The sequence below is a fragment of the Paenibacillus foliorum genome (genome assembly GCF_013141765.1).
In the GTDB taxonomy this organism is placed as follows: Bacteria; Bacillota; Bacilli; order Paenibacillales; family NBRC-103111; genus Paenibacillus_S; species Paenibacillus_S foliorum.
Map to the genome: position 1 here is coordinate 1 of NZ_WHOD01000097.1, position 57,671 is coordinate 57,671.

The following is a 57,671-nucleotide window of genomic DNA, read 5'->3' on the forward strand; positions in this document are numbered from 1 at the left end:
GTAGATGGGCAGGAGGACATTCAAGTGGAAGTATTGGATAGTTTAAAATACAGCGAGAATCATGAATGGATTCGAGTGGAGGGTAATCGTGCCGTCATCGGTATGACTGATTTTGCACAGGAGGAGCTAGGCCAGATCGTATTTGTGGAGCTGCCTGCAATCGGCGATGTTTTGAAGGCGGGAGAGCCTTTCGGAAGCATGGAATCGGTTAAAACTGTATCGGAAATGTATGCGCCCGTTTCAGGGAAAGTAGTAGATATTAACCGCATGCTTCAAGCGGATCCAAGTGCGATTAACATGACGCCATATGGTGGCGGTTGGATGATCGTGATAGAGATTGCTGATCTGACTGAGCTTGATCAGCTATGGGATGCGCGGAAGTACGAGGATACATACGGACATGAATAAAGCTAGAAGCCTCCAAGGATGATGAACTTGGAGGCTTCTTTGTGTCATTATTTCTTGGTAAGCTGCTTGTATTTATCCATATATTTAACAACAGCCAGCACATAGGTAGCATGCGACCAGGTTAAAGGTGCTACGGAAACCGGAGCCCCGTCAAAAGGATCGAGCTGTTCAGGAAGAATGCCGCTTTCGATTGCATGTTTGACGACCCACTCTAGCGTGCTTTTCGGTTTTTCGAGATCTTCTACCGTTTTGGCATATTCAATTTCCCATTCGGCAATCCAGAGTGTACAGATAATCCAAGGATTACCAGGCACTTTCTCGATGTCGGATGAACGCTGGAAGTAATAATCGTGATGATAGCGCGCCACGCCGCCAATATCGGTTTTGATGGTCAGATTTTCGCGGTTTGCTTCCATCGTTTTGACAACACGGTAGTCATCAGCGGGCAAAACGCCGAATTCGAATATTCCGTATACGCTGCTCTCATAAGTGCGGTCTCTCACCCACTGGCCGTTTTCCTGATATAGTCCTCTAACAAAACGCTGTTCTTCTTCATCCCACAGATGCTTCAGAATTCCGGACTTGATACGCTCTGCGGTATGTCTGTAACGGCTGCTTCGTTCTTCATCACCGAACAGACTACAGAAATTCGCTGCGGCGATTAACCCGCCGTATACGGCGGAGGTTGTGAACGTAAAGATGCCATAACGTTCCTCCCACAAGTCGTAGCTGGGCTTCGGCAGATTCAAATCCTGATCAATATAGGCGGACATGAAACGAGCTGCACGACGAATCAAGGTGCGGTATAAAGACTGAGGAAGCTCTATCGTTCCGTGCTTCTGGAAGTCCTGCCACAAGGCAAACAGTACAAGCGCGGTTTCATCCTCTTGAATCGGCAGTTGTTCATTGCCAGCATGAATGTAAGGATGCCAGCTGGAGCCAACTGTGCCGTCTGGATTGTATTTATGATGGAGATAGCCCTCTGGCGATAGAACATTAGCACAGAAATGGAAGAAAGGCGTAATCATACCCTGATAGCCAGCCATAGACATCGCGTAGGCGATCAAGGCTCCGTCGCGAGGCCACATATAGCTGTAATGGTCACGGTTGCTCTGCATGATATCAGAGTCATTGGCCGCGATTATCGCACCATTGACATCCGTTTGTGTGCGGACAATGAGCAGGCTTTGCTTATACATCCGAATAATCTCCGGACTTAGATTGCCATAGTCACGCTCCGATTTGTTAACCCAACGCTGCCAATATACTTTGATGCGGTCCAGCAGCTTGCCGGGATGGCTCTCTTTGACGTAGGCATCGAGCTTCTTGACTTCCTCCAGGTTTTTCCCTGCGGTCATCCAATAATACATCGTTTCGTCAGAATTCGGCGGAACATGCAGTCGGAAGCTGATGGTACTGTCCACAGAGCCTTGAGCAATGGCATTGCCCATCAGGTGGCCATCTTCTGCATCCCGCCAAGTTCCTTCAGCGTTATAAAACCTTTTGACGCCTGTAGTATATTGATACACCCCATCGGGTCCGGTGCTGCCGCTGAACATGAAATATTTGTCCTTCTTATAGTGAAAGACGGTATTGTTAGCAGGGTAATAAGCGGCAGTATCCCCAACCTCGGTCTCATTAATGACCAAATCCTGATTGAAGAAAACACGAACCTCACGAACGGTATCTCGTTCATTATGAATTTGTATTCTTTTTAAGTAAATATCTTCTCGTTGATGAACTCCGTCGTTAATTATAAGGGTGATACCCAAGTGCGGGTGTGTTGCTGTAACCTCAGTGATAAGAGAATCCTCGACATAGGATAGTTTAAAATCCCATTCAGGATCGCTTAACCAAGCAAAGGATCCATCAACCCATAATCCCACTCTACACTGATAGCCACCGATGTGGTTTAGTTGACCTACATAAGGATAGTATAAATCCCTCATATATGTGTACTGATCTAAGTTGATCAAAAACTTCCCGTTCCCGATGACTAATTGTCTTGGCAATCGACCCACATCCTTCTGTATCTGGAGTGTACTTCTATCAATTTAGAGTACCTTTTTCTTCCTTTACGGTCAATCCTATGAAACATATGAAAACGGATACTTGGCGAAATATTGAAAATATTTTGCATAATTATCCGTAACCGGTTCTATTATTCTACTATTTCCTCTATGAATGAGAACTATACTTCATAATTTTTGATTCTTGGGCAAAATAAAATCTCCTGCCCGAAAGCGGAGATAGGGAAGCCCATAAGCAGGATGTTTATGAGTTGATTTTCCTAAGGCCATACATCCACATGCGTTAAGGTCTCTATTAAGTTGTCTGTATATTTGAAACTTGTTGAAGTTGGGTTAAACGCATGACTAAGTCGTAAGGATTGTCTGATTGTATCAGCCTCTGTACTTGCTCTTGATCAATGTTGTTGCAAACATGGCTTTGACCCGTATGAAATTGGATATGCATCTGCGAAGATTGGGCGTCGTAGCTAACATAGGCAATCTGTTTGGAACTGATGGGAATATACTTCATGAGACCCTCTCCCTTCAAGTTGAGAATGAAAAATCCGTATGCTGAGCAGAAGCTGCGCGGCAACGGATTTTTCAACGTCTACTTATGCTTATGATTATGAAATAATGTTTAGACCGCAACATTTGGAGCTATTTTCCGTCTATACTATAGGTCAATTGAAAGTTCATCTTATGTAGCTTTCAAACAGGAGTTTTTGAATTATTAACAGTCATTGGTGAATATAATATTTCCTGTAGACCATCAAAAGGAAACATTTAGCAATACCTTCATTTCGACAAAAAAAGAGGATTTTAGCAGGGTTAGGTAGAATAGAGTACAAGTGGCTTTTTGTTGGAGATATCAAGGAGGCGTGATTCTATGAGTTTTTGCTGCGGCGCCAGTATGATCGGAACCCAAGGAACCTTGAAGCACATTCGTACCCAGATCCACAATGTGCCTTTGCTTTTTTGCCCTGTATGTCATCGTGTGGAAGTGCATCATATGGTAGAAAGCGAATATGAAATTTTGGCGGAGTACGCTCATGGGGATGGAGCCCCGGAAGTAGATTTTCAGGAATATGTAGATACCCGCAGTCAAGCGGAATTATATGAGAATTGCGTCAACCATGAGAACGAGGATCCGTTGGAGGTCGTGCGCAGTCAGATCGATATGTCCTTGGATCTGCTAATGGTGGCTAAGACGTGGAACGATGTCGAATGGGAAGAACAGCTGAAGAAACGGCTGAACATTCTAAGCAAGCGCAGGAACAAGTTGAAGAACAAAAAGACGACGCGAGGCTTAACATAAACGGACTTGACAACGTCTCATATAGGGACGTTGTTTTACTTTCAGGAGTGCCGTTCTGACAAAGTCCATTTCTCACTTAAACATGTCAGAAAGACGCGAAATTTAACAAAAGACTGTGATCGTAGACGACTCTAAAATTTATTATATATAATATGCCAGAAGACCTAGAACGACCCCCCTAATCATCGCGGTCACAGCGAAAAACTATAGTGTGAGGTGGAACGATTGCTGCTTGTTTTATTTAAGAAGTTTCTCGGAAAACGTCAATCTCACTCATCAGAAGCGTCGGATTCGCAGCCACCTGAGCAATTGGTGATTCGAATTCAACAAGGTGACTTACGATTACGCAATCAATTTATTACGGATTATCAGCCGTATGTTGCGAAAGTAACGAGCCGTTTTTGTAAAAGGTATATAGACCCTGCAAGAGATGATGAATTCAGCATCGCTTTGGGTGCTTTTAATGAAGCCGTTAACCAATTCTCTCAGGAGGCGGGTCGGTCGTTTCTCGGTTTTGCGGAGCAGGTAATACGGCGTCGCTTAATTGACTATGTCCGTAAGGAGCAGAGGTTCGCTCATCAGACGCCATACAGTACCTTTGAGGTAGAGGACGATGAAGATAACATCGTAAATCCGGTAGAAATTCATCAGGCAATTGAGCATTATGAGAAGCAAAAAGGGATGGAGGAACGGCGAGGAGAAATAATAGATTTGAACCGTTGCTTATCCGATTTTGGCATTCAGTTTGCGGATTTGGTAGATGCATCTCCTAAGCATGATGATTCGAGGCAAGCTTTGTTTGCTATAGGCAGACTGCTGTCAGGAAATTCAGATTTAATGAGGACCATGCTGACAAAACGGATGCTGCCGATCAAAGAATTATTAGACTTGGTGGAGGTGTCTAGAAAGACATTGGAGCGTAACCGCAAATTCATTATAGCTGTTGCATTAATTTACAATGGTCCTTATCCGTATCTTAGGGATTATCTACATATCAAGGATGAAACACAGCTAATATAGAGAGTGGGGGGAAGCAAATGAACAAAGGCATCGTCATGGAGATGACGGATAAAAGCATCATAGTCATGCGTCAGGATGGAAAATTCGATAAGATTTCCAGAAAAAACCGCACTTGTGAAATGGGCGAAGAAATTCTGTATGCTGACGCAGGCGTTAATTGGGCTAATCCGTCTGTAGCCGGCCGTTCCGCAATGGTTGCGGCGGTTGTGTTCTGCCTCGTAGTTTTCGCCAGTTTCGCAGGCAAAATAGGCAGCTCCGAAGTCGTTGCCTATGTATCACTCGACATCAATCCTTCGATAGAGATGGGGATTGATGAGAAGGAGCAAGTGCTCGAGCTTCGGGGCTTGAATGATGATGGATCAGAACTGATCCAAACGGTTGATTTTAAAGGAAAAACGTTAGAGAAAGTAACAGCGTCCTTATTGGACAAGGCTGAACAGAAGTCACTGGCTAAGGGTGAGGCTGACATTGTAATCGCTAGTTCGAAAGTCCTGGATAAAGGTACAGTGGATGATACGAAAATAGCGGAGAAACTTCGGCAGCAGGTAACCGAACATATTAAGCAAACCCACCCTGACCAAGTGAGCGCCTACCAGGTAGAAGCGTTTGCAGCTCCTCAGGAGATTCGTGCGGAAGCTAACAAAAGCGGGATATCGATGGGTAAATATTCCGTTTATTTGAACGCCAAAAGCAATGGGGTTGAAGTGACGGTTGATGATTTAAAGAAGGAGTCTATTCATAAAATCATCAAGGATAATTCGGATAACAAATCAGCAGTTATTCAGCCCGAGAAAGTACCGACTAAGGAAGCTATAAAAAAGCTGATAGAAGACGAGAAATCGGGCGAATTGGATAAGAGGCTGGACGAGAAGAAAAAAGAGCGGGCAGCCAAAGACAAAGATACCGGGAAGAACATAAACACAACCAATAACGGTAAAACGGATCCGAAAAAGCCTGCTGTAGGAAACAATAACAACAATAACAACAATAAAGAAGATGACCGCAAGGACGACAAGAAGATAGGCGGCTCCGGCTCCACGACAACTACTAAACCGAATACGAATACTTCAAAGCCGGATAACACGAAGCCAGGAACGCAAAATCCGGTTAATGTACGTCCAGTGGATAACAAGAAGGATGACGGTAAGGACGACGACAAGAAGAACGATACGAGAAACGACAGCAAAAACGATAATAAGATTGATCCTAAAAAGGATGACGTCAAGAAGGACGACAACAAAAAAGATGATCCTAAGCGCAATGAGGATATTAAACGCTCAGAGGATGATAAGAAGCAGCAGGACACCAAGAAGAACGATGATAAGATTGATGATAAAAAAAAAGCGGATGATTTGAAAAAAGAGCAGGAAAAGAAGAACGATAATCAGAAAAAAGACGAGAAGGACGATGACCGTAAAAAGGAATCGGATTCTAAGAAAGACTCTGATTCCAAGAAAGAGACAGATAACAAAAACGATAAACGCTAAGCTGTTCCTACTCAGTTAGCAGTTTTGGCACAGAGGCCCAAATGGGTTGCTGTGTCTCTTTTTTTGGGTAAAATTTTACTGACCTTCATGACGGCGCATGCATGGGTGTGATAAAATTAAATCTTGAATATATAGAGTAAATTTAATAGAGGAAATTCATAATTATGGATTGGGAGACGCTAATAGTCGGGAGATAGGTAAGTCTATTTTAAGCAAAACGGTGTTATAAGTTATTAAGGGAATAGGGGAGAATAAGCCGTGAGATATACTTTATTTGGACAAACAGGTCATCGAGTGTCAGCCCTAGGATTTGGAGCGATGAATCTGCCGGGAGTTCCATTGCAGCAAGCAGGGGATGCGCTAAATTATGCATTGGATCACGGCATTAATTATATCGATACAGCGGCTGGATACCGAAACAGCGAGGAAATTATCGGCGAAACAATTTCACACCGGCGTTCGGAGTATTTTTTGGCTACGAAGACGAATAAGCGGGATTATGCATCAGCCAAGGAAGAAATAGAGCGAAGCTTGGTTCGATTGAAAACCGATGTTATAGATTTATTGCAAATTCACTATGTTAACTATGTTAGTGAGTTCAAGGCGGCTATGGAGGAGAACGGAGCTTACAAGGCTGCCCTGGAGATGAAGAAAGCCGGCAAGGTACGGTTTATTGGAATCACTGGACATAGACCTGAATTATTGACGAAATGGATCAGTAAAGGGGAATTTGATCAGGTTCTATTTCACTTGAATTTGGCTCAACCGTTTGCATTGAATGAGTTGATTCCTAAATTAACGGAAATGGGAATGGGCAAGGTAGCAATGAAGCCTCTGTCAGGAGGATTTATTCAACCGGTTGATAAAGCGATACGCTATCCTTATAGCCAGGATGTAAACGTAATTATATCGGGTATGGTAAGTATTGATGAGGTTAAGGAAAACTTGGCAGCGATGGAGCAAGAGGTTGGACAAGTGGAGCGGCAAGAGCTCGAAGAGCTAGCACTACAGCTAGGAACACATAACTGCCGTCGCTGCAATTACTGCTCCTGTCCAGTCGACGTGAAGATTCCGGATATTATGATTTCGAGCAAAATTCGTGATGTGTTCGGATTACTTCCGAAAGGCGAGGGATTTTTTGAAAAGCAAAAGGACAGCATAATGTCCTGTGCCGATTATGAGCCCTGTAAGGAGAAGCCGCTTTGCGAGCAGCAATGTCCGTATCATTTGCCGATGCAGAAGGTTGTGCAAGAGGCGGCTTCGTACTATAGCTAACAGCTTAGCAGAGAATACAGGATAACATATCTCTGCAAAGCACAAATTGGAGGCTTATGTGGATGGATTTAAAACAGCTCATGGTGAAGGATGACTTGGAAACCAACCTGCATATTATAGAGCGGGATCCTGGAGATAACGCTGCCGAAGTACTGCAGCGCGTTAATGCAGATGCGCTGGTGCTTTTGCTAGCGCCGGAGGAGCTGAACGACGCGCTGCAGGAATGGCTGCCTTCTTTATTGGCAGCCGAGGTGTCGGCAATGCTCGAACGGGGACAGTTCGCGGCCGGTCTAGGGCAAGCGGAGGTGCTGCCGACGCTTGGGCTTCTGCCCTGCCGCTCGCTAGTGCTGAGCGGCCTTGGCCGCGCAGCGGCTAGCACGGACGCCTGGCGCGACGCCGGCGTCTACGCGGCCCGCGCGGCGCTCGCCCGCGGGCTCGAGCGGCTCGCAGCGCCGCTGCCGCGGGCTGCCGCCGCTGGCGCAGCGGCCGTGCCGCTCGGCGAGCGTGTCCACGCGCTCGCGGAAGGGCTCTTGCTCGGCGGCTACCGCATGCCGAGCTACGCAGCGGCGGCGCAGCCGCCTGTGCCCGCGCTGCGCGAGGTCGCCCTGATCGCAGATCAGGCGACGCTCGCGGCGCTAGGCGGCGGCAGCGCCGCCAGTGCTCTTGCGCAGCCGCTGGAGGCGGCGCGGGCGCTAGCAGTAGCGACGCAGTACGCGCGCGACCTGACGAACCTGCCCGGCAACGTGCTCGTGCCGGACACACTGGCCCAGGAGGCCGCCCGGGTGGCCTCCCAATATGGCATGGCTTGCACGGTGCTGGATGAGGCGGCCATTGTCGAACACGGGATGGGCGGACTCCATGCCGTTGGCAAAGGCAGCATCAATCCGCCGCGAATGATTACTATCCGTTACCAAGGAACCGATTCATGGGACAATGTAGTTGGCTTGGTTGGTAAAGGTATAACCTTTGATACCGGAGGCATCTCGCTAAAGAAGCCGGATGGCATGGAAGAAATGATCAGCGATATGGGTGGCGCAGCCGTGTTGCTGGGTCTGCTGCACGCTGTTGGCAGGCTGAAGCCGAAGATCAATCTGGTCATTGTCATTCCAACAGCCGAAAATATGCCATCGGGAGCTGCTTTTAAGCCAGGCGATGTCATTAAGATGATGAGTGGACATACCGTTGAGGTGTTAAATACCGATGCGGAAGGCCGCATAGTATTAGGAGACGGGATTACCTATGCCAAACAGCTGGGCGCAACACGGATTGTCGATGTTGCGACCTTGACCGGAGCCGTGCTTGTTAGCTTTGCTGATGTAGCCACAGGAGCTGTGGCTAATGATGAAGCGTTGCAGCAGGAGATTCTCCATGCTGCCAAGCAGGCAGGGGAGAAAGTATGGCCGTTCCCGAACTATCCGGAATATCACGAAATGCTCAAAAGCGATGTGGCAGACATAAAAAATGCCGCCTCACGAGATCGGTGGGCAGGCAGCATTACAGGCGGGCTATTTATTGGTTTCTTTGCCGGAGACACTCCATGGCTTCATTTGGATACCGGTGGCACAGCTTGGCTGTGGAATGATCGGGGTACAGAGCCGAAGGGCGGCACCGGTACTATGGTTCGCACTTTGGCTCACTGGCTCTGCAGTTCTCAGATGTGACGCTTAAGCTGAGATGCTTTTATTTTTATTTTTGCTCAGAGGAACGGTGTTTGTCGCGGACATCATCTGCAATGCCGTTTCCTCAAGATCTCTCATTGGGATAACTAGACGGGTAATTTCATCCGTTGTATAGGATAGATTAGCGGTTCTTAGAGCGAGCTGAGTAAGATCAATACCGATCCAACCTGTTTTGCTAGGGTGAGTGGTTAAGTCGAAGCCGAGAACAGAAAGTGAAGCATGGTTTTCGTTCGCGAGCTCTTGTGGATGTGGGGCAGGCTGGATATCATTTAAATGAAAGTACAGCTTCTTGCTGTTCCAGCGAATGAAGCCGTGCTGGAAGGTAATAATCAGAAGCGGGTCATCCTCACTAGACTGCTTATAGATTCGGACAGCTTTAAGGTCCTTCTCACCACGAATATACTGGTTTTTTCGAGAGTCAGGCAGCGCTATTACAATAAGTATGGGCAGCGCGCTTGCTGCATACAAATAAAGCGCTGATTGAAGTAAGATAGCGACACCAATTAAGGCTAAGAAGGCGAAGATATAAATAAATAATAACGATGTTTGTTTTTTCGACATGAATGCGATCCCCCAGATGGAAAACAGATATGGCCTAACTACACAGCATTCTCATTCTATCACATTGATGGTAGTTTATTAAAGGGCTTCCCCTTTTAAGAGTTCGTTAAATTTTGTCAGATGCTTTCGATTCTTGTTGAAGGGTTAGGTTATTTATAAGAACCACAAATGGTTGCGGTTTCTTTTTTTTACTATGTTATGCTGGGTATCATGAAATTAAACTATGAATGCTTGTTATTTAACGGTTGTGAAGACCCTATTTATGATGGCGGTAACAACGGCTGATAGAGAACTTAGGAGGTGGCTCCATATATGAAAAAAAGGATCGGAATTATCGGACTAGGGGACATCGCGCAAAAAGTATATTTACCCCTTCTTGCCGCAGATGAGCAGGTGGAGATTGTCGGGTTAAGCAGTCGAACAAGTGCTACAGTTGCGAGAGTAGCTGATCAATACAGAATTGGCGGGCGTTTTGATTCTCTGGAAGGTCTCCTAGAAGCTAAGCCGGATGCGGTGTTTATTCATAGCCCGACGGAGACACATTATGAACTTGTAATGGAGTGTCTGAATCATGGAGTGTCTGTATATGTGGATAAACCGCTGTCCTACAGATTAGTTGAGTCGGCTGCAATGGTTGAATTTGCTTTGAAGCAGGAGGTTCTGCTTGCGGTTGGATTTAATCGAAGATTTGCTCCCATGTACTTACAGTCCAAGGCTTGGCTTGAGGAAGCTGGCGGCTTCGAGCAGTGCACGGTTACGAAACATAGAACCAATCTGCAAAAGCATAGTGCCCGGCATACCCTTCATGATGACCTGATTCATATGCTGGATTTATTGCTTTGGTTGGGTGGAGATAGGCATGAAATTCTGCATTATGCACAGCAGACAGATGAAGCTGGAAGGCTGTTAATGGGAACGGGGAGCTTAGCTTTCACGAATGAGGATCAATCAGATGGATCCAGATACGGGCAATTCAGTATGGTGCGGCGTGCGGGGTCTGATATGGAGAAGCTGGAGCTTCACGGTTCTTTCCGATCTGCTGAAGTAGTAAATATGGACTCTGCCATTTTGTCGGCCAGCTCTGCTTCTCCGCAAATTAGCAGCTTTGGCAGCTGGGATGGCGTCCTTCATCGAAGGGGGTTTGCTGGGATTGTAGAGCATTTCTTACATAGCTTGGATCAACCCGCGGCTTGCTCGGTTAGCGCGGAGCATGTGATTGCCGTACATGAGCTTGCAGATCGCTTATAACGTTCTTGATCTATTAGTTAGTTATATAACCCAACATTATCCGATCGTTTCAAGAGTTAGGAACATGTGCAGGAGGTGCTGATCTATCACTACAAAAAGGTATGAACAGTCTGCTATTTATGAGCAATCATTTAAATTATCCTCCTCTGGCATCGCTTGCGTCAGTATGGATGGGCAAATGAAGCTAGTCAATCCTGCACTGTGCGGCTTATTGGGGTACGATGAATCGGAGATTCTGACCGTAGGGTATTTCACATTAGTCCATCCCGATGATTTGAAAGCTTTTCTATTGCAAATTGGGCTATTGAACAAGCAAGACCCGTCTGCCTTTAAGCTTGAGTTGCGAATGGTGCATAAATCTGGACAATCGATCTGGACCACCCAGCAGCTGTCTTTGATAACGGTTGATACCGGCCAACAGCCGTTATTCCATGTCCATATTGTCGATATTTCTTTGCAAAAAAAGCAAGTGGAGCAAGCTTTGATCACAAGCCAGAAAAGCTTAGCGGAAGCACAAAAAATCGCGTGTATTGGAAGCTGGGATTGGGATATCCGTAAGGATGAGATCATCTGGACGGAACAATTGTTCAGTATAGTCGAGCTGCATCCGTCCCGTGTCATCGGCAATTCCAATAATATAATGAATTTCGTACATCCTCATGATCGGGAAATATTCCAGCAGAAGCTAGAGCTGGCTATGTCCAGCGGGATGTATGAACTGGAGTGTCGGCTTATAACTGCTAAAAGCCGTATTAAGCATGTATATATTCAAGGTATTGTTATTATGGATGAGCAGGGCACACCTTTAAAAATTCAGGGAATTGTTCAAGATATTTCGGAGCGCAAGCAGTCACAAGCACTCTTGGAGGAAACCTATGACAGGTATACTTCTCTAAAAAACTATAATCCCGATGCCATTATGTCCCTTGACCGGAGAGGATTTATAACTTCAGCTAACCCGGCAGCCGAGGAGCTCACGGGATATTCGACCGAAGAATTAACGGGTGTGCATTTTACAAGCCTGCTGCACGCTGATGATGTATCCTTAATGACGGGTCGGTTTAAGCTTTTAATGGAAGGGAAACATATAAAAAGAGCGGACATCCGAATGCTGCATAAGGATGGCCTCGTTATTGATTTGCTTGTAACACTCGCCCCCATTATTATTCAGCAGCAATTAATTGGGTGCTACGTTATGGTGAAGGATGTTACAGAACAGAAGAAAAGGGATGAGATGCTGCGTAACTCTGAAAAGCTGTCGGTTGTAGGTCAACTGGCTGCCGGGGTAGCGCATGAAATACGAAATCCATTAACTGCGTTAAAGGGGTTTATTCAGCTCATGCTGAACAGTAATCAACAGGTTCCTAAATATCTGGATATAATGAAAGAAGAACTGGATCGAATTGAACTCATCGTTAGCGAGCTGTTGGTGCTATCCAAGCCTCAATCTCTGCGGCTCAAGTCTATGAATTTGAAGGACTTGGCTGAGGAGGTAATGACATTGATAGGCACGCAAGCCATTATGAACAATGTAGAAATTATATTGATTGCCGAACAAGATAATTATCCAGTGTATTGCGATCCTAATCAGATTAAACAAGTTATTATTAACTTTTTGAAAAATTCTATTGAAGCCATGAAGGATGGAGGAATCATAAAAATACACCTTCAGGAAGCTTCTGCTGGATATACGGCTCTTTGTATAGAGGACCAGGGCTGCGGTATCCCCGAAGAACAGCTGTCACGCTTGGGCGAACCTTTTTTCACAACCAAAGAAGGTGGCACGGGATTAGGATTAATGATCAGTCATAAAATTATTGAACAGCATGGCGGACAATTTTTCGTAACAAGTGAGTTGAATGAAGGTACCCAAATCGAAGTGCGGTTTCCCCTGCCGACAGAGGGTATATTAGAGGGGGATGGTGCAGTGCTTGTTGATTGTTGAGATTTCAAACTGATGAGGGAGGTAGTGGGATAATGAGTAAAGATACAATCGATCGAGTGCCACCGGGACAAACTTTAACAGAAGGATTTCCGGTTCTGCATTACGGTTCCGTTCCTTACTATAACGATATGAGCAAATGGGACTTTAAGCTGTTCGGACTGGTGGAAGAAGAGGCAACGATCAGTCATAAGGATTTCATGGCATTACCGCGGCAGGAGTTCAATAACGATATTCACTGCGTGACGACATGGTCGAAGCTGGACAATGTGTGGGAGGGCATCGCCGTCAGCGAAGTGATGAAGCGGATAAAGCTGAAGCCTGAAGCGAAATATGTAATGCTGCATGCTGAGCACGGCTGGTCAACCAACCTTCCGTTGGAGGACTTTTTGCGGGAAACCTCTTTCTTCGGCATTCGGCATAACGGGCAGCTGCTAACGCCGGAGCACGGTTATCCGGTACGCATGGTGGTGCCGCATCTATACTTCTGGAAAAGCGCCAAATGGATACGCGGCGTTGAGTTCATGGAGAAGGATAAGCCTGGCTTCTGGGAGCGGAATGGGTACCATATGTACGGCGACCCATGGCTTTCTCAGCGCTACGATTTTGACTAGACTTTAAAGCGTTAAAGGGCGGGGCGTTTAATCGAACTGTCCTTTAATTTGTTTTAAATGATATAATTTCACATGGAACGCGACGACCTGGTCCGCCAATCGCTTTACCAACCGCGTTAACTACAATCTCTGCACATAGAGTTTGTATGGCGGTTTTTTTATGTTCGAGTTCAAAGTAGCTCCAGTTCTTTGTAAGCTCTTTTGCAAAGTTCATAACATCTATTGGTTGAAGTTGCATCGTTTCCATTGGTACCTGATAACCAATAATTGCTTCGAGTTTCGCTTTTACAGCATCTTCAAGTTGAACTTCTTCTTCCATACGTGTTTTTAAATCGGCTAAACTTATTGCTTCGCCAGTAAAAGCCATTTGCCACTTTTTCTTACGTTTTTGTATGTCGCTGATTTCTTTTTGAAGTGTAGCTACTGGATTTTTATCCTTGTTTTCTTTTTTTGACCCCCATTACCATAGTAGTGTCGTATATTTCGGTGACGGATTTATACATAATCCCGTGCTTATCGAAATGTTTCAGAACGTAGTGCAGGTCCACAACACTACGAACTAAGCGATCAAGGCGATAGACAACGACAACATCAAACTTCTTTTGCTCAGCATCTTTAAGTAGCCGTTGAATAGCTGGACGATTGAGATCTTTGGCGCTGTATCCATCATCAATATATGAATCAATATAATCCCAACCTTGGGAATGAATAAAGCTAATATTGCGATCTTGCTGAGCTCCTAATGAGTGGCCTTCTTTGGCTTGTTCATCTGTTGATACACGGTCGTAATTAATTGCTTTCATTCCATTACATCCAAGCGTAGAATCGTCTGACATTGAATCGAAGTATTTCTTCTAGGTCATCCAGCCTGATGATGAATTGTTGAATCTCATTATTGTCGAAGCATTATTCGCGGATGCCTGCGAATTTGTAAAGCAATATCATAGGCACCATATTCCGCCACAGGGACACAGGTACAGTATTGCCGTAGCGGACGATACTAAAGTGGTTGGTGTGGTTATGTGGGTAGGCCAGTAGCGAGGTCTTACGATAATGGTAGGACATTGGAGGTTATCCGATGCTGCACAGACGGAACTAAGAATGCAGCATCAAAACTCTATGCAGCTGCGTGGCATGCTGCTAGGGCGATGGGATACCGCAGGTTAGTAACTTACACGCTAATCGAGGAGCCGGGAACAAGTTTGAGGGCGGCTGGATGGAAGAGACTATTCATCAAACACGAGGCGGTAGTTGGGATTGTCAGACTAGGCCGCGAATTGATAAGCATCCAACAGGTCAAAAGACGCTTTGGGAGCTTATGGCTGAATGACGGACAGGATTGAATAAACTCAATTCTTTAAATACCAAACAATAGAACTAATTATTATAGACATACTTATGTAAAAGAGAAGCGATGATTTTGAAAATCTAACTTCGAAGTTATCCTTGCCGAAGAGTAGTCCAGAAAATGCACCTTTAATAAATTCCTTAAATAAAAGCAAGATGAATCCAATAACTATAGTAATCAATAAGATAATAGCCGATTCCATTAATGTCCACCTCCGTTATTGATACGGAGCTTTGAAAATAAAGTTTCTCTCATTTTAGGATGAATAATAGGAATTCAAACTCAAATCAGCGGTGTAACAAGCTACTTCTAAAAAAGGAAATACTTTCCTAATGTCGAATTGTTGGTGTTGGGAGGCGATAAAAATGAAATTAAGCAATGTGGAAAGACTTGTTCTATCAAACCAATATAAAATATTAATGGATCTTAACCCTGATGAGGTGGATTACTACGAAGAAAAATTGAAAATAGTACAAAACGGATACACTCACTATTACAATGATTTGTTTAGCGAAATTGATGAAGAGTTACCCGAACATATATCCCAAGAGGTTGTAGCTGTTCTTAATATGTATAGAGCTATAAACTTTTCATATGATGATTTGAAAGATGATGAAAAACAAGAAATTCCAAAGCATCGGGTGGAATTCGAAGGATTTGACGGAAATGAGGAACCGCAGCATTATTCATTCTGCCGATTTGTTATCGAGGATTCTAATCGTTTTCAGGAGCTCCATAATAAAAATGGTTATAATGCCCATAGGGATGTATTGCCAAAGTACCGCAGAATGTTAATAGTGTGGGAAAAGCTTGGCAGAAAAACAGATTTAAGCAGGGACGAAATCATTTCGTTGGTTACTCCTCCAAAACAAGCAATCTAACCGGTGCTTTTCTATTGAAGGATGCATATACGATGAATATTTGCCTGAAAAGGTCTGTTTACGACCGCAAACACGCTTCCTTAGTATTTTGAAGGAATGGCGTAGTGATGCGGTTTTTCGCATTTCTGCATAAAAGATGCATAAAGGCCTTAATGGATATTCAACAAGAGCCCAGCAACAGTGCGGAGTAACGCGGCTTAGCAGACGCAGATATATGCACAAAATATTGTATTTGATACAAATGTCCTTGCATAAAAAGTGTATAAAAAAAGAGCCGGCAAACCCGACTCTCAATTCGCTTGACTATGATAGTGAAAACCCGCGAACGGCGGTAGCATTTTTTCGTTCACCTGTCTGCAACTGGACACTTCTAATTGATGAAATTGGGATGATATTAATATACACATCGGACTCGTATTTTACATATTTCTCATCAATATCTGTAATTTTTCCGCCATGCACATTCTGACCGTCAATAAAGTAAATGTTTACATCTTGGTTTAAGAATTCTCTTAACAAGGTGATCCCTCCTTATTTAACGATATGCCTATATTGTATCACAGTTTCTATTTAAAAAAATTTCCTCGTAGGTGGTGGTGAAAATGAAATGTCGAGAGCTCGTAGTCCTGATCGAGAGAAAGCAGTAAAGCTTTGGATTAAAAGCAACAGGCAGATAAAGCCAGCTGAGATTGCAGAGAAATTAGGAGTTAGTGCAGCCATGGTCCGCAAGTGGAAAAGCATGGATCGATGGGACGAGCTGCCTGAACCAAAACGCGGGGCTCCGAGAGGAAATAGAAATGCTAAGGGGAACAAGGGCGGCAGCGCACCGCAGGGTAATGGAAATGCAGTCAAACATGGCTTGTTCCGTAAGTTCTTACCGGATGATCAGGCTTATCTTGAAGTATTCGACGCTACTGAGGATATGACACCACTGGATATGCTGTGGTACCAAATCCGCATTGCTTGGACAAATATTCTTGCAGCTCTTCCTAAAATGCATGTAACCGGTAAGGACGAAATGATCAAGGAGCTCAAAAAGCAGAAGTTTGAAGTCCATTCAAAAGGCCGCGGTAAAGATAAAGAGTTGATACCGGTGGTCATTGAAGAGGAATATGAATTCCAATTCGCTTGGGACCGTCAAGCAACAACACTCAATGCACAATCTCAGGCTATGAGCAGGCTTGCAAGTAAAATAAAACAGTACGATGAGATGCTTCGATCCATACCTCCAGAAGAACTGAAGGAAGAGCATAGGCTGCGGATTGAGAAGTTAAAAATCGAAGTCAAATAAATTGAATCCGAAGACAGCGAGGACAAAGAGCTTAATGTCGTTGTCGATTATGGGGATGATGACTATGGCGACAGTCAAAGTACAGTTTAACCCCATTTTCCGCGAAGCCAATAGGAGTCGTCACAGGTACCGGTTGCTGAAAGGTTCAGCAGGATCAGGTTAGTCCATGAACATCGCACAGGACTTCATCCTTAAGTTAAGCGATCTGAAGTACAAAGGAGCAAGCTTACTAGTCGTTCGTAAGGTAGATGCTACAAACCGATATTCGACATTTGTGGAGCTGCGGGGTGCTATCTTCTGTATATTCGGACCAAAATGGCAGAAATACTGGCGGATCATACAAAGCCCGTTGGAGCTGAAAACAAGATCACAGGCTCCAAGGTCATATTCAGGGGAATGAAGGATGACCGGGAAAGGGGAAAATCAAGTCCATCAATTTCGAACGTGGCAAGCTCACACATGGATATGGATTGAGGAAGGGAAGCTACGGAGCTGGCTGCAGGAGATATAGACATTCTGGATGACCGGCTGCGGGGGATATTGGGAGAAAACGGATACCTATTATCGAAACCAATAAGCATCCAAACGAACAATGCCAAATATGCAGACTTGCTGGGAACGATCTTTAGACGGCGCAATATCTGCAACCGTCTATCCAGAAGGATCTATGGGGGAATGATGGACCAGTTGGCGGATGATCCATATCACATTGTATGGTAATCAAACCAATTGGGAACGAACTATCTTGCTTTTAAGGGCCTATTGTTTTAAAGCGTCCAATCAGCTAATTGCCAATGTACATAAAATGCAGAAGCTAAAGCGGAAGGAGGCGGACACTATGGGACTTGGAGTTGGAGGAATTGGTGGAGTAGGTAGCTGTGCTAGTTTTTTTACTTCTACTGCTGTGATTCTCGTACTTTTCATTTTGTTGGTCATTGTTTCTCGTTCATTTATCTAAATTTCAAAAAGGATCTTGCTTTCAGCAGGATCCTTTCTTTAAATGATGAATATGAGTGATCAAAAGAAAGAATATATAAGAAAGGTAGGCGGGGGCGTCCGCTAAGGTACCCTCAATGACAAGCATAGGTACGATCTTGCTTTTCTTGATTTTATTTATTCTTTTAATCATTGTACTTTACATGTTTACTAATGAACAACAACTATCCATGCCGCTCACGCGGTCACTACAAACGTAAAAAAATGATCAGTGGGAGTCTGCCTTAACCTTTCTGGTAAAGAAGAACCAATTTACATTCCGATAAACATATTTCTGCTGAAAGGCCCCCAGTTTTCTCCCATGTAGCCTGTTCTTCCCTCTAAGTTAACAAAACAAGGGAGTACTACATAAAGGACACCCATGGTAGCATTAACCCTAAATCTCATAATGAATCTCATTCTCGAATTATCAGTAGGTGTTATCATTCCCATTTCAGGCCGTATCGCGTTTGCTCTCGTAAGTGCCTCTCCCATTCCAACATCGGCAATACCAGTGGGTTTAGTCATATTACTTCTTATCCAATAATTAGATATTGTTGTTGCTGATGCTAAATCAGTCGGCTGGTCATACGTGATTAATATTTGGTTCGGTGCGAGTTGTCTAGACTCCGTAAGAATAGGATGAGGTATCATTTGTCGGTCGTCCATAACCGTCGGTCCCTCCCAATACGGTTGAGCAGCATAAGTATTGGGAGTCAAGATTGAGTTACTCATTAATTTTCCTCCATTTTAAATTGCAATAGTCAAATGCCCTTAATTATTGTATGTAAACTAAAGGTTATTTGTTAAAAAAATTAATTGTCCGACTTATGAATGAATGACAGTTCGAGTAAATGTGGAGTGACACGAATCGATGAAACAATCGAATCGGGAAGAAAATCACTCAATGAGCATCCGAGTTATTTTCATCCTGCGCACAAATATGTTAAAATCTGTATGTGACCGAAAGCATCGGTACAAGCCCGTGGGAAAGAATCCCACGGGCTTATTATTTTGTTATGGAGAGGGTAACACTGTTTATTCATGATGTAGGTCATTATCATTTTTTGTGGTTGTGTTTCTTGAACATTGCAATATTTATGATTTTATGGGGAGAGGGCATGATTAAGCTTCAAGTAGGAGATCAATATTTTTATACTTGCATGACTTCACAAATCCTTTGTACTGTATAACCAGGTGCCATCTGTTCTACGACGTAGAACCTGCTTCTTTTTGTACCTCCTGCATCCAGATTTCCAAGCACTTTTTTAGCATCTCATTCTCCCGAGTAAGCTTCTGAAGATGCCTGTCTTCATCCTTGTACGCTTCACGTCGTCCTCTATTGTCCATAAGCCCATATTCGCCAAACTGTTTATACTTACGCATCCAGATCTTAACGCGATCATGATCCTCTATCTCAAGCTCTTCTGAAATCTGGCGTTTCGTCATTCCTTCTAGCTTCATTTTGATAGCTTTCAACTTCAGTTCTTGGCTGTACGTTTTTAACTTCTGTCCTTTTGTCGCCATGCCAAACACCCCCTAAAATAGTTTAGATTAACCCTGGGGTTTTTTCTAATGTCTATTAGGGGGTGCGGTTCATCGGGATTGAGGGCTTTTTTGTTGTTATGATCAGGAAAATTTTCCTTAGCCCTAATAACAATAGACGGCGAAATAAATGCAACCGTCTATTTAGAAGGAGAACTATGGGATGTGAATTACTTGGAGAATGATCCACATCATATCATATGAAATTCTATCAAAATTGTAACGACATATTTCTCTAGCAAGTGTCTAATTTTTGGACAGTCCAATCTTTTAACACGAACTGTTCATAAAATGCAGAAGGTTAAACGGAAGGGAGGCTGAAATCATGGGATTTGGAGTTGGAGGAGTTGGAACAGGTAGTTGTTCTAGTTTGTTTACATCTACTGGTGTCATTCTCGTACTTTTCATTTTGTTGGTCATTGTTTCTCGTTCATTTATCTAACAATTTCAAAGAGGATCTTGCTTACAGCAGATCCTTTCTTCAAATGATGAAAAGCAAGTGATCAAAAAATGATCAAATAATATTCACTTTATATGAAAGGAATAGGCGGGGATCGTCCGCTATAGGTGTTATCATGACAAGCATTGCTACGATCTTGCTATTCCTGATTCTATTTATTCTTTTAATCATTGTACTTTGTATTTTTTTCAAAAACCAGCAGATCTTTCAGACGATCCAGTCTTAGGAACGGAGGTGTATAGGGATGGCAGTTATCAAAAAACAGGTAAAATCCCTCGTTGGCAAACATGTTTACGTCATGACACGCCAAGGACAAGTAGTAGATGGCATTTTGCAAAAGTTCGACAATGGGAGAATTTATCTTCATTTAAATAAGAAGCCGGTAAGCACAAGTGCTTTCACACCGTTTTTCAACCCATTTACTTCACTTGCACTTTTTGATTTGCTCGCGATTTCAACGACTCCGTTTTTCTTCGGATCCCCGTTTTTCTTTTGAGGTAGAGGAAGATGAAGAAGGCATTCTCAGACTGCGATTTTAAAAAAACGTGTAACCGCTTTTCCATTGGTTTAGGTGGTAGTTTTTTCTTTTCAAAGAACTATGAAGCAGTATTGTCCGAGGATTAAATGTGTTAGGACGGACGAGTAAATTCGGAGTCATATTTTTGGTGAATACGGATAGAATTAACGAGGGATATTATTCACGCATTCACGCTGCCCACCTAATAATATCCGACAAGCAAGCCCTCTTCCTTCGGGATTGAGGGCTTTTTTTGGTTAATCTTCTTTATTGGCAAAGCACACTCTTGGCAGATGCCATTGTCAACTAAATACTCAACTTTTTTACCACAATCAGAACACTGGCATTCCTTTTTTGTACTCATCGATATATCCCCCTTCATTATTAACCTATCGGATAGGAATTTTGTTTAATCATTTAGGTTGCTGCCATCTTACTACAAAAGCCTCGTTCTCACGATAAGTAGAGAATACAACTCATAGAATCGTATGTACTTTATTCGACATGTTGCACGTTCGCATTTTGTTTGTGTAAAACGGGAATATAAGTTTTCTTATTGGGAGGCGGATATTTAAGACTGAATAGGAAATGAAGATTAATGGACTCAATAAGAAGCCCCTCGCTTTTGGAGGGGCTTCTATTAATATACTTAATATTTAATGCAGATGGTGGAGACTTCGCTATAAAAGTCCAAGCTGAACATGCCGCCTTGACGCCCAATACCGCTTTGCTTCTCTCCTCCGTATGGGGTTCTTGGGTCTCGGAGAAACCAAGTGTTGATCCAGGTGAGACCAGCTTCGATTTGCTGCGCCACACGGAACGCTCGGCTGCTGTCTTTGGTCCATACGGATGCGCTTAGTCCATAATGGGTTCCATTGGCATATTGAATGACTTCCTCTTCGGTATCAAAAGGTTGAATAGTTACCACCGGTCCAAAAATCTCCTCGTTTACAACGCGACAATTCCGATCGACTCCCGTGATGATGGTGGGCTCGACATAGTACCCACGATCCTGGCCTTCCGCACGTTTACCGCCCGTCTCTATGATGCCGCCTTCCTGTCTGGCTAGCTCTATATACTCAAGTACACGTTCATAATGCTGCTTGCTGATCAGAGCGCCCACGTTCGTATTCGGTTGAAGCGGATCGCCAACGATTTGTTGACGAGTTCTAGCGACGAATTTCTGAACAAATTGTTCATAAATCGGGCGCTGCACATAAATTCTGGAGCCGCACAAGCATACGGCGCCTTGGTTAATAAAGCTGCTTCGCAAGGACGTTTCCACCACTTCGTCCAGATCACAATCAGCAAAAATGATGTTTGGATTTTTTCCGCCTAGCTCGAACGAAAGCCGTTTCAAATTGGCTGCTCCAGCCCTCATAATGCTTTTACCGGTTGAGGTTTCACCGGTGAAAGCAATGGCTCTAATATCTGGATGCTCAGCTATCGCTTCTCCCACACTGCGCCCAGCGCCGTTAACAATATTGATAACACCATCGGGCAAGCCGGCTTCCTTGCAGATTTCTCCAAGAAGGGTTGCGGTCATCGGCGTCCAACGTGCAGGCTTCAACACGACTGTGTTGCCCATGGCTAGACAAGGAGCGAGCTTGGCGCTAAGCAGCAGGAGGGGCAAGTTCCATGGATTGATCATTCCTACGACCCCAAGCGGACGCCGGACTACAAAGTTCATCGCGCCTACTTCCATAGGATAGGCTTCCGTTCCCATAGTTGATATGAAATTTGCATAGAAATGATAGCTGCCGGCAGACCGAGGTATATCCACATTAGTGGATAGCCACAACGGTTTTCCTGTATCCATCGTTTCCAGCATGGCCAGTTCATCTTTTCTTTCCAGGATAAGATCGCCAATTTTTCGCAGAATCGCAGCTCGTTCACTGATTTTGGAGTGCTTCCAGCCATTATCAAAGGCTGCCTTAGCGGCCTTAACAGCCAAATCGACATCCGCTTTTCCACCGTCCTCTATTTGGCCGATTACTTCCTCTGAAGCGGGATTGATGTTGTCAAACGTCCCAGGCTCCTGAGAACTTACATAGGCTCCGTTGATAAAATGCAAACAATCCATACCTTTTTTATTTATTTCCATACTGAGCCCTCCTAGTTTTATGAAATACTGCCGGGTTAAGCCTTAGCGCTTTTTCCTCGGCCATACATGAACAACACTATAAGAATGACAAGACCGTAAATGATTTGCCGTCCTGCATCATTAATTTCAATTACCGTCAAAATACTCATTAACACATAAATAATAACGGCTCCTGCGATGGTGCCGGCATAACCGCCGCGTCCTCCCATAATCGATGTACCTCCGATAACAACGGCAGCAATAGAAGGCAGCAGCAGCGTATCTCCCATTCCCAAGAAGGAACGACCGTAGAATCCAACGGACATCATGCCCGCCAACACTGCAAAAAGCCCGCTTAGCATATACACAAGGATGGTCATTCGCTTGGTTCTAATCCCTGATAAATAGGCAACGTTAGCATTTGTTCCAATGGCATAGAGCTTTCGACCGAATGTACTTCTGGATAGCAGCAGGATCACCACAATGGAGAGGACGATCCATACCAAAACGGCTATCTTGATGCCCATAAAAGTACCGGTACCCAAATAGCGCAGCCACTCCGGTGACGCTCCCTTGGGATTGCCGTTCGAATAAACATAGGTAATACTTTTCAGAATACTGCTCATAGCAAGTGTCATTATGATGGGAGAGATGTTCAAATAGGCAACACCGAGTCCGTTTAAAATACCAACCATAATACCAACCGTAAGCATGACCAGCAGGGCAATAAAGCCGCCATGCTCGATCGTAACCTGAGTCATCAGAACCGCACCCAAATTTAACATATAGGCAACGGAAAGATCGATCCCGCCTGTTAAAATAACCAAGGTTTGGCCTACAGCAAGGATTCCTAAAAAGGACGCTATGACCAATAGCTGCATCACATGATCCACAGAGAAAAAGTGAGGCTGCATCATGCCCGAAACAGCATACAGGAGGAATAGGGTTGCGTAAATTTTCATAATACCGGATCGTTTTAGAGAGCTCATGGATAACTGGGATCGTAAGGAATCCGATTTGATTATTTCCGTTTTCACGGCTAACCTCCTTTGCTATTATCCTGTACGCAAACGTAATAAAGCTTTTGCTCCTGTTCTTTGGAGGATGCCAATGGCTAAAGCGAGAATTAGAATCAGACCTTGAACGGCATTTTGGTAAAAGGAAGGAACCCCCCAGAAAATTAACAAGCCTAAAATTAAGGATAGAATAGCTGCTCCGGCTACAGCTCCCAGATAGCCTCCCTTCCCACCCTGTAAGGCAGTCCCTCCAAGAACCACCGCAGCGATGGAATTCAGTGTAAATAGGCTGCTTCCCAGCGGGTCGCCTGAAGCAGTTTGAGCCGTAAGCAGAAGTCCTGCACATGCGGAGAATAAGCCGGACAAGGTATAAGCCCATAGCTTCGTTCGATTGATTCGGATACCTGAAACGAAAGCCGAATATTCATTTCCGCCAATCGCGTAGAAGGATTGACCCAATCTGGACCGTCTTAGAGGTACCCAGATGCATACAATGAAAACCGCCATAACGACAGCAGAGATCGGGATATAGGTAAATACCCGGCCTGTCAGTAGAGAGCTGTACACTTCGGGCACTTTGCCACCGGAGGTAGGCCGAATGTACAAAGCAATGCCGCCGAATATGGAAGCGGTAGCCAGCGTCACAATAATGGGCTGCAGTCTACCATACACAATAATGACTCCGTTAATGAGACCCGCCATTCCTCCGATAGCAAGCACTATTAAATTAGTAAGGATGATGCCTAACCATTCGTTTCCTACAGCTGTCACAACCGGATCCATGATAGTTGCAGCAATAGAGTTCGTTAATCCGATCATAGCGCCGATAGAAAGATCGATACCCCCGATTAATACCACGATCGTTTGGGCTAATGAAGCAACTGAAAGAGTAATGACTTGGTTGAAGATGGATTGGGGTCCAAAGCGCGTAAAGAAGTCATTTTGGTTTACCGCAAATAGGATAAGGATAATGAGCAAGATCAAAAAGGCCATCATGGCCTCTTTATTCCGTTTTACAAAGATGCCGCTGCGCTTGCGACTAGATGTGGGCAACATTATTAAGGATTCACCTCCTGCGATATGCCAAGTGCGGCGTTGATGATATGATGCTCAGTAATACTGCTGCCATGAAGCATCGCAGAGATTCGTCCCTGCTTAAAAACAGCAACGCGATCACATACCCCAACCAACTCAGGAAGCTCGGTAGAATAAAACAATAGGGAGATCCCATCATCGGCAAGGTTTCTCATTAACTGATAGATTTCCGCTTTCGTACCGATATCGATTCCCCTTGTAGGATCGGCCAACAACAATACAGCCGCTTCAGTCATTACCGCCTTGCCGATCACAACCTTTTGTTGGTTCCCTCCGCTTAGTCCGCCAACCTCTAAATCGGGATGGGGGGTCTTGATGTTTAGGAGCTGGATTAAACGCTGAACCTCCGTTCCCTCCATATCTGCTCGAATAATGCCCATTGATTGTCTGTGGCCTAAAGTCATTAGTGTTAAATTCTCTTTGACGGATCTCGTCAGCAGCAGGCCCTCGTTTTTTCGATCCTCGGGTACTAGAGCAATCCCAGCATCAATAGCAGATTTGGGTCCGCTCAGTACAATGGTGTCGCCTGCAACTCTCACTTCACCGCTGGTAATAGGGCAAGCTCCGAAGAGTGCCTGTAAAAATTGACTTTGTCCATGTCCCTGCAAACCAGCAATTCCGACGATTTCACCTTTTTTAAGCTGAAGGTTAATATGTTGAAAATTCCGATCACTCGATAGGTTTACTACCTCCAGCGCAATATCATCCGTATGAACGTGCTTTTTCTCAGGATAGGTTTCTTTCACCGTGCGCCCTGCAATCCAGTTCACAATTTGTTCGTTGCTCACGGTCCCCCAATCGAAGGTAGTGATGTAACGTGCATCACGAAATACGGTTGCCCTATCAGCGATTTTCGCCAATTCATCCATTCGATGGGAGATGAAAATGGCCGTCATACCTTGGGCGGTCAGGCGTTTTATGATACTAAACAGAAGCTCCACTTCTTGTTGGCCAAGTGCGGATGTAGCTTCATCCAAAATGATGATTTCCGGGTCGCGGGATAATGCTTTGGCAATTTCCAATAGCTGACGCTCGGATAATGATAAATCGCGCACCAAGCTATCACATGGAATATGCAACCCGAGATTTTGCAATAGCTGCTCAGTCTTTTCATTCATTTGTCTAAAATCGATAAGACCCCATTTGGTTAAGGGCTCATGTCCCAGATATACATTTTCCGCAACAGAAAGATCAGGTATAAGCGAAAGCTCCTGGAATACGGCAACAATTCCTTTGTGGGAGGCATCCACTGGAGAGTGGATTTGCGCCTCCTGTCCTTTGAAGCGAATCATGCCGGAATCGGGTTTCACAACACCGCACAATATTTTGACCAATGTGCTTTTTCCTGCGCCATTTTCACCCAGAAGTGCATGCACCTCGCCTCTCTTACATGAGAAGTCACAATCGATTAACGCTTTAACCCCGCCGTAGCTTTTGCTTACTCCGGAAACCTCAATTAAGACTTCCGCCGGGGTGGCTGCAGGTAGATCGTTGCTTGAAATTAGCGACATTTATCTGCACCTTCCTTAACCTGTATTCATTATTTTTGTAAAATTTGTTCGATTTTTAGATTGTAGCTGTTGGCGGGATCGGTCCAGTCGACATAGAAGTTATCCGGTTGGCCAGGCGCATACCATTTATCCACATTTTTATAATCGTCGAAGGGGAGAGGGATGATAGTTGTTTTTTCCGTCTTCTCTCCTTTTAGCACCTTGAGTGCAACATCCAGTGCGGCTGCGCTTAAGTAGGGAGGCTGGCCTGCGGCAATCGCTTTTACCTTGCTCTCCTTCACGTGTCGGAAAAGTCCATTGAGCATTTCGCCAGTAAGGGGAATGGAAGCAGGGTCTAGCTTATGCTGCTTCAACGCTTCCACGATAGCATTTTCTCCGCCGCCTTGGGTTAGAATACCTTGTATGCCTGTTGCCTTGTGGGCGGAAAGCATGTTATTGATGATGACCGATGTGGTCGCGTCGTCATAGTTGCCGAAGCCTTCTTGAAGGATTTTGACATTCGGATATTTAGCCAGCACTTCCCGATGTCCTTTATCTCGGTCACGGTCAATCGTAATGCCCTCTATACCTTTAATCATGAGAATGTTGCCTTTTCCGCCCATTTGTTCCATAAGCCATTTCGCTTGCACTCTTCCAAATTCGACTTGGTCGGTGTTCACATTATAAATTTTGTTGGAATCGACCGTGTTATCGAAAGCGACGACCACGATTCCCCGATCTACAGCTTCACCTAAAACGGGGGCGAGCGCAGTCGGTGAAGAAGCGTCAACCAGAATGGCATCATAGCCTTTTGACATCATATTGCGGATTTCATTGATTTGGGCTTGCGGATCATTCCCTGAGCTTGATGCAAAAAATTCACTGATCTCGCCCTTATCTTTTTTTTGTTGAGCATAAGCTTCAAAAACCTTCAGCATTTCCGAACGCCATGAATTACCGGTAAATGAATTGCTTAGTGCGATTTTATAGGCTTTTTTGGATTTGTTGCCGTCCTTGGGAGCGGTTGATGCTTGTTCGTTCTTGCCCCCTCCAGCGCAGCCTGCAAGAAGTGTGCCCATCAAAGAAAGGACTATAACGAGGGTTAACCATTGGTATGCCGGTTTTCTTTTCATAGATATCCTCCTGGTATTTTAGATTAGTTTTTTACTGACTATTTACCTTGAGTTTTGAGCTTATGCTGGGGTTGGTCGAAGTCGGGATATCCACCTTTATCTGAGGAAGGGCCAGGAAATCCGATCCGCTCCCAAACCGCAGGGTCACTCAAATACAGGGCAGAAACATCCAGCCTAAGCTGCTTATAGAACGGAGGAGTAAGAGTCCTCAATTCAAGCAACACCTCATAGATTTGCTCCGCGTTCATAAGATTCGGCGTGCAGCCATAAAGATCTTGAGCCAGGTCAGATGCCGCTTCGATTCCTTGCAAATAAACATGACTATGAATGCTGCCATTATTTATTCTTGAGGCAATGACGGGACCTGCTTGGACCTCGGCTGCACCAAGATCCGTTTCATCCGCCGGGATGACGCCGTTTGCTAGAAGCGTAAGTATTTCGATCTGTTCATTGGTTAGGGTAAAGCTCATCTGAATCACCTCCGATATAGAGCGTATCGTACATGGTTAAATTTGGTGTACTGATCTTATAGCTCCCCTTGCTGCGAAATAGTGGCAATGTAATCCACAGCACGGCTGGCTATAGCCATAGCTGTCAGAGTAGGATTCAGTCCACTGCCCGTTACGAAAACACTCGTATCACAGATAAACAAATTTTTGATATCATGTGATTGGCAGTATTCGTTAACTACAGAGGAAGCTGGGTTGTTGCCCATTCGACAGGTTCCCATCGCATGAGCACCATAATTCAGGCCAACTCTTACTTTACGGGCACCTGAGGCTTCCATCAGCTCAGCAGCTTTATCCCGTCCTGCGGCAGCGACCTTAATATCGTTGTCTAGCCACTCGGTAGTTAGCCGCGCTACGGGAATACCCCGATGGTCCTTTACTTGAGGATCCAAGGTAACCGTGTTAGTCTCACTCGGCAATCCTTCTGCGTGGGCCCACCAGGCGGCTGTATGGGAATAGTCGCTTAGAAATTGCTTGAAATCAGCACCTACAAAATCACCGCTGAGATTCGCATAGGTCACTGGGGTCATCATGTAGGATAGAAGCACAAATCCCCTCGCATAGTCATTCCGCGGATTAGGCTTATAATAGTCTTGAACCATAACCTGCCCCATCTGGAATCCCTTATAGGCGTTTATGGGTTCATCGAATGTACCGAATACTTGCCAGGTTGGATGGCTGAGCAAATATTTCCCGACAGTTCCGCTAGAATTGGCCAACCCATCCGGGAAGGTGGGGCAAGCGGATAGGAGCAGCAGTCTTGGCGTCTCCATCGCATGGGCTGTCAGAATAACGAGCCGGGCACTCACTTCATGTTCTTTGCCAGCCGAATCCAGATAGGCAACTCCTGTTACTCGGCCAGCCGAAGGATCATAATTGACGCGATGTACAAAGGCTTCGCTTATCACCTGGACTCCGGCTGCTTCGGCTTTGGCCAAGTACGTCCCTTGGCTGGTTGCCTTAGCTCCGGTAGGGCAGCCGGACCCGCACCAGCCGCAGTAAATACAAGCAGGACGGCCATCATATTCAACAGAGTTGATCGCTGTAGGAGGAACAAAGGGATGTGCCCCTGCTTTGCGAGCGCCTTCGGCCAATACTTGGGCATGCCAGCTCATCCGATGAGCTGGCATAGGGAGCGAATAAGATTCGGGTGAGAAGGGGCCGCAATCTCCAGCTACGCCGAAATCCCGTTCGATTTTCAAGTAGTACGGTGCAAGATCATCGTAAGTAAGGGGCCAATCCTCACCTACTCCTTCTGAGGAATAGGTTTTGAAATCCGCTTGATGGAAGCGGGGCATTAGGCCCAACCATGGCAGGGTGCCGCCGCCTACGCCCATGCCGGATTTGGGGATAACCTGATGCTTCCCGGTATACACTCTGGGCTCAGTCCATTGGATCTTTCCACTGTTGGCTTCTGAATTACTCAGATCAACAGAAGGTTGAAACCGCTTTCCACTTTCTATCATAATCACCGAAAATCCATGATCGGATAGCTCCTTGGCTACGAGTCCTCCGCAAGCACCGGAACCAACTACTATTACATCAATAGGCTGTGACTGCATTTTGCTGAGAACACTCCTTTTTTTAAAGTTGTTGGCCAATAGAAAAGCTTGAAAAATTTGAGTAAAAAACCATATAATGAGCAATAAAACAATTATTAGTAACGGAGGGGTTTCCAAATGGGCAAACAAACGACCGACCTGCCAGCCGAGGGAATTCTTTTGTATGAATTCAAACATACGGATGGTGATATAATTAAAGAGCATGATCATCATTTTTATCAAGTTCTATATGCTTTGGAAGGCGAAGGTAAAATTACCTTGGATGGAAAGGTGTCCGCCTACACACAAGACAATGTAGCGGTTATTGCTCCGAATTCAAAGCATTCTATAATGTCCAATACGAAGCTGACGGTTCTGGTGCTCGCTTTTGATGGCAATAGTTTAGATACTTCTATCCAAGAAGCGCTGCTCCAGGTCTTTTTTAACAAGTCCAAATTGCATAGGCCTAATCCTTTTAGCGTTAGCGAGCTTAGGCAGCTGTTTAGAAAGATGCTGTTCGAACAAGCAAGCGGAAATATACTGAGTATCTTGGTGACCCGAATTATGCTGTCGGAGCTTCTTGTAGTTCTCGTACGCTCTCAACAATTACAGCAGTCGTCGGATGCTAACGGCTTACGCGCTGAACGGATACGTCATTATATTGATACTCATTACTTCGAAATTCTTAACTGCAATGACATCTCTGCCAAGCAAGGAATCAGCACCAGATATTTGAACAATATTTTTAAGAAACAATTTGAAATGACTCCGATGCAGTACCTAACCGATATCCGAATCAAAATGGCTAAAACAATGCTCGTTGAATCGGAAAAAGATATTGTATCGATCTGTTTTGAGCTAGGGTTTGAATCGGTTTCCACTTTTTATCGAGCCTTTAAAGACTCCCTTAATATGCCTCCTAATAAATATCGGACGATTCATAAAGCTCAGGATGCCCCGTGAAACCTGATCCAGCTAATTTGTGCAACCTAATGCTTCACTTATTGAAAACGCATACATGTATGATGTACCTCGAGTAGGGCCCTAACCGTGATACATAACGTAATACTAATGCAGGGGAGGCAAGACCGTCTTATCAAACTAGGATATATATTCCTAAATTGGGATGTGTTTTTGGAAGGATACAACTTGTAGTATTCAAGATATCGAGGGTGCTATGTAGTCTTTATTTTATTGCATTCTAGGGCATGATAAATATGAGAAATCGGCTAATTTATTGGTTGATTATAGATACTCGGTTAAGAGGATGACATGAATGACATTCGAAGAGGTTATGCTGCAATTGGAAGCAATGGGTACGGAACAAACGAAGAAAACGTTTTTCCGTCACGGAGTTAGAGAGCCTGTTTTTGGCGTGAAGGTCGGGGATTTGAAGAAACTTGTCAAAGAGGTAAAGAAAAATCAGGACTTAGCTTTGACGCTGTACGACTCAGGTAATCACGATGCTATGTACTTGGCAGGACTTACTGTAAACCCGAAGACAATGACCAAAGAACGGCTGCAGGAGTGGGTTGAAAAAGCCTATTGGTATATGCTTTCCGAATACACGGTAGCAGGAGTTACAGCTGAAAGCGCGTATGCCCGCGAGCTGGCACTGAAATGGATTGGAGCTTCTGAAGAGATGATTGCTGCCTGTGGTTGGAGCGTCTATGCGAATTTTATTTCAATTACGCCGGATGAGCAGCTGGATTTACAAGAAATCCGCGGTCTCTTGAATAAAGTTGAGCAATCCATTCACTCGGAAAGAAACCGTGTCCGGTATACGATGAACGGTTTTGTCATTGCTGTGGGTTCTTACGTGGAAGCCTTGGCCAAGGAAGCCGTAGAAACAGCGGAACAGATAGGTGCGGTTCGAGTGGATGTTGGTAATACAGCATGCAAAGTGCCGCTAGCGACTGATTATATTCACAAGGTAGAAGCGTTAGGGAAACAGGGAAACAAGAAGAAAACCTGTATTTGTTAGCGGTCAAAACCCAAACCCGTGCTTGAGAGCTCATAGCGAATTAATGGCTCACTTAAAAACGCAGCCATCGCTAATTCAGCGAAGACTGCGTTTTTCTAATTTATTCCAGGTTTGCATGCTTTCCGAACATGGCTGAGGAGTCCAAATTTAGCTTATCCATCATTTGAAGAATGATAGAATCGAACAGCAGCAGAAGACTTTGTTCAAACAAAGAGCCCATAGGCTGAATGCTTGTAAGTCCACCATCTGAGGTGTCTTTGGATAAGGCGGGAATTTGAATGACGATATCCGCTAATAGTCCAATGGATGATTCAGGATTAACCGTCGCGATAGCTACGCCAGCTCCTAAGCTCTTAGCTTTAGACGCCATAGAGAGTAAGCTTTTCGTTTCCCCTGAACCGGAGCCAATGATCAACAGATCCGCTTCGGCTAAACCCGGTGTCACCGATTCACCTACAACATAAACCTGTAACCCCATATGCATCATCCGCATGGCAAAGGCCCGCATCATCAGTCCGGATCTACCGGCTCCGGCAACGAAAATTTTCTCTGCTTTCATGATGCGGTCAACTAAGCTCTGGGCTGTTTCCTCAGAGATTAAGGATGCGGCACGATTAAGCTCTTTTATTACCTCATTCGTATATTGAGTAATCTGCATGATTATACGCCTTGTTTAATTAAGGTTTGCATGGCGGCAGCTGCGAATGTACGATTTTCATGCCCGGTAATGCCGCCGCCAACAATAACAAGATCAGGATTTGCTTGGATAACCTCTGGCAATGTATCTAGCTTGATACCGCCGGCAATAGCGGTTTTTGCATGTTTGACGACCCGTTTAATCGCTGCAAGCTCTTCGAAGGAATTTTTTCCGTCAGCCTGATGGTCGTACCCGGAGTGGACACAAATATAATCAACCCCAAATGTATCGATTTCTCTCGCTCTACCTTCAATATCTTTTACATTAATCATATCAACCATGATTTTACGGTTTTGTTTTCTAGCTTCTTCTACAGCGCCTTGGATCGTTTTGTTATCGGAAACACCCAGTACGGTAATAATATCAGCACCGGCTTCAGATGCCTTCATAACCTCATAGCCGCCCGCATCCATAATTTTGAGATCGGCCAGAACTTTTAAATGAGGAAAAGCTTCTTTGATTTCTTTTACAGCCCGAAGGCCTTCATTGATGACAACAGGTGTGCCGATTTCGACGATATCTATATAAGCTTCTACTTCCTTAACGAGTACCTTGGCTTGAGGAATGTCCACCAGATCCAATGCTAGCTGAAGTTCCATGATTAGCTCTCCTTTATAACAAGCAGTTGTATTTTTTCTGAACAAGCCTTATTCTAGGACTAAACTTTCTATTTGGGAAGTACGCACTTGTAAGTGGTGTAGTTACTTGTAAGATACTATTGAGCCTGGCTTGGTTAATTCGGTTCGGAGGTTATATAAGACTTTTTCTTGATAAAAGGAGTGAAATATGTATGGCAAATGAGTTAAAGGAACGGATTAACCTTATGGAAATTAATTGCGAGAAGGAATTAACTCTTGCAGTCATTGGAGGGAAGTGGAAGCTTATTATTCTTTGGCATCTTGGGCTAGAGGGGACTAAACGGTTCAGCGAGCTGAAGAAATTAATTCCTTCCATCACTCAAAAAATGTTAACTAACCAGCTTCGTGAGTTGGAAGAGGATCAATTGGTGACTCGTAAAGTGTACGCTGAGGTTCCTCCACGGGTGGAATATTCATTGACAAACTATGGTGAAAGCTTAATGCCTATCTTAAAAATGATGTACAGCTGGGGTAAGGATTACGGGGAAAAGGTGATCTGGAATAACGGCCCCAAGTCATAAGTTTAGCCTTGGATATTCAATTCCTCAAGCTGAGCGAGATAGGAACGATGTGTCTCAAATCATTGAAGAGATGAAATGCGAATATGCTAAATTTAACAAATGAATTTAGTGAGGTTTATAATGGTGTTAATAACCCCCTCAGGGAATCATTCCCTAGGGGGTTATTCGCGTTTGTAGGTTAAAACAAGCTGATTGCCAATGAAAGCTGGGCGGATGCGAGTAATCACCTATCTTCAAGTGAGATGATTATAGCTAGGTGCGGACTTGGGGCCCATAATGGAAATGCAGCCAGGCCCAGTTCAGGAGCGGGATATGAAGAGGAGGAAAAGCGGCTTAAACATTGGGGCAGGCTTTGTAAGATAAACAAATAAAGGAGGAACATGCAGCGTATGAAGCAAATGATACGAATGAAGAGATGGATAAGTAGCTTGATGACAGCGGTTCTAATACTGTCTTCAGTGCCGCTGTACAGCGGTACGGTGCAAGCGGCGGCGACTTTGCCGTACTCTGATAATTTTGAATCTTGGACTTCGGGGAATGTATTGAGCAGTTTAGGTACGGCTGGGACAGGTACAGCAACGACCTCCAGCAATATAACGGTAAAGGATTTCAAATTCACAACTACCATTCTGGAGAATCTGATAAATACAACAGCGGTATCGGACCTTAATGCTAATGTCTCTACCCTAAATGGGAGCAATGCGCTCCATCTATATGATAATGTTTCGGCGAGCAAAGGAAGCATTAGTGCCCTGACAACCTTTACTCCTCAAACCGTGTCTAGCGGGGCAAAGGTTAATATGGAATATGACTTTTTGACCAACACTCTCAGTGGGGGTACGAATACTAACGCCCGGTTTCGGGTTGCAAACAGCAGCAACAATGCTAGGCCAATTTCTATTGAAACGGCAGCCGGAAATAAGCTTCAATATCGAAACGCCAGCAATGTGCTTACTGATTTTTCCCCGCCATTAATTTTCAGTACAGGTAAGTGGTACCACATAAAGCTTGAAATCGATGTATCCAATTCTAAATATAACGTTACAGTTACTGATGACAGCAATACATATACGGCTTCAAGCGTGAGTGTTATTTCTGGGGTTGCCTTCACAGATATCGGCGGCCTTGAAATTAATACAGGCGATGGGGCCCGAATGGAATTTTATTTGGATAACCTCAAGGTGTACACACCACAGACTGCTCCTGCGCTTTCTGCTCCTACGCTTTCAGCTCCGACAGTAGCTCCAAATAAAGTTGATCTGAGCTGGGAGACTGTAACGGGTGCAACGTATTATAACGTAAAACGCAGCACCACAAGCGGAAGCTTGTACACTTCCATAAATACAAGCCCAGTAACGGGACTAAGTTACTCGGATACTACAGTAACGAACGGGCTGGACTACTACTATGTCGTTACTGCCGCTAACTCGGTTACAGAAAGTGTTTACTCCAACCAAGTAAAAGCATCGCCAATCGCACCTACCGCTCAACCTGTGCCTACAGGATTGACGGCAGCTGGCGGTAACAATAAAGTGGAGCTTCAATGGATCGCGGCGAGCGGAGCGACCTCCTACAACGTCAAACGCAAATTGACTTCAGACAGCTCTTACACAACTTTGCAGAATGTGACAATGCTAAGCTTTACAGATAACAGTGCCGTTAATGGAACTGCATACGATTATGTGGTTACGGCTGTAAGCGGATCAGCGGTCGAGAGTGCTAACTCCAATTCTGTTTCAGTAACACCTAGTGTGCCGTCACTTCCTGCTGCGCCCACTAATTTAGTTGCTTGGGCAGGCGACAAGCAGACGAGCCTTTCCTGGAGCAGTGTGACAGGAGCGACCTCATATAAAGTAAAACAAAGCGATACAGAAGGCGGTCCATACAATCCAATCGCCAATGTGGTCGATGGCAGCACGTACTTTGTTAGCACGGGCTTAAACAACGGCAGCACCTATTATTATGTGGTAACTGCTGTTAACTCGATTGGAGAAAGCGTTAGCTCCAGCGAAGTGTCAAGCAAACCGCGCACCTTTCTGATTAATGATAACTTTGAATCCAGCAAGCTAGGGGACACCCCATCAGGTTTCGCCTCTATTGCTGCAGCAGCGGATGCTGCGATTAATAACGTAACCGTAATTAACAATAATAATTTGACGAATAAATATTACTCGCCGACTGAAGCTGCACCGGCAAATAATAAATCAGCAGCGATTATAGGCAATTCAAGTAATGTATTGTGGATCAATGATAATGCAAATGCAAGTCGCAGAGGCGGCTACACGAACACTTTCTCACCGGTATCAGGTAAAAACGGTCTGATCGCCGAGTTGGATTTCATGCAGCCTAAAGTCATTGGTGATTCTTATCCATTAGAATTGCTTGATAGCTCGGGTAAGACAGTACTTTCATTTAGTGTCACGAATCTCAATACTTTTTTACCTATTAATCCCAGTGGTACAGTTAACTGGTATCGTTTGAAATTTGTTGCCGATACAGGTACAAATTCGGCTGATGTATTTCTTAACGGAATTTACGAAGGAAACTATAAGTTTAGTACACTAGACACCAACATTTCCAAAATTCAGGCAAGAACAGCAGGATCGTCTACTGGCAGCATGTATGTGGATAACGTAAGAGTGTACCAGCAAAGTGCCGCAACTCCGCAAAATCTGACTACGGCTGGTGCCAACAATAAGGTAGAGCTCAAGTGGAACCCAGCAAGCGGAGTAGATTCATACAACGTATATCGCAGCACAGCTTCCAAAGGCTCTTACACTCTTGTTGCCGACAACCTGACTTCACCAACCTACATAGATACTGAATTGGTGAATAAGACGAATTATTACTATGTTGTCACTGGTGTTAATGCGAGTGGGGAAAGTGATTTTTCGCATGAAGCTCTTGGCTATCCGAACAACGTACAGGCGCCTGCTTCAGCACCCGTATTTTTTGATACGGCTATCCGAGACAGTCAGCTAACTCTGAATTGGAGCGCTGAAAAAGGCAAAGACGGGGATGGAGTTGAAGTCGCTTCAACCTACACACTCTATAGAAGTACAACACCAAATGGTCCTTTTGTAACAGTAGCTCAGAAGCTGGGAGCTACGACGTATTTGGATAAAGGTCTCACTAACGGTACGGAGTATTACTATCAAGTTGTGGCCGAGAATATGGGGGGCAACAGTCCGAGCTCTAAACTTTTAAAGGTAGCCTCAGCTGCGCCGGTAGGAGCACCAACTTTGTTGAGCGCGGCAGCTGGGAACAGCAGTGTTGCTCTGAGCTGGTCTCCGGTTGCCAAGACTTCAAAGTACAGTGTAAAAAGAAGTACTGCGAACGGCGGGCCTTATACAGAAGTTAAATCAGTTAATGGTACTAGCTACACAGATACCGATGTAGTTAACGGAACAATTTACTATTATGTCATAACCGCTATTAATACTTCTCAGGTAACCGTAAATAATCCAGAACAGATAGCTCTACAGGAAAGCATGATTTCTAATCAGCTGATGGCTAAGCCGTATGTTCCTGTGACAGGTGCTCCTGCTCAGCCGACAGACTTACAAGCAACTGTAGAGATGGGCAGTGTAAAACTTACTTGGGGCGCGGTATCCGGCGCAACCCAATACAAGGTGAAAAGAGCGACCACAAGTGGTGGTTCATATGATCTAGTGGCTTCAAGCACCGTAGCCTCCTATGAGGATAAGAGTGTTGTCAACGGAACGACTTATTATTACGTGATTTCAGCCGTGAATGCGAGTGGAGAAAGTCAGCAATCCGATGAGATCGTGGTGCTTCCGGCTAAAGTGCTTACGGTTGATGCCAGTGCGACAGCCGATCCGTCAGCGTTCAAAACCATTCAAAGCGCTGTGAACAGCATTCCGACAACCAATACCGAAAGAACAATCATTTATATCACTCCAGGAACGTATACGGAGAAGCTGGTTGTCACTCGTCCATACGTCAGTCTGGTCGGCGCAGGGATGGATCAGACTAAAATCGTATATGGAGATTATGCTGGAACAGCGGCAACCACAGGTCAACCGGGACATACCGGTAACACCTTCCTTAGCCAGACCGTTGAAGTCAATGCGGATTATTTTACAGCTTCCAATTTGACGATCGAAAACAGCGCGGGTCCGCGTTCTGCTGTGGCACAGGCCGTAGCACTGTCTCTAAAAAGCGATATGGCGACATTCGAATCGGTCAAATTGATAGGCTATCAGGATACGTTGTATACCGGATTGAATGCTGCTGGGAAAGGTCGTCATTATTTCCATAACAGCATTATTCAGGGAGATGTCGACTTCATTTTCGGAGAAGCTCCTGCTGTAGTATTTGATAATGTGAAAATGGTTCTCGTAAGCCATACGGGCGGTGGAGGACATATCACGGCAGCAGCACAAAAAAATACAACAGATGCCGGGTATGTATTCCTGAATTCCCAAGTAGTTGATGGTGCTTCAGCTCAAGGCATTTACGATTTGGGACGTCCGTGGAAGGATAATGCAAAAGTAAGCTTTATTAATACGTTAATCGACTCCAAGAAATTCCTTAATGCCGGCTGGCTTGCTGCTTGTGCGGGAACATGCCTTTCTTACTCTTTTAACGAGTACAATAGCTATGGAACAGGGGCAGATCCTGCCTCACGGCAAATTGCTAAACAACTGACAGGATTAGAAGCAAGCCAAACAATTTCTAATATTTTTGGCGACTGGGATCCTTCAATTCCTGTCATTATGCCAAAGATCAATTATATGCCGACAGTATCCGTTACATATTCAACATTCGACAAGAATGCAGCAAAACAGGATGATATTCAAGTTACCTTGCAAGCTAATGGAAAGGCTTTTAGTAGTATTAAAAATAACCAGACCGTACTGAGTGCATCCGATTATACGGTTAGCGGTAATGTAGTTACAATTAATAAGGCCTACCTTGCAGGGCTGCAAGTAGGGACACAGTCGCTGGTGTTTGAATTCGGCGCTGCTTCAGTACCTTTAACAATCAACGTAGTGGATACATCCGTAACGGATATAGGTAAAGAGGTTCTTGCGGTTAATGACGGCTGGGCTTCCTTTACAACGGGAACGAAAGGCGGAGCAGCGGCTGATCCTGCCAATATTTATACGGTAACTAAGCGCAGCGAGCTGATTAAAGCATTAGGCGGAAATAACGGTACCAACGCTACGAATGCCACTCCAAAGATTATCTACATTAAGGGCACTATGGATATGAATGTGGATGATAATGACAATCCGGTAGGCATGGATTATTACAAGGATCCGGCCTATGATCTAGATGCTTACCTGGCAGCGTACGATCCGGCTGTTTGGGGAAGAACATCGGTGCCTTCGGGCCCGCTTGAAACGGCTCGCGCTGCATCGGAGACGAATCAAGGCAACAAGATCAAAATCAATGTCGGCCCTAACACGACGATTGTTGGATTGCCTGGCTCGAATGCCAAGATTTTGGGTGGTAATCTGATGGTTCAGAACGTGGATAACGTTATTATTCGGAATATTGATTTCCAAAACGCCTTCGATTATTTCCCGCAGTGGGATCCGACAGACGGAGAAACAGGCAATTGGAACTCAGCATTTGACAATATTACGATTAAAGGCAGCACACATATTTGGATCGATCATAACACGTTTAGTGATGGCAGCCATCCGGATGATCACAGCCACACGTATTTCGGACGGAAGTATCAACAGCATGATGGAACTATGGATATAACGAATGCTTCCGATTTGGTCACGGTATCCTTCAATTACTTTCATGATCATGATAAAACAACTCTTGTTGGCGGAAGTGATAGCTTTACAGGCGATACCGGCAAGGAAAGAATTACATTCCATCATAATTACTATCAAAATATAGGCCAACGCGCGCCTCGTGTTCGTTACGGTCAGGTTCATCTTTACAACAATTTCTATGAAGGATCGGTCAATCATCCAAACTATCCGTCCCTGTACTCGATAGGGGTTGGAGTTGAATCGCAAATTTACGCGCAAAATAATTATTTTGTCCAAGACCCTGGAACATCTGCATCAGCTCTGATTCAAGTGTCAGGCGGCACTAAATTTACGGACAAAGGATCTATTTTGAATGGAGCAGAGGTTAGTATTACGGCAAGCAACCGTGCTTTGAGCGATGTAACCTGGAATCCTGCTCTATTCATCTCGATGGATGCAACTATGGATGTGCCTGGAAAGGTTTCGACGCAAGCAGGTGCAGAAAACACTTTGCCAGTCATGTCTGCGCCTACCGTTACCGCAGCAGCAGGTTCGAGGCAGGTGAACCTTACCTGGACCACAGTTACAGGTGCTGTGTACTACAACGTGAAACGCAGCTTGACTAGCAGCGGCCCGTACGAACTTGTAGCAGAAAAACTTACAGCTGCAGGCTATGCGGACACTGGGTTAACCCCCGGTATGACTTACTATTATGTGGTAACAGCGGTGAATGCCGCAGGAAAAGGCGCTACATCTAATGAGGCAAGCGCAAAAGTAGATAATGAAGATTCAAAACCGGTCTTATCTGCGCCTACCGTTACCGCAACACCTGTTATGAGACAGGTGAACCTTTCGTGGAACGCGGTGACAGGTGCTGTAGCTTACAGTGTGAAGCGCAGCTTGACTAGCGGCGGTCCATACGAGCTGGTTGCTGATAAGCTTACTTCAACAAGCTATGCGGATATAGGCTTACCCCGCAACTTGTACTATTATGTAGTTACAGTTGTGAATGCTGCTGGTGAGGCAGCTGCATCCAAGGAAGCAAGTGCAAGAATAAGTTATGAAGAACACAGGTCTTTAGGCTCTTCATCTTCACCTGCACCATCAGTACCGGGTGAAGCTACTGTTCCTACGGGGGAATCCAGCATTCACGTAACGTCAGTGAGCGAGAAAATGGCGGATGGAACAACAGTAGCGAGAGCTATAGTGGACCCGGCAGCCATAGCTAAGGCGTTGGATAGTCTGCTGTCAGGTGGCAATGCTGACCAGAAGATCGCTATTGATGTGAAAACAACGGAAGCCGTAGTAAAAGTCGAGCTTCCTGCTTCCTCCATATCGGATGCCCAAGGTAAAGCTCCAGCAGTTGTATTGTTCATTAAATTAGATAATATTTCCTACAGCTTGCCTGTGAAGCTGATCGATGTGAAGAAATGGGCAAAAGAATTAGGCGCCGATGTAAAAGATGTGAAGATTATTGTAACTGTGGAAAAGGTTACAGGAGCAACTGCTTCAGGAATCGAATCCAAGGCCAGAGAAAACGGATTGAAGCTGCTTAATAGTGGGGTTGATTTCAATATTACGGCTGAAGCTAATGGCAAATCTGTATCCATTAATGATTTTGGCAGTACTTATGTGGAACGTACCCTGTCTATTCCAAACACGTTTGATTCGAAGAAGGTAACGGCTGTTCTTTATAACCCTGCAACCGGCAAATTAGTTTTCGTACCGGCTATTTTCAAGGTGAATGGCGGTATTACCGACGTTACAATTAAGCGTCCAGGAAACAGTATTTACACCATCGTAGAGTCGAGCAAAACGTTTGCCGATTTGAGCGGTCACTGGGCTAAGAGCGATATTGACCTGCTGGCCTCCAAGCTGGTAGTGGATGGAACAACAGCAACAAGCTTTGCACCACAAAACCCAATTACACGCGCTGAGTTTGCTACTCTTCTCATTCGTGCCCTGGGTTTAAATGAAAGTAATAATGTACCATACTCCGACGTGTCAGCTAATGATTGGTACGCGGGTTCTGTAAGTACTGCTTCCAAAGCGGGTCTGGTTACTGGCTTCGAGGATGGCTCCTTCCGTCCAAGCGCTAATATCACTCGCGAGCAAATGGCTGTGATGGTCAGCCGTGCGATAGGGCTGGCAGGTAAGAAAGCAGATGCTGATGTCAAAGGACTATCGGTCTTCTCCGATAACAAGAATATCAGCAGCTGGGCGTCTAGCGCCGTAGCACAGTCTGTGAATGCCGGTATTATTAACGGCATGTCAGCTGACGCATTTATGCCTAAGGAGCATGCAAGCCGCGCGGAGGCTGCGGTAATGCTGAAACGACTGCTGCAATTCGTTGAGTTCATGAACTAAGCGTATGATACAAAAAAGAGCAGAGAGATCATTCTCTCTGCTCTTTCTTGTGTGGCCTTTATCATTTTTAGAATAATGGCATTGAACAGAGGAAGTATACTTTACTTTAAAAAAATGCTATATTTTAGGACTATGTCCATGCGGGAAGTACGTACTTGTAAGTGATGTAGTCGCTCAGTGGATACTATTGTGATGAAATCATGTTATCCAGTTTTTGGGGCAACCTATTAATGAAGGAGTAATATGGCTGATTCCTACTACTAGGCAAACATAATAAAGTGGTTTGGAAATAACGGCAGGACAAGAGAGCAATCAAGGAGGAAATATTAATGTTCATTCCAATGACTTTGAATTTACTAGACAAAGAACTGGAGAAAATTCAACTGGCTTTAACACGGATTCCCGATGAGCTTCTATGGAAGAAGCTGCGGGAGGGAACTAATAGCATCGGCAACCTATGCCTTCATCTGGCAGGAAACGAGTATCACAATATTGCAAACAGTATTGGCGGTTATCCTTATATGCGGGAGCGCTCAGCTGAATTTCTGGCGGAAGGCGGATACACTTGCAAGGAGCTTTCTGAGCATTTGTATGCTGTTAGGGAGAAGACACGTGAGGTGATGGCCGCTCTTTCCGAGGATGATCTTAGCCGTGATGTGAATGTATATTATTCTCAAGGAGCTGGGATTGCATCTTCCACTCGTCAAATGATGGAATTGCTGTACCATGTTACTGTACATTACAGCTATCATACGGGACAAATAATGGTTATGACAAAAATTTTACAGGAAAAAAATGTTAATATATTAAAATGGAATCATTAGTTTTAAATGAATAATTGATAGTGTATATTTAAACAATGTTCAATAAAAATTAGAAATTTCGCAGGAAATTCTAATTAGTGTGTCGAATCTATATAGGATTTAATTCTACTAAGAAAAACTGGAGGGTATACAGAAAATGAAAAAAGCATCACTTCTCGCATTAACCGCGGTACTACTGGTGACGACCGCTCTGGCAGGCTGTGGAAAAAAAGAAGCAGCAGCACCGGAGAATACAGCAGCACCAGCAAAAGCTGAAGCGCTTTCGGTGGATATCGGCATGCTTAAGCTAGCCAGCTCCGCACCCTTATTTATTGGTATTGAAAAAGGTTTTTTCAAGGAAGAGAACATTGAAGCTAAGGCCAAATGGTTTGACGCGGCGCAGCCTATTGCAGTCGCTACAGCAGGCGGAAGTGTAGATGTAGGAGCCACTGGAATTACTGCAAGCTTGTATAACATGGTAGCAGGAGGTCAGAAGCTTGTTATCGTGGCTGATAAAGGAAGAGAGCAGAAGGGCTACTCGTCGACGGCCTTGATGGTCCCTAAAGATTCGGCAATTAAAGCTATCAATGAACTAAAAGGGAAGAAGATCGGGATTACACAAACCGGCTCTACCTATCACTATATGGTGGGAAGATTGCTAGAGAAGCACGGTTTAACGCTTAAAGATGTCGAGCTGGTGCCTTTGAACAGCATTAAAGGATTGATGGAGTCTCTCAAGAGCAAGCAGGTTGATGCGGTTATGCTTAATGAACCGAACATCACAGCTGTGGTGAAAGAGGGCTATGGCAAGGTTGTAGCACAGGTTGGGGATGAGATTGAGTATCAAACATCCGGCTTGTTCTTCTCACCTAAGCTTGCAGGCAATAAGGATGCAGCTGTACGTTTTCTGAAGGCTTATGCTAAGGCTACACGTTATTACTATGACGCGGTGCTGGTCCAAAAGGATGGCAAAATCGTACCTGGCGCTAACTATGATGAGGTTGTAAAAATTGTCTCCAAATATACCGATCAACCTGAAGAGAATGTGAAGCAAGGGCTTCCTTATATGGACCGGGATGGTAAGCTCTTAGCTACTGATATCAAAACACAAGCAGATTGGTATGCCAAAGAGAAGCTGATTGATAAAGCGATTGATCCTGCGGGAATCGTGAATACCGTATTATTGGAAGAAGCATTACAGAAGCTGGGGAAATAAGATCATGAAAATCGTTATAAACAACGTAGAGAAACGGTTTGTTGATACGAAGAAACGTGAAGTCACTGCTCTTCAAAACATTAACTTTACAATCGAAGAGCAAGAGTTTGTTGTACTGGTCGGTCCCAGCGGCTGTGGAAAATCTACGCTTTTGAATATCGTAGGTGGTCTTCTATCCCCATCCAGCGGTGAGGTGTACTTTGAGGGCTTAACTTCAGGTAAAGAACCTCGGCTTGGCATTGTGTTCCAAGAAATTGCACTCTTTCCTTGGCGCACGGTTTATGAAAATGTTGTATTCGGTCTGGAAGAGCAGGGAGCAAGCAAGCAGGAGCAGCGGGAAAAAGGTCAGCACTTCATCGATCTTGTAGGCCTCACAGGGTTTGAATCGGCTTATCCGAAACAGCTGTCAGGCGGAATGCGCCAACGGGCAGGCATTGCCAGGGCTCTTGCTGTCGAGCCTGATCTGCTGCTGATGGATGAGCCGTTCTCTGCGTTAGATGCGCAGACACGGACGCTGATGCAGGAGGAGCTGCTTTCCATTTGGGATCGTACCCGACTGAGTACGTTATATGTCACCCACAATATCCAGGAGGCCGTTTATTTGGCTGATCGGGTCATTGTACTTTCCCGCCATCCAGGACAAATCAAAGAAGTCATTCAAATTGATCTGCCGAGGATGGGAAGGGATCAAGAGCAGCATCGTGCTGCTTTTGAACGCTATGCCGATGAGATATGGCAGCTTATCCGGCATGATGCACAAGAAGCGCTGAAGGAGGGATAGGCCATGAGTCAAACACCAAGAGAAACCAATGAGACTCTCGCCCAAGCCTCGGCGCAAGGACGAGAGCAGCGGCATATTATCCGTAACCGCGTGTCCTTCTTGGAGCAAAAGATTCCGGGTTATGCTTCCGTTATCGGGATTGTCGGAATTCTCATTTTGTGGGAACTGGTCTGCCGGTTTGAGATAGTCCCGCCGTTGTTTTTACCAGCCCCGTCCTTAATATTGGTGGCCGGATGGGATATGCTATCAAGCGGGGAGCTTCATGAAAACATACTGGCGAGCTTATACCGGATTGCCATTGGATACGCTATAGGTGCTGGTTGCGGTATTGTTTTCGGGCTCATACTAGGATTTTCACGTTGGGTGGACGCTATATTATCTCCCGTCGTGTATTCGATTTATCCGATTCCGAAAATCGCGCTGCTGCCTTTGATTATTCTTTGGCTTGGCATTGGAGAAACGCCTAAATTTACTATGATTGCCTTGGGTGTGTTCTTTCCAGTCGTGATAAATACGTTCTCCGGAGTGAAGAACGTGGATCCGATTTGGATCAAAGCCGCGGTTACGTTCGGTTCCAGTCATTTAAGCGTGATTCGGAAGGTTATACTTCCTGGAGCTCTGCCGATGATTTTTGCCGGTCTTAAGCTTGCTGCTGGAACTTCCCTGCTTCTGCTGGTAGCAGCGGAAATGATCGCCGCTCAAAAAGGTGTTGGTTCGATGATTCTCCATTACGGGAATCTTATGATCACTACAAAGCTTATGGTTGGTGTTCTGATTTTGTCTTTATTAGGGCTTCTTTTTAACCGTGGCTTGCAGTGGCTGGAGCGAAAGCTTCTGCCGTGGAAATAAGATGTCTGAGCAAGATCGTTAAATCGTTAATTTAGAGGGCTATTAGGAGTATGGCTGAAACCGCCGTGCTTTTAATAGCTCTTGTTTGTTTGATAAGAGTAAAACGGAATAAAACAGATGTGAAGGAGGTCGTACATACTGCGGCTTCTTTTTTTTGCTCCGCTTTTTCAAAATCAATTTCGGCACTATAGATAAATTAAGTGACTGAAACGGATATAATCCGACATGTACAGTGTGAAATGTGAATTTTATAATTGATAATGATTCTCAGTTTGAAAAATCAGCAGCCGCATTCTATAAACATTGTGAGGAAAACCAATAATTTCAACTACAATCCCAGGTTTCAACAATCTGTTGGCATACAGCCAGGAGAGAAAATGCTGCTAGTAGCTAGTGGCAGGGGGAGTTTCGTTTTTTTGCTATTCAGAGGCTGACGCAAAATACAAATGGTTGTGGTTGCTGCAGCCGGGGTTAAATGGGCTGTTGCATGAAGGGCATACATAACTGCTATTTAAATATTGATTTATAGATAACTCCGTATGACAGCTTCCACAAAGGATAGCTTTGGTGTGCCATTCTAGCTTGGGCCATACCATAGCTTCATGGTTAACTGTTTCCTCGTGGCAATAATAGCATCCATAGTAGGTGTCACAGCACTTGAATTTAATCGCTATGATGTCCAATTCGCTATGATAGTGCTTGCATCTGGTTTGACCGTCGATGGCTCCCGTAACTTTGTTCAAAACGTCGTACCTCCGAAATTTCAAGGATGGATTGTTTCTTCATCGAAAAGGCTTCGATCCGATTATAACATGCTGAAAAGCGACATAGCTAGAGAGTGTAGCATATTAGTGTCATGTTTAAAATAAAGTGTGTCATAATGATGAGGGTTCAAATTAATTATTGCATCATATATAATTATATGGTATGTATTATATATCATAAATTTTAAAGGTGGTTGTGATACATTTGAACAACAAAATTGGCATTAGCGGGATGGGGAGAATCGGCAGGCTGCTTGTTAGAAAGGCATTTTCAGAGCAAAGAAGCGGAGTTGCAGTCTCAGCAATCAACTGTTCATACCCTGTTGAAACGGTGGCACATTTATTGAAATATGACACCATACATGGTCAATGGGATGCCAATATAACGGTTAGAAATGGAAAGCTGCATATTAATGAGAATGTCATTGACATGGTAAATGAAAGAGATCCTTCTCTGATTCCATGGAGAAAGCTAGGCGTTGATATTGCCATCGATGCAACAGGGAAGTTCACGGATCGCGAGGGAGCGGGTAAACATCTAACGGCAGGGGCCGAAAAAGTGATTATTACAGCTCCGGCCAAGCAAGCTGACTTAACTATTGTGATGGGGGTTAATGACAGCAGCTATCATCCCGAGCAGCACCGGATATTGTCTGCCGCGTCGTGTACTACCAATTGCGTAGCTCCTCTGCTGTATATTTTGGACAGAGCCTTTACTGTGAAGAACGGCTGGATGACAACGGTCCATTCTTTCACAAGTGATCAGAATCATATGGATAACCCGCATAAAGATTTGCGTAGAGCGAGGGCCTGCACACAGTCGATAATCCCTACCTCAACGGGTGTTGGCCGAGCTTTAGCCGGTGTGCTGCCGCATTTGGCTCCGGTTATTCAAGGGATTTCCATCCGGGTGCCAACCCCTGACGTCTCGTTAGTGGATTTAACGGTGCAGCTCGGCAGAAGCGTTTCATACGAGGAGGCCGTGCAAGTTTTACAACAGGCAGCAGCAGGTGAAATGAGTAAATTTGTAGGAATGGTGGATACTCCGTTGGTCTCTTCCGACTTTATAGGGAGTGAATATTCAGCAGTTATCGATGGGCCTTCTTTAATGGTAACGAAAGATCAAATGAAGGTGCTGGCATGGTATGACAACGAGTGGGCCTACTCGTGTCGTGTGATCGATGTTGCAGCTATGGTGGCCAACAAAATTGCTAAAGGGGCGGGTATCTTATGAATCTTATGAAGCTAATCGGAAGCAAGCAGCAGCTGGAACTGGGCGTCATTATTTGCAAGCATTGCGGGGATATTATTGCGACTCAAGATACGGAAAAAGTGACTACCTACTACAGCATTTGTAAGAAAAACAGCTGCACCGGAGCTAATACCACAATGGATACTCAGGAGGAATTCAACCATGAATGTTAAAAGAGTGCTTCACTTTCAAGAAGGCCATGCAGGTATGAAGAAGCTGCTTGGAGGAAAGGGAGCCAATCTGGCCGAAATGACGAACAACGGATTGCCTGTGCCTCCAGGATTTACAGTGAGTACGGATGCTTGCCGGGAGTATTATGCAAATGGGGGCAAGCTGCCGGAAGGGTTGTTCGAGGAAATTCGCGCTGCTTTAAAGCAGGTGGAACAAAGAAAAGGACAACAATTTGGAGGAAGCAGCGACCCCTTGCTCGTATCGGTCCGCTCTGGTTCTGTAAGCTCGATGCCTGGGATGATGGATACGATATTGAATCTTGGGTTAAATGATGTGACCGTTCAAGCGTTAGCCCAGCATACAGGTAATAAACGCTTCGCTTACGACTGCTACCGGCGGCTTATTCAAATGTTCGCTAATGTGGTTTTTGACATAGAGGGAATTTACTTTGAAAGACTGCTCCATCAATTGAAGGAGAGAAATGGAATTCAAACCGATAAAGAGGTTCCTGCTGAAGCTTGGCTTGAATTAATCAACCAATATAAAGCCATAATCAGGTCGAAGGCTAATAAGGAATTCCCACAAGATGTATATGCGCAATTGCAGCTTGCTGTAGAGGCAGTGTTCCGTTCCTGGAATAATCAAAGAGCTATCATTTATCGTGACCTTTATTCGATTCCGGATGAACAGGGAACAGCGGTTAATATTCAATCCATGGTTTTTGGAAATATGGGTGAAGAGAGCGGTACAGGTGTTTTGTTTACGCGCAATCCCTCGACTGGGGAAAATTTGCTATATGGCGAATACTTAACGAATGCCCAGGGGGAGGATGTAGTTGCCGGTGTGCGTACCCCTTTTCCTATAGCGATGCTTAAGTCCGAAATGCCTCCTATTCACGCCAGTCTATCCCAAATCGCTTCAAGACTTGAAGGCCATTATAAGGATATGCAGGACATTGAGTTTACGGTGGAAAAAGGGGAGCTGTTCATTCTCCAAACCCGCAATGGAAAACGTACGGCACAGGCTGCTGTCAAGCTGGCTGTCGACTTAGTAAGAGAAGGGATTATTACAAAGGAAGAAGCTTTGCAAAGAATAGAGATGGAGCACTTGGACCAGCTGCTGCATAGAGCTATTGAAGATGGAGAGCATCTGGATGTCGTTGCTACCGGTCTTCCTGCCTCGCCAGGCGCTGCCATGGGGCAGGTTGTATTCGATGCGGATACCGCTGAGGAGTGGAGCCGTTCCGGCAAACGTTCCGTGCTGGTAAGCATGGAGACAACGCCGGAAGATATTCATGGAGTCATAGCGGCGGAAGGAGTCCTCACAAGCCGTGGCGGTATGACCAGCCATGCAGCGGTAGTAGCCCGAGGAATGGGCAAGCCTTGTGTGTGCGGATGTGAAGAGGTTCACATAGATTTAGAGTCGCGCCAGTTTGAGGCGGCTGGACGTACCTTCAATGAAGGTGATTGGATTACTCTGGATGGAGCTACAGGACGGGTAATCGCTGGAGTTGTTGCATTGAAGGAGCCGGAGATGAGCGAGGAGCTGCTGGAACTATTGAAGTGGGCGGACGAGGTCCGATCTATGAAGGTGCGGACCAATGCGGATACACCGGAGGATGCGGCCAAAGCAAGAGAATTCGGGGCCGAAGGAATCGGATTATGCCGCACGGAGCATATGTTTATGTCACCGCACAGGCTTCCTGTCGTGCAGGCTATGATTCTTGCGGATAGCACGGAGAGCCGCAAATCGGCATTAGACCAGCTTCTGCCTATGCAGCAAAGTGATTTTGAAGGGATTTTTGAAGCCATGGACGGATTGCCGGTCACAATCAGGCTGCTTGATCCACCGCTGCATGAATTTTTGCCAAAGCTGGAGGAGCTGCTGCTGCATCAGGAAAAGCTGAGAGCAGGTAGTCATTTAACTGCAGAAGCAGAGGATGAATGGAGAAAAACAGATGTATTAATAAGAAAGGTACGGAATCTTCAAGAGATGAATCCGATGCTGGGAACCCGTGGCTGCCGCCTTGGGATCGTATTCCCGGAAATATACGAGATGCAGGCGATTGCTATTTTTCGTGCAGTGTTAGCTTGCCTTGGCAAAGGAATAACCGTGATCCCGGAGATTATGATCCCTCTTGTTGGTCATGCTAATGAATTGCAGCGCATGCGTGAACTGGTAGATCAAGCGGCCAAGGTTGTGCTGGGAACACAGAGCCTTGAATATAAAGTGGGCACGATGATCGAGGTTCCACGCGCTGCTCTGACTGCAGCAGCTATCGCTAAGCATGCCGATTTCTTCTCCTTCGGCACCAATGACTTGACTCAGATGACCTTCGGTTACAGCCGGGACGATGCTGAAGGTAAGTTTCTCGCTCACTATGTAGATCACAAGATTTTGCCCAAAAATCCATTTCAGGTGCTCGATACCGAGGGAGTGGGACAGCTTATCGAATGGGCTGTCACACAGGGACGGGGTGTGCATCCTACATTAAAAACAGGAATTTGCGGCGAGCATGGCGGCGACAAGGAATCGATCTTCTTTTGCCAACAGGTGGGACTGGATTATGTAAGCTGTTCACCATTTCGAGTGCCGTTAGCAAGGATTGCAGCAGCTCAAGCGCGGTTAAGTCTAAGTGCTCCAGTAGCTGCTGGGCCACTTATTGTACGGGCCCTATGAATAAAAAAAATTACTTTATTGGATATACCCTGAATATTTGGTAAGATAGCTCTATGGCCCCCCTATTTGGGAGGCCTATATTTCTATACAAGGAGGAGCATACATGAACAAGCTCGTATTCTATTTCGTAATGGAGCCGCTTCGCAGAGGAGGGGAAGTCTACTATGAGCCATAGTATTGTGTTACAGGGATCACGGACGCAGCTGATCAATCAGCTTGTTTATTTTGATGAGCAGAAAAAGGATTTCTTGGATCACTATTTCCCGAACTCAGCTAAAGAAAGAGGTAAAATCGAGCTGCTGCTATCGGTTTATTCGGTAACACTTGAAAGAATACTGGGTGTGTTTACCCAAGAAAACTTGAATTCTACCGTTCTTATCGGCAGTCGAATGAAAATTGTTTATTTGGAAGACGGTTACACAGAATCATATACCATCGTTTTTCCTCATCAAGCAGACCCCAATAGTAACAAGATATCGTTCTTATCTCCTATCGGCTTTCAGCTGTTGATGGCAAAAATTAATGAAACCTATCAGCTTAAGATCCCTTCCGGGGAAATTAAGGTTAAGCTTGAGGAAATTATTTACAACAACTGCGGTGATTTATAGCTAATCTGGCTGTTCTGTAGAGGGACATTTTGAACATTTTGAATACTAAAAATAAACAAGCAACTAACGCCATTGGCGAAAGTTGCTTGTTTATTTTATCAGGCGTCCCCAAGACAGCTTATCCAGTAAGTAGTTTACTACGGTTTGTTGAATATTCCACTACTAACGAGGATTATTTGGCCAAACAGTAATAATTTCATAAAGACCTCCATACAGGATTTATTTGAAGAGCATATACAAGATATAACCAATCGAACCCATCACAATTAGAATTGAAGATACGATAGAAAGCGATTTAAAAAATATCCTGTATCTTCTGTCTACATCATTCACTGCTATCATTGACCTTACTGAGGGTCTTATACGTAACCAGAATCGTACTTCTTTGGGCATTCATACCTGATGGTGTTGGTTTTGTCATCGATCCGTAAGATATATTGATGACTTGCTCGTCCTGCAGCTCTGCTAAGAAAACATTAGCTTTTTTCTCAGCTAAAGACGTATCTGAGTCCACAAATTCCTTGACTTGTATCATATTGATTATCATCCTTTAAGTGTTATTTTCGAAAAATATTACAAAAAAATCCCGTTTCTGCTGATTAGACTAGTATAAGCATCTGCCTCCTCATCTATAACTAACATTAAATGTAAAAGTAATTTAAAAATACAGGAAGGCATCCCGCATTATTGCGGAATGCCTATCAACATCAACATAACATCGAAGGGTGCGGGTGTCAACCAGTGGTATTCTTTTCTAAGGAAACACACGTGAGAATGATGGAAATATCACATAGACAACCTTAAGGCTAATATTTATTTCAGAATAGAAAAAACGCCAATTATCCTCAACCGGATAGTCGGCGTTTTTTTTCTGTGCAGAGAAGCTCCAAACTCACTCTGAGGTTAATAAGTTTGGTACTTTCTAATTCCTTTAGTTGTCAATTGACTGTGCCATGCTTGAATAGAATATTGGAAGGCTCATTTGTAGTTAAGCAAAATATGCCGTTATTTAAAAAGTTATCATTTTTTTGAAATGCAATGATTCGATAACAAACCAATAAAGTGTCAATATCCTATACCGGCTAATTCCTGCTATTGTCTTACTAAAATAGTAAAGGCAGGTGGAATGTTTGAAGCAATTATCCATTTCAATGAAAGGAACATCGTTCAGTGTAAAACAGAAAATATTTTTTTGAAAGTATATAGACTAGCGTATGGCCGTTATAGAAACGTCAAATAAGCGCTAATGTAAAAATACCAAGAAATCTCACTAGGATGTGAATATGTTGATGAACATGGTGTCAGGAAAAACAGCTTTTAAATTTTTGACCGTTTTTTTGATCGCCTCGCTGCTTGTTGCAGCTGCATGTACTGAGATAAAAACAAACACCCAGGTCTTTGCGGCAGCAGCAGAACCCGCAGGAACCGGTAGTTCGCCTGGATTGAAGGAAGTATTCGATAGTGATAAGTACAAAGGTCTGCTCACTGTACGTTACTTGCATTTGAGCGCCGATGTGGCTGCAGGGGATGCCATTGTGATTCAGACGCCTGACGGTAAAACGGCGATGATCGATTCAGGGTTGATGAATACAGGTTCGCAGGTTGTAGATTACTTGGATAAGCTTGGAATTAACACGATTGATATGGCCATCAACACCCATCCGCATCCGGATCATATCGGTGGTTTTGGTGATGTCGCACTGTATAAAGACATTAAAAAGGTTTACATGGAAAACCTTCCTGCGCCGCAATGGGTAGCCTATTCAAAGGTGATGAATATATTTCAGGAAAAGAACATTCCTTATGAGTTTCTGGAGGAGGGGGACACCTTTCAGCTTGGGGACCTGAAGTTTGAAGTGCTGAGCCCGCAGAAAGGCGCATTACCAAATGTGATAGAAAATTTAAACGACGACGCAGAAGTTAATAACAATTCCTTAGTAATTAGGATGACCTACAAAGAAAATACATTTCTTTTCACAGCGGATATTTATAAAAGTAAGGAAACGGAACTCGTCAAAAAGTACGGTGCTAGGCTGAAAGCCGATGTTATGCATGTTCCGCATCATGGTTGGAGGACATCATCATCTCCTGATTTTATACCGTTAGTTTCTCCAAAGGTCGCTGTGGTCAGCAACAACCTCTTCGACAACACGAAGCTGGTTCAGCGGTTTGATAAACAGAACATCAAAACGGTTGTGACTGGGACGAATGGCAACATATTGATTACTTCCAACGGTAAAAACGTGAATGTCATTACGGAGAAATGAACAATATGAAAAACCTTTTGCTGGTTTTTACACTGTTGTTGATACTTGTCCCTGCATCTACTGCCTGGGCACATAATTTGAATAGCGGATACACCTATGTCCGGATGTCTGAACAGGCGGCAGATGTCGAACTGCTCTTGCCCTTTCCCATTTTACTGCAGTATGACATGGATCATAACAAGAAAATTACTGGCGACGAGCTTCAGCTTCAGAAGGAACAAATTTCATCTTATATGCAGCAGCATTTTCGATTGTTGAATAACGGAGTGCCGATGCAGTTCGAGCTGCGCACTCTAGAGCCCATTATACAGGCAGAGACAGAAGATCCGCTTGTACGCTTCCTATTCCAGTATACTTCTGAAGCGAATATGAATGATCTCACACTTGAGTATGACGTAATCATAAACGATGTGGATCCGTTCCATCAAAACTATGTTCAGCTATATAAAGACGGAAAGCTGGTTGGACATCAGGTTGTTAGCAAGGATCAGAACACACTGTTTTATTCATCGAAGGGAAATCCGCAAATTCAGGCTTCCATGCTTAAAGCGTACCTGCTGCTTGGAGTTCAATATGCGGTAACCAGTGTCCCCATTTGGTTGCTCGCGTATGGCCTTGTATTCGGATCAAAGGGGGTGAAGGGACCGCTGAGAGCGGTTGCTGCGTTCTCTGTAGCTAACATGCTCGGATATATTATGGCATTTCGGTCCGGCATCGTGCTATTGAATGAGTGGTTGTCGTGGCTTGCCGTTAGCGCGCTAGTGTGTCTGGCCATTCGAAACCTGTGGAGACCGGAGCGGGATATGGGGAAAACCGTCACCGTCCTTCTCGGGTTCCTGCATGGGTGGGTGACATATCAGATGGTGCTTGAGACAGGAATCCAAAACGAAATACGGGTCATTTCTTTACTCACATATACCGTTGGAATTTTCCTGGGGTTGTCCGGTATGGTCTACATCCTCTGCACATTGCTTATACCGTTGAACCATTTTGGCTGGTACCGCAGGATGGTTGTTTTATGCAACATGATATTGCCGTTGTTAGGAGCGGTTTTTCTTTTTTGGAATTAGTCAAAAGGTTGTTTAGCCAGTGGGAATCGATAATTCAAATCAGCTGGGAGGTTAATTTTTTGGTGTACATCAGGAGACAAATTTCGAATATCAACGTCATTTTATTTGGTTTGCTAGTTTTTGTTGGCCTATTTGTGGCAGCACCTTCTGTTAAAGCTGCGGTGACGACAGGCGATTTGTTGATCACGGAGATGGTCATTCGTTCGGCGGACGATAAAGGTGAAAACGGAGAGCTTTATCGATATATCGAGCTGTATAACAATACCGATAAGCCGATCGACTTGTCCAAGCAAAAAATTTACTATTACTACGAGGTAAAAGATAAGCCATGGAGCAACAGTAAGATAGATAAGGTTGACATTACGGACCGGGATCAAAACGTGATGGGCTTAGACGGCCAAGTCAAGCCCAAGATGTTCATCCAGCCTCACAGCACCAAAATCGTCTGGATCTATGTCCCTAAAGATGAAAGCGTAAACAAGGTGGTGAGTGAATTAAATACGCTGTACGACTCCCAATTGACCGACGACGATGTTGTTTACGCTTTTCATAAAGGATTTTCCTACGTGAGTCAACGCTACATAGCGATTGTCGGTCCGGGTGGGGATAAAGATAAGGACAGGTATTCTTTCGTTCGCTACAACGGGGATAACAGGGACGTCAAAAATTGCAGCGATGTGGAAGGCACGAACATGTGTGACTTCTATAAAGGCCAAAGTGTGATCTATTATTACCCGGACAATGGCTTGAATCCGGAAAGCCGGGAAATGGAGCGAAGGGATCCCGAATCGTTCAACCGCAGACCTACGCCAGGCAAATTACGGTCGGGTCAGGTACCAGGTCAGCCGGAGGCGGTTACCTTCAGGAACGAAGTATCCGAACCGCTTATCTTGCAATTAGGGATTCGAACCGCTCACTTCAAAGGAAAAGAGCAGAAGCTGGAGGTTGCTCCGGTGCTTGACGGCAATACAACGATGGTTCCTTTCCGTTTCATCGGCGAGGCTTTGGGAGCGACAGTAGGTTGGGACCAAGCAAAGCAGAAGGTGACTTTAGCCTTGAATAACAAATCAGTCATTCTCTTTATTAATAATGAGGAAGCGGATGTCGACGGGAAAAAGATCAGTCTGGAAAACGCCCCTAAGATTATCGATGGAAATACGATGGTTCCTCTTCGCTTTGTAGGCGAGAGCCTGAATCAATATGTGATGTACGAGGCGGCAACGAAACGCATTACTCTTGTCCCGTTGAAAAAGCTGGCGCCAAGTACAGGGAGCGATTGATTTTCTGTGAAACTTTTGAAGAAAGCTTGGTGAGGTCATGGACATCCTTTCGATTATATTAATGTACGTCAACCTCGGGCTGGAACATATTATTACAGGCTATGACCATTTGTTGTTTCTGTTTTCTCTCATCATCATCTCACAGCGTTTTTCCAACGTATTGAAGATTGTTACCGCATTTACGATTGCGCACAGCATCACTTTAACCTTGGCGGCGCTTGGGTATATACCTTTGTATCCCAAATGGGTGGAATCGGGAATTGCGTTGACAATTGCCTATGTGGCGATAGAGAACTTTTTTGTCAAAACGTCGAAATGGCGGTGGCTGCTCACCTTCGGCTTCGGATTGATTCATGGTCTCGGTTTCGCTTCATCGATCAGCCAGATCGGGTTTGATCGGACGTATTCGGCGGTCTCGCTCATTTCATTCAATGTGGGAATTGAACTGGGGCAATTGGCCGTAGTTGGCATCGTACTTCCTCTGCTTCTTAAGTATCGGAGCAGGAAGGAATACAAATATTTTTTCAATGCTGCATCAGCTTGCACATTAATCATTGCCCTTTATTGGTTCGTAGAACGAATCATTGTATAGTCGGGGCATGCTAAATTTGCATCAGGGCGAGGCAATGTGCCGATTCATCGTATTCGTTCAGTAGATGGCAACTCATGTTTTAATTTCTAAGGGTCCAATTCCCCGCAGCTTGCTGCGGAGATAATTCATTAAGGGGGAATTTGTATGGTATTTGTTAGAGGGCGTTTTGCTCTAATTTCCGGCATGTTGTTAACGTTGCTATTTTCCTTGTTAAGTTTTGTGGCTACACCGTCTGTTAGTGCCGCAGTTGCACCGGGTGACTTGCTGATTACGGAACTTGTCAGTCAATCGGCAGACGATAAAGGTGAAACCGGAGAGCTTTACCGATATATTCAGCTGTATAATAATACGGATCAGCCGATCGACTTGAGCCAACAAAAGATTTATTACTACTATCAAGTGGCTGAGAAACCTTGGGAGACCTCTAAATTTGATAAGATCGACATTACGGATCGAGACAAGAAAATAGTGGGCTCAGATGGCAAAACTAAGTCTAAGATGTATATTCAGCCTCACAGTATTAAAGTCGTCTGGATTTATGTGCCAAAAGATGTGATTGTGAATAAGACGTTGGACAAATTTAATGCTATGTATGGCACACAATTGACCGACGACGATATTGTGTATAGTTTTCACAACGGATTTGCCTATACGGGACAACGATATTTGGCAATTGTAGGGCCTGGCGGTAATAAGGATACAGACCGGTACTCTTTCATCCGTTTTAACGGAAAAGCAGCTTCCAAGCAATGTAACGACAGCAAACCGGACGTATGCGATTTTGCTAAGGGGGAAAGCGTCAAGTATTTCTATCCTCAGAATGGATTAGATCCGGCAACCCGGGAGATGGAAGTGAAGGGTGCCGATTCGGTTCATCAAAAACCAACGCCAGGCAAATTAGCAGCGGGCCAAGTACTAGGTCAACCGGAAATAGATCAACCGACAGCAGATCAATCGGCAGTCAGTGTTAATAAGAAAGACGAGTCCCAGGCGATTATTTTGCAAATAGGGAATCAAAGCGCCAACGTTAAAGGTAAAGACCAAAAGCTGGAGGTTGCTCCTGTTCTTGATGGCGATACGACGATGGTTCCCTTCCGTTTCATCGGAGAGGCTTTGGGAGCGACAGTAGTCTGGGGACAATCAGAGCAAAAGGTAACCTTAACCTTGAACGACATAACTGTTGTCCTCGTTATCGATAGTAAGGAAGCGAGCATAGGCGGAAATAAAGCGACATTGGAAACCGCTCCTAAAATTATCGATGGAAATACGATGGTTCCGCTTCGGTTCGTCAGTGAGAGCTTGAAACAAGAAGTAAAATATGATGCGGCAACGAAACGTATAACACTTTCTCCGCTGAAACCGTAGGACTTGCTTTATTCATTTTGAACAGAACAGGGAGGTTATTTTGTGCGATTTGTTAAATTACGTTCTACGATAGTTTACGTTATGTTGCTTTCGATGCTGTTCTCCGCTTTTGGGTTCGTGTCGACACCTTCTGTCCATGCGGCCAGTACCGTTGGAGTAGGAGACTTGCTAATAACAGAGTTGGTTCCCTATTCAAAGGAAAGTGGCGGTGCGCTTTACCGGTATTTACAGCTGTACAACAATACGGATCAGCCTATCGATTTGTCCAAACAAAAAATTTATTATTACTATCAAGTGAAAGCCGATCCTTGGAAGAGTAGTGCTATTAACGCTTTTGATATTACGGACCGGGATAAAAAAGTGACGGGACCAGACGGCCAAACCAAGCCGAAAATGTACATTCCACCTTACAGCACCAAAATCGTCTGGATCTCAAGAAGCAACCCGACTGCGACGCTAGATCAATTTAATACTACATACAACACTACATTGACCGACGATGATGTTGTGTATGTCTTTCAAGATTCCGGGCCACCCTCAACGACTCAACGATATTATGGGGTAATCGGTCAGGGTTTGGAAAA

General features: G+C 44.6%; 54 protein-coding genes and 2 pseudogenes (1 of these 56 running past the window's edge). 36 read left to right on the top strand and 20 right to left on the bottom strand.

What is annotated here, in order from left to right:
• Positions 1 to 24 precede the first annotated feature (24 nt).
• A complete protein-coding gene (gcvH, locus tag GC093_RS24540) occupies positions 25 to 408 on the top strand; it encodes a glycine cleavage system protein GcvH (RefSeq protein ID WP_171654550.1) in 384 nt (127 codons plus the stop codon).
• Positions 409 to 455: 47 nt separating this feature from the next.
• Here gcvH and GC093_RS24545 read toward each other — a convergent pair whose 3' ends face one another.
• Both GC093_RS24545 and GC093_RS24550 read right to left on the bottom strand, forming a co-directional pair.
• A complete protein-coding gene (locus GC093_RS24545; protein ID WP_171654551.1) occupies positions 456 to 2,420 on the bottom strand; it encodes a glycoside hydrolase family 15 protein in 1,965 nt (654 codons plus the stop codon).
• Positions 2,421 to 2,733: 313 nt separating this feature from the next.
• Positions 2,734 to 2,949, bottom strand: coding sequence for a KTSC domain-containing protein (locus tag GC093_RS24550; protein ID WP_171654552.1), 216 nt, complete (start codon positions 2,947 to 2,949; stop codon positions 2,734 to 2,736).
• 357 nt (positions 2,950 to 3,306) lie between these two features.
• Between GC093_RS24550 and GC093_RS24555 the strand changes: the two genes are divergently transcribed.
• The 5 genes from GC093_RS24555 (at position 3,307) to GC093_RS24575 (ending at position 9,178) form a co-directional block, all read left to right on the top strand.
• Complete coding sequence (locus tag GC093_RS24555) at positions 3,307 to 3,735, top strand: hypothetical protein (RefSeq protein ID WP_171654553.1); 429 nt, start codon at positions 3,307 to 3,309, stop codon at positions 3,733 to 3,735.
• Positions 3,736 to 3,960: 225 nt separating this feature from the next.
• Entirely contained in the window at positions 3,961 to 4,755 is a 795-nt protein-coding gene (gene sigI, locus GC093_RS24560) for an RNA polymerase sigma factor SigI (protein WP_171654554.1), read from the top strand.
• Positions 4,756 to 4,772: 17 nt separating this feature from the next.
• Positions 4,773 to 6,242, top strand: coding sequence for an anti-sigma-I factor RsgI family protein (locus GC093_RS24565; protein WP_171654555.1), 1,470 nt, complete (start codon positions 4,773 to 4,775; stop codon positions 6,240 to 6,242).
• A gap of 258 nt (positions 6,243 to 6,500) precedes the next feature.
• Positions 6,501 to 7,517: an aldo/keto reductase gene (locus GC093_RS24570; protein ID WP_171654556.1), complete on the top strand. Its 1,017-nt coding sequence runs from the start codon at positions 6,501 to 6,503 to the stop codon at positions 7,515 to 7,517.
• An 80-nt stretch (positions 7,518 to 7,597) separates the two neighbouring features.
• Positions 7,598 to 9,178 (top strand): leucyl aminopeptidase, encoded by a 1,581-nt coding sequence (locus GC093_RS24575; RefSeq protein ID WP_171654692.1) that lies wholly within the window; start codon positions 7,598 to 7,600, stop codon positions 9,176 to 9,178.
• Positions 9,179 to 9,181: 3 nt separating this feature from the next.
• Here GC093_RS24575 and GC093_RS24580 read toward each other — a convergent pair whose 3' ends face one another.
• Positions 9,182 to 9,757 carry a hypothetical protein gene (locus GC093_RS24580; protein WP_171654557.1) on the bottom strand — a complete coding sequence of 192 codons (576 nt, stop codon included), beginning with the start codon at positions 9,755 to 9,757 and terminating at the stop codon, positions 9,182 to 9,184.
• A 312-nt stretch (positions 9,758 to 10,069) separates the two neighbouring features.
• Between GC093_RS24580 and GC093_RS24585 the strand changes: the two genes are divergently transcribed.
• The 3 genes from GC093_RS24585 (at position 10,070) to GC093_RS24595 (ending at position 13,561) form a co-directional block, all read left to right on the top strand.
• A complete protein-coding gene (locus tag GC093_RS24585; protein WP_171654558.1) occupies positions 10,070 to 11,005 on the top strand; it encodes a Gfo/Idh/MocA family protein in 936 nt (311 codons plus the stop codon).
• Between the two features lie 115 nt (positions 11,006 to 11,120).
• On the top strand, positions 11,121 to 12,950 hold the full coding sequence (locus GC093_RS24590) for a PAS domain-containing protein (protein ID WP_312886607.1): 1,830 nt from the start codon (positions 11,121 to 11,123) through the stop codon (positions 12,948 to 12,950).
• Positions 12,951 to 12,982: 32 nt separating this feature from the next.
• Entirely contained in the window at positions 12,983 to 13,561 is a 579-nt protein-coding gene (locus GC093_RS24595) for a sulfite oxidase-like oxidoreductase (RefSeq protein ID WP_171654560.1), read from the top strand.
• Positions 13,562 to 13,604: 43 nt separating this feature from the next.
• Here GC093_RS24595 and GC093_RS24600 read toward each other — a convergent pair whose 3' ends face one another.
• Together GC093_RS24600 and GC093_RS24605 are read right to left on the bottom strand one after the other, a co-directional pair.
• Positions 13,605 to 13,928, bottom strand: a complete 324-nt coding sequence (locus tag GC093_RS24600) for a hypothetical protein (RefSeq protein ID WP_171654561.1) — start codon at positions 13,926 to 13,928, stop codon at positions 13,605 to 13,607.
• 64 nt (positions 13,929 to 13,992) lie between these two features.
• Complete coding sequence (locus GC093_RS24605; RefSeq protein ID WP_171654562.1) at positions 13,993 to 14,364, bottom strand: recombinase family protein; 372 nt, start codon at positions 14,362 to 14,364, stop codon at positions 13,993 to 13,995.
• Positions 14,365 to 14,583: 219 nt separating this feature from the next.
• Between GC093_RS24605 and GC093_RS35550 the strand changes: the two genes are divergently transcribed.
• Positions 14,584 to 14,904, top strand: coding sequence for an XF1762 family protein (locus GC093_RS35550; RefSeq protein WP_446686374.1), 321 nt, complete (start codon positions 14,584 to 14,586; stop codon positions 14,902 to 14,904).
• Positions 14,905 to 15,274: 370 nt separating this feature from the next.
• Positions 15,275 to 15,790, top strand: coding sequence for a YfbU family protein (locus tag GC093_RS24615; protein ID WP_171654563.1), 516 nt, complete (start codon positions 15,275 to 15,277; stop codon positions 15,788 to 15,790).
• A 303-nt stretch (positions 15,791 to 16,093) separates the two neighbouring features.
• Here GC093_RS24615 and GC093_RS24620 read toward each other — a convergent pair whose 3' ends face one another.
• Positions 16,094 to 16,309 (bottom strand): hypothetical protein, encoded by a 216-nt coding sequence (locus GC093_RS24620; RefSeq protein WP_171654564.1) that lies wholly within the window; start codon positions 16,307 to 16,309, stop codon positions 16,094 to 16,096.
• An 88-nt stretch (positions 16,310 to 16,397) separates the two neighbouring features.
• Between GC093_RS24620 and terS the strand changes: the two genes are divergently transcribed.
• The 3 genes from terS (at position 16,398) to GC093_RS24635 (ending at position 18,039) form a co-directional block, all read left to right on the top strand.
• Positions 16,398 to 17,081 carry a phage terminase small subunit gene (gene terS / locus GC093_RS24625; protein ID WP_171654565.1) on the top strand — a complete coding sequence of 228 codons (684 nt, stop codon included), beginning with the start codon at positions 16,398 to 16,400 and terminating at the stop codon, positions 17,079 to 17,081.
• 166 nt (positions 17,082 to 17,247) lie between these two features.
• Positions 17,248 to 17,481 carry a hypothetical protein gene (locus GC093_RS35555; protein WP_216624796.1) on the top strand — a complete coding sequence of 78 codons (234 nt, stop codon included), beginning with the start codon at positions 17,248 to 17,250 and terminating at the stop codon, positions 17,479 to 17,481.
• A 438-nt stretch (positions 17,482 to 17,919) separates the two neighbouring features.
• Positions 17,920 to 18,039 (top strand): YjcZ family sporulation protein, encoded by a 120-nt coding sequence (locus GC093_RS24635; RefSeq protein WP_171654566.1) that lies wholly within the window; start codon positions 17,920 to 17,922, stop codon positions 18,037 to 18,039.
• Between the two features lie 290 nt (positions 18,040 to 18,329).
• Here GC093_RS24635 and GC093_RS24640 read toward each other — a convergent pair whose 3' ends face one another.
• Together GC093_RS24640 and GC093_RS36120 are read right to left on the bottom strand one after the other, a co-directional pair.
• Entirely contained in the window at positions 18,330 to 18,791 is a 462-nt protein-coding gene (locus GC093_RS24640; RefSeq protein ID WP_312886603.1) for a hypothetical protein, read from the bottom strand.
• 474 nt (positions 18,792 to 19,265) lie between these two features.
• Positions 19,266 to 19,583 (bottom strand): helix-turn-helix domain-containing protein, encoded by a 318-nt coding sequence (locus GC093_RS36120; protein ID WP_246315223.1) that lies wholly within the window; start codon positions 19,581 to 19,583, stop codon positions 19,266 to 19,268.
• 343 nt (positions 19,584 to 19,926) lie between these two features.
• On the opposite strand from GC093_RS36120, the gene GC093_RS36125 reads away from it, so the two are divergent.
• Both GC093_RS36125 and GC093_RS24650 read left to right on the top strand, forming a co-directional pair.
• Positions 19,927 to 20,043, top strand: a complete 117-nt coding sequence (locus tag GC093_RS36125) for a YjcZ family sporulation protein (RefSeq protein ID WP_246315226.1) — start codon at positions 19,927 to 19,929, stop codon at positions 20,041 to 20,043.
• Positions 20,044 to 20,305: 262 nt separating this feature from the next.
• On the top strand, positions 20,306 to 20,557 hold the full coding sequence (locus GC093_RS24650; protein ID WP_171654567.1) for a 50S ribosomal protein L33: 252 nt from the start codon (positions 20,306 to 20,308) through the stop codon (positions 20,555 to 20,557).
• 223 nt (positions 20,558 to 20,780) lie between these two features.
• On the opposite strand, the gene GC093_RS24655 is transcribed toward GC093_RS24650, so the two are convergent.
• The 8 genes from GC093_RS24655 to GC093_RS24690 form a co-directional block, all read right to left on the bottom strand.
• Positions 20,781 to 20,942 carry a hypothetical protein gene (locus GC093_RS24655; protein WP_171654568.1) on the bottom strand — a complete coding sequence of 54 codons (162 nt, stop codon included), beginning with the start codon at positions 20,940 to 20,942 and terminating at the stop codon, positions 20,781 to 20,783.
• A 285-nt stretch (positions 20,943 to 21,227) separates the two neighbouring features.
• On the bottom strand, positions 21,228 to 22,682 hold the full coding sequence (locus GC093_RS24660) for an aldehyde dehydrogenase (RefSeq protein WP_171654569.1): 1,455 nt from the start codon (positions 22,680 to 22,682) through the stop codon (positions 21,228 to 21,230).
• Between the two features lie 35 nt (positions 22,683 to 22,717).
• Positions 22,718 to 23,698: an ABC transporter permease gene (locus GC093_RS24665; RefSeq protein WP_171654570.1), complete on the bottom strand. Its 981-nt coding sequence runs from the start codon at positions 23,696 to 23,698 to the stop codon at positions 22,718 to 22,720.
• Positions 23,699 to 23,716: 18 nt separating this feature from the next.
• On the bottom strand, positions 23,717 to 24,733 hold the full coding sequence (locus tag GC093_RS24670; RefSeq protein ID WP_171654571.1) for an ABC transporter permease: 1,017 nt from the start codon (positions 24,731 to 24,733) through the stop codon (positions 23,717 to 23,719).
• Between the two features lie 2 nt (positions 24,734 to 24,735).
• Positions 24,736 to 26,283, bottom strand: a complete 1,548-nt coding sequence (locus GC093_RS24675; RefSeq protein ID WP_171654572.1) for a sugar ABC transporter ATP-binding protein — start codon at positions 26,281 to 26,283, stop codon at positions 24,736 to 24,738.
• A 29-nt stretch (positions 26,284 to 26,312) separates the two neighbouring features.
• Entirely contained in the window at positions 26,313 to 27,395 is a 1,083-nt protein-coding gene (locus GC093_RS24680) for a substrate-binding domain-containing protein (protein WP_171654573.1), read from the bottom strand.
• A 38-nt stretch (positions 27,396 to 27,433) separates the two neighbouring features.
• Entirely contained in the window at positions 27,434 to 27,865 is a 432-nt protein-coding gene (locus tag GC093_RS24685) for a gluconate 2-dehydrogenase subunit 3 family protein (RefSeq protein ID WP_171654574.1), read from the bottom strand.
• A 56-nt stretch (positions 27,866 to 27,921) separates the two neighbouring features.
• Positions 27,922 to 29,466, bottom strand: a complete 1,545-nt coding sequence (locus tag GC093_RS24690; RefSeq protein ID WP_171654575.1) for a GMC family oxidoreductase — start codon at positions 29,464 to 29,466, stop codon at positions 27,922 to 27,924.
• A 117-nt stretch (positions 29,467 to 29,583) separates the two neighbouring features.
• Here GC093_RS24690 and GC093_RS24695 point away from each other — a divergent pair, with 117 nt between their 5' ends.
• Both GC093_RS24695 and GC093_RS24700 read left to right on the top strand, forming a co-directional pair.
• Positions 29,584 to 30,408 (top strand): helix-turn-helix domain-containing protein, encoded by an 825-nt coding sequence (locus GC093_RS24695; protein WP_171654576.1) that lies wholly within the window; start codon positions 29,584 to 29,586, stop codon positions 30,406 to 30,408.
• A gap of 313 nt (positions 30,409 to 30,721) precedes the next feature.
• Positions 30,722 to 31,429 (top strand): DNA alkylation repair protein, encoded by a 708-nt coding sequence (locus GC093_RS24700; protein ID WP_171654577.1) that lies wholly within the window; start codon positions 30,722 to 30,724, stop codon positions 31,427 to 31,429.
• Between the two features lie 100 nt (positions 31,430 to 31,529).
• Here GC093_RS24700 and hxlB read toward each other — a convergent pair whose 3' ends face one another.
• Together hxlB and hxlA are read right to left on the bottom strand one after the other, a co-directional pair.
• Positions 31,530 to 32,087: a 6-phospho-3-hexuloisomerase gene (gene hxlB, locus GC093_RS24705; protein WP_171654578.1), complete on the bottom strand. Its 558-nt coding sequence runs from the start codon at positions 32,085 to 32,087 to the stop codon at positions 31,530 to 31,532.
• Between the two features lie 2 nt (positions 32,088 to 32,089).
• Positions 32,090 to 32,725, bottom strand: a complete 636-nt coding sequence (gene hxlA, locus GC093_RS24710) for a 3-hexulose-6-phosphate synthase (RefSeq protein WP_171654579.1) — start codon at positions 32,723 to 32,725, stop codon at positions 32,090 to 32,092.
• 191 nt (positions 32,726 to 32,916) lie between these two features.
• Here hxlA and GC093_RS24715 point away from each other — a divergent pair, with 191 nt between their 5' ends.
• From GC093_RS24715 to GC093_RS24740, 8 genes and pseudogenes are all read left to right on the top strand, one after another.
• Positions 32,917 to 33,285, top strand: a complete 369-nt coding sequence (locus tag GC093_RS24715) for a winged helix-turn-helix transcriptional regulator (protein ID WP_171654580.1) — start codon at positions 32,917 to 32,919, stop codon at positions 33,283 to 33,285.
• 3,578 nt (positions 33,286 to 36,863) lie between these two features.
• Positions 36,864 to 38,267, top strand: a pseudogene (locus GC093_RS36975) (pectinesterase family protein); the annotation flags it as partial.
• Positions 38,253 to 39,524, top strand: a pseudogene (locus GC093_RS36980) (pectate lyase family protein); the annotation flags it as partial. The pseudogenes GC093_RS36975 and GC093_RS36980, both read left to right, overlap by 15 nt.
• A gap of 672 nt (positions 39,525 to 40,196) precedes the next feature.
• A complete protein-coding gene (locus GC093_RS36985; protein ID WP_376768677.1) occupies positions 40,197 to 41,390 on the top strand; it encodes an S-layer homology domain-containing protein in 1,194 nt (397 codons plus the stop codon).
• Positions 41,391 to 41,719: 329 nt separating this feature from the next.
• Positions 41,720 to 42,214: a DinB family protein gene (locus tag GC093_RS24725; RefSeq protein ID WP_171654582.1), complete on the top strand. Its 495-nt coding sequence runs from the start codon at positions 41,720 to 41,722 to the stop codon at positions 42,212 to 42,214.
• 136 nt (positions 42,215 to 42,350) lie between these two features.
• Positions 42,351 to 43,409 (top strand): ABC transporter substrate-binding protein, encoded by a 1,059-nt coding sequence (locus GC093_RS24730; protein ID WP_171654583.1) that lies wholly within the window; start codon positions 42,351 to 42,353, stop codon positions 43,407 to 43,409.
• A 4-nt stretch (positions 43,410 to 43,413) separates the two neighbouring features.
• A complete protein-coding gene (locus tag GC093_RS24735) occupies positions 43,414 to 44,190 on the top strand; it encodes an ABC transporter ATP-binding protein (protein WP_171654584.1) in 777 nt (258 codons plus the stop codon).
• Between the two features lie 3 nt (positions 44,191 to 44,193).
• The gene (locus GC093_RS24740; protein WP_171654585.1) at positions 44,194 to 45,039 is read left to right on the top strand and encodes an ABC transporter permease; all 846 of its coding nucleotides are present in this window, start codon (positions 44,194 to 44,196) and stop codon (positions 45,037 to 45,039) included.
• Between the two features lie 419 nt (positions 45,040 to 45,458).
• On the opposite strand, the gene GC093_RS24745 is transcribed toward GC093_RS24740, so the two are convergent.
• Positions 45,459 to 45,806, bottom strand: a complete 348-nt coding sequence (locus GC093_RS24745) for a CHY zinc finger protein (RefSeq protein WP_312886604.1) — start codon at positions 45,804 to 45,806, stop codon at positions 45,459 to 45,461.
• Positions 45,807 to 46,002: 196 nt separating this feature from the next.
• Between GC093_RS24745 and gap the strand changes: the two genes are divergently transcribed.
• The 4 genes from gap (at position 46,003) to GC093_RS24765 (ending at position 50,513) form a co-directional block, all read left to right on the top strand.
• On the top strand, positions 46,003 to 47,037 hold the full coding sequence (gene gap / locus GC093_RS24750; RefSeq protein WP_376768678.1) for a type I glyceraldehyde-3-phosphate dehydrogenase: 1,035 nt from the start codon (positions 46,003 to 46,005) through the stop codon (positions 47,035 to 47,037).
• Positions 47,034 to 47,228: a GapA-binding peptide SR1P gene (locus tag GC093_RS24755; RefSeq protein ID WP_171654588.1), complete on the top strand. Its 195-nt coding sequence runs from the start codon at positions 47,034 to 47,036 to the stop codon at positions 47,226 to 47,228. Before gap ends, GC093_RS24755 begins: the two co-directional genes overlap by 4 nt.
• Complete coding sequence (gene ppdK / locus GC093_RS24760; RefSeq protein WP_171654589.1) at positions 47,218 to 49,905, top strand: pyruvate, phosphate dikinase; 2,688 nt, start codon at positions 47,218 to 47,220, stop codon at positions 49,903 to 49,905. The genes GC093_RS24755 and ppdK overlap by 11 nt, the downstream gene beginning before the upstream one ends.
• A 164-nt stretch (positions 49,906 to 50,069) precedes the next feature.
• Positions 50,070 to 50,513: a GreA/GreB family elongation factor gene (locus GC093_RS24765; RefSeq protein WP_171654590.1), complete on the top strand. Its 444-nt coding sequence runs from the start codon at positions 50,070 to 50,072 to the stop codon at positions 50,511 to 50,513.
• A gap of 325 nt (positions 50,514 to 50,838) precedes the next feature.
• Here the strand turns inward: GC093_RS24765 and GC093_RS24770 are convergent, their stop codons facing one another.
• Entirely contained in the window at positions 50,839 to 51,048 is a 210-nt protein-coding gene (locus GC093_RS24770; RefSeq protein ID WP_171654591.1) for a hypothetical protein, read from the bottom strand.
• Between the two features lie 754 nt (positions 51,049 to 51,802).
• Here GC093_RS24770 and GC093_RS24775 point away from each other — a divergent pair.
• The 6 genes from GC093_RS24775 to GC093_RS24800 form a co-directional block, all read left to right on the top strand.
• The gene (locus GC093_RS24775; protein ID WP_171654592.1) at positions 51,803 to 52,780 is read left to right on the top strand and encodes a ComEC/Rec2 family competence protein; all 978 of its coding nucleotides are present in this window, start codon (positions 51,803 to 51,805) and stop codon (positions 52,778 to 52,780) included.
• Between the two features lie 5 nt (positions 52,781 to 52,785).
• Positions 52,786 to 53,850, top strand: coding sequence for a DUF6702 family protein (locus GC093_RS24780; RefSeq protein ID WP_171654593.1), 1,065 nt, complete (start codon positions 52,786 to 52,788; stop codon positions 53,848 to 53,850).
• A gap of 62 nt (positions 53,851 to 53,912) precedes the next feature.
• The gene (locus GC093_RS36685; RefSeq protein WP_171654594.1) at positions 53,913 to 55,130 is read left to right on the top strand and encodes a stalk domain-containing protein; all 1,218 of its coding nucleotides are present in this window, start codon (positions 53,913 to 53,915) and stop codon (positions 55,128 to 55,130) included.
• A 61-nt stretch (positions 55,131 to 55,191) separates the two neighbouring features.
• Positions 55,192 to 55,722: a HupE/UreJ family protein gene (locus GC093_RS24790; protein WP_171654595.1), complete on the top strand. Its 531-nt coding sequence runs from the start codon at positions 55,192 to 55,194 to the stop codon at positions 55,720 to 55,722.
• A gap of 144 nt (positions 55,723 to 55,866) precedes the next feature.
• Positions 55,867 to 57,087: a stalk domain-containing protein gene (locus tag GC093_RS24795; RefSeq protein ID WP_171654596.1), complete on the top strand. Its 1,221-nt coding sequence runs from the start codon at positions 55,867 to 55,869 to the stop codon at positions 57,085 to 57,087.
• A gap of 42 nt (positions 57,088 to 57,129) precedes the next feature.
• On the top strand, positions 57,130 to 57,671 hold the 5' portion of the coding sequence (locus tag GC093_RS24800; RefSeq protein ID WP_171654597.1) for a stalk domain-containing protein. Its footprint extends 2,437 nt past the window's final position; only the first 542 of its 2,979 coding nucleotides appear in the window; the start codon lies at positions 57,130 to 57,132; its stop codon lies off the right edge, out of view.

Coding starts and splice junctions, on each gene's coding strand:
- GC093_RS24550 (WP_171654552.1), bottom strand. CDS start 2,949: ATGAAGTATATTCCCATCAGTTCCAAACAGATTGCCTATGTTAGCTAC.
- GC093_RS24555 (WP_171654553.1), top strand. CDS start 3,307: ATGAGTTTTTGCTGCGGCGCCAGTATGATCGGAACCCAAGGAACCTTG.
- GC093_RS24565 (WP_171654555.1), top strand. CDS start 4,773: ATGAACAAAGGCATCGTCATGGAGATGACGGATAAAAGCATCATAGTC.
- GC093_RS24575 (WP_171654692.1), top strand. CDS start 7,598: ATGGTGAAGGATGACTTGGAAACCAACCTGCATATTATAGAGCGGGAT.
- GC093_RS24580 (WP_171654557.1), bottom strand. CDS start 9,757: ATGTCGAAAAAACAAACATCGTTATTATTTATTTATATCTTCGCCTTC.
- GC093_RS24585 (WP_171654558.1), top strand. CDS start 10,070: ATGAAAAAAAGGATCGGAATTATCGGACTAGGGGACATCGCGCAAAAA.
- GC093_RS24595 (WP_171654560.1), top strand. CDS start 12,983: ATGAGTAAAGATACAATCGATCGAGTGCCACCGGGACAAACTTTAACA.
- GC093_RS24600 (WP_171654561.1), bottom strand. CDS start 13,928: ATGGCTTTTACTGGCGAAGCAATAAGTTTAGCCGATTTAAAAACACGT.
- GC093_RS24605 (WP_171654562.1), bottom strand. CDS start 14,364: ATGAAAGCAATTAATTACGACCGTGTATCAACAGATGAACAAGCCAAA.
- GC093_RS24615 (WP_171654563.1), top strand. CDS start 15,275: ATGAAATTAAGCAATGTGGAAAGACTTGTTCTATCAAACCAATATAAA.
- terS (WP_171654565.1), top strand. CDS start 16,398: ATGTCGAGAGCTCGTAGTCCTGATCGAGAGAAAGCAGTAAAGCTTTGG.
- GC093_RS35555 (WP_216624796.1), top strand. CDS start 17,248: ATGAACATCGCACAGGACTTCATCCTTAAGTTAAGCGATCTGAAGTAC.
- GC093_RS24635 (WP_171654566.1), top strand. CDS start 17,920: ATGGGACTTGGAGTTGGAGGAATTGGTGGAGTAGGTAGCTGTGCTAGT.
- GC093_RS24640 (WP_312886603.1), bottom strand. CDS start 18,791: ATGAGTAACTCAATCTTGACTCCCAATACTTATGCTGCTCAACCGTAT.
- GC093_RS36120 (WP_246315223.1), bottom strand. CDS start 19,583: ATGGCGACAAAAGGACAGAAGTTAAAAACGTACAGCCAAGAACTGAAG.
- GC093_RS36125 (WP_246315226.1), top strand. CDS start 19,927: ATGGGATTTGGAGTTGGAGGAGTTGGAACAGGTAGTTGTTCTAGTTTG.
- GC093_RS24650 (WP_171654567.1), top strand. CDS start 20,306: ATGGCAGTTATCAAAAAACAGGTAAAATCCCTCGTTGGCAAACATGTT.
- GC093_RS24655 (WP_171654568.1), bottom strand. CDS start 20,942: ATGAGTACAAAAAAGGAATGCCAGTGTTCTGATTGTGGTAAAAAAGTT.
- GC093_RS24660 (WP_171654569.1), bottom strand. CDS start 22,682: ATGGAAATAAATAAAAAAGGTATGGATTGTTTGCATTTTATCAACGGA.
- GC093_RS24670 (WP_171654571.1), bottom strand. CDS start 24,733: ATGTTGCCCACATCTAGTCGCAAGCGCAGCGGCATCTTTGTAAAACGG.
- GC093_RS24675 (WP_171654572.1), bottom strand. CDS start 26,283: ATGTCGCTAATTTCAAGCAACGATCTACCTGCAGCCACCCCGGCGGAA.
- GC093_RS24680 (WP_171654573.1), bottom strand. CDS start 27,395: ATGAAAAGAAAACCGGCATACCAATGGTTAACCCTCGTTATAGTCCTT.
- GC093_RS24685 (WP_171654574.1), bottom strand. CDS start 27,865: ATGAGCTTTACCCTAACCAATGAACAGATCGAAATACTTACGCTTCTA.
- GC093_RS24690 (WP_171654575.1), bottom strand. CDS start 29,466: ATGCAGTCACAGCCTATTGATGTAATAGTAGTTGGTTCCGGTGCTTGC.
- GC093_RS24695 (WP_171654576.1), top strand. CDS start 29,584: ATGGGCAAACAAACGACCGACCTGCCAGCCGAGGGAATTCTTTTGTAT.
- GC093_RS24700 (WP_171654577.1), top strand. CDS start 30,722: ATGACATTCGAAGAGGTTATGCTGCAATTGGAAGCAATGGGTACGGAA.
- hxlB (WP_171654578.1), bottom strand. CDS start 32,087: ATGCAGATTACTCAATATACGAATGAGGTAATAAAAGAGCTTAATCGT.
- hxlA (WP_171654579.1), bottom strand. CDS start 32,725: ATGGAACTTCAGCTAGCATTGGATCTGGTGGACATTCCTCAAGCCAAG.
- GC093_RS24715 (WP_171654580.1), top strand. CDS start 32,917: ATGGCAAATGAGTTAAAGGAACGGATTAACCTTATGGAAATTAATTGC.
- GC093_RS36985 (WP_376768677.1), top strand. CDS start 40,197: ATGGCGGATGGAACAACAGTAGCGAGAGCTATAGTGGACCCGGCAGCC.
- GC093_RS24725 (WP_171654582.1), top strand. CDS start 41,720: ATGTTCATTCCAATGACTTTGAATTTACTAGACAAAGAACTGGAGAAA.
- GC093_RS24730 (WP_171654583.1), top strand. CDS start 42,351: ATGAAAAAAGCATCACTTCTCGCATTAACCGCGGTACTACTGGTGACG.
- GC093_RS24735 (WP_171654584.1), top strand. CDS start 43,414: ATGAAAATCGTTATAAACAACGTAGAGAAACGGTTTGTTGATACGAAG.
- GC093_RS24740 (WP_171654585.1), top strand. CDS start 44,194: ATGAGTCAAACACCAAGAGAAACCAATGAGACTCTCGCCCAAGCCTCG.
- GC093_RS24755 (WP_171654588.1), top strand. CDS start 47,034: ATGAATCTTATGAAGCTAATCGGAAGCAAGCAGCAGCTGGAACTGGGC.
- ppdK (WP_171654589.1), top strand. CDS start 47,218: ATGAATGTTAAAAGAGTGCTTCACTTTCAAGAAGGCCATGCAGGTATG.
- GC093_RS24765 (WP_171654590.1), top strand. CDS start 50,070: ATGAGCCATAGTATTGTGTTACAGGGATCACGGACGCAGCTGATCAAT.
- GC093_RS24770 (WP_171654591.1), bottom strand. CDS start 51,048: ATGATACAAGTCAAGGAATTTGTGGACTCAGATACGTCTTTAGCTGAG.
- GC093_RS24775 (WP_171654592.1), top strand. CDS start 51,803: ATGAACATGGTGTCAGGAAAAACAGCTTTTAAATTTTTGACCGTTTTT.
- GC093_RS24780 (WP_171654593.1), top strand. CDS start 52,786: ATGAAAAACCTTTTGCTGGTTTTTACACTGTTGTTGATACTTGTCCCT.
- GC093_RS24790 (WP_171654595.1), top strand. CDS start 55,192: ATGTACGTCAACCTCGGGCTGGAACATATTATTACAGGCTATGACCAT.
- GC093_RS24795 (WP_171654596.1), top strand. CDS start 55,867: ATGGTATTTGTTAGAGGGCGTTTTGCTCTAATTTCCGGCATGTTGTTA.